The sequence below is a fragment of the Burkholderia sp. MSHR3999 genome (genome assembly GCF_000833595.1).
Taxonomy (GTDB): domain Bacteria; phylum Pseudomonadota; class Gammaproteobacteria; order Burkholderiales; family Burkholderiaceae; genus Burkholderia; species Burkholderia ubonensis.
In genome coordinates this window covers 1,127,627-1,183,800 of record NZ_JRFO01000006.1, presented here as the reverse complement: position 1 = coordinate 1,183,800, position 56,174 = coordinate 1,127,627, and the positions used below count along the sequence as shown (strand labels likewise).

Sequence of the window (56,174 nt, the reverse complement as noted above, 5' to 3'; positions counted from 1 at the left end):
GCTTCGCTCATGTCCGGATCACGCATCGAATGCGCGCACGCGCTCGATCATCTCGGCGCCGAACTGGAGATAGGCCTGCGCACCGCGCGAGCCGCGGTCGAACACGACGCCCGGCAACCCGTAGCTCGGCGCTTCCGCGAGGCGAACGTTGCGCGGAATCACCACGTCGAACACCTTGTCGCCGAAGTGCGCCTTCAATTGGTCGGAAACCTGCTGCTGCAGCGTGATGCGCGGATCGAACATCACCCGCAGCAAGCCGATGATCTTCAGGTCGCGGTTCATGTTCGCATGCACCTGCTTGATCGTATTGACGAGATCCGACAGGCCCTCGAGTGCGAAGTACTCGCACTGCATCGGAATCACGACGCCGTGCGCCGCGCACAGGCCGTTCAGCGTCAGCAGCGACAGCGTCGGCGGACAATCGATCAGCACGAAGTCGTAATCGTCGGCCACGCGCTCGAGCGCCGCCTTCAACCGGCGCTCACGATTGTCGATGCCGATCAGCTCGATTTCGGCGCCGGACAGTTCGCGGTTCGCCGGCAGCACGTCGTACGTCACCGCTTCGGGGCGCACGCGCGCATCGGCAACCGTGACGCCGTCGACCAGCACCTCGTACACGGTCGACTCGACGCCCGCCTTGTCGATCCCGCTACCCATCGTCGCGTTGCCTTGCGGGTCGAGATCGATCAGCAGGACACGTTGCTCCTGCGCTGCAAGGCTCGCGGCGAGATTGACCGTTGTCGTCGTCTTGCCGACGCCCCCCTTCTGGTTCGCAACGCAGAAGATCTTTGCCATCGTTGGTGTGTCCTTCTAACTTCAAACAATCGGCGCGCCGACAGCGCGCCGTCAATTCGCTTCGTCGACGGCGACTTCGATCAGATGCCGTTCGGCATCGAGCATCGGCACCGCCAGCCGAATGGTCTGCTTCACGTGGCTGCCGTCGGGCAGCCGTGCAATCTCGTCATCCGGATGCACGCCCTTCATCGCCCAAATCGATCCACTAGGCGCGACCAGATGTCGAGCAAGTTTAACGAAGTCGGATAGATCCGCGAAAGCGCGCGATACGATTACGTCGAATTTTTCCGGCACTTCGACGCCCGGCTGCAGCGTTTCCACGCGCCCGGTCACGACCGACAGGTTCGCGAGTTTCAGCTCGGCACGGGTTTGCGTCTGGAATGCAGACTTCTTCTGGACGATATCGTTCAGCGTGATCTGCCAGTCCGGCAGCACGATCGCCAGCACGATGCCCGGCAACCCGCCGCCCGACCCAACGTCGAGCACGCGTGCCGACGCGCGGCCACGCAAATGAGGAACGATCGAAAGCGAATCGAGGATGTGCTGAATCAGCATCTGCTGCGGATCGCGAATCGCGGTCAGGTTGTAGACCGCGTTCCACTTCCCGAGCAGCGCGACATAGTCGAGCAGCTGATTCCGCTGCGCATCCGTCAGCGCGACGTCGAGTGCATGCGCACCCTCGACGAGCATCCTCTCCAGGCCATCCCGATTGAGCGCCGGCGCGCGACGCGCCGTCATTGCTGCGTCGGGACGCTGCCGCCCCCCTGCTCCACTGCCTCGGCGGCATTGCCGTTGCGGCGACCCAGGCCGCGGCGCTTCAGGTGCACCATCAGCAGCGAAATCGCCGCCGGCGTGACGCCCGAAATGCGCGACGCCTGGCCGATCGTTTCCGGCCGGAACTGATTCAGCTTCTGACTCACTTCGAACGACAGGCCACGCACTTCGCGGTAGTCGATGCCTTCCGGCAAGCGGGTGTTTTCGTTCGCGTCGTTGCGCTCGATCTCGTTCGCCTGACGCTCGATATAGCCCTGATATTTGATGCCGATCTCGACCTGCTCCTTGATCTGCTCGAGCAGCACCGGATCGTCGGCCAGCGGCTCCGCCGGGCCGCATTCGCCACCCTTCAGGCTGCACACGCCGTCGTAACTGATGCCCGGGCGGCGCAGCAGTTCGGCGAGGCTGTATTCGTGGTCGATTGCCTTGCCGAGCAGCGCCGTGGCTTCGTCGGCCGGCAGCGTCTTCGGCGTGACCCACGTCGACTTCAGGCGCTCGGTTTCACGTGAAACAGCGTCGCGCTTCCGGCAGAACGCATCCCAGCGCACGTCGTCCACCAGGCCCAGTTCGCGGCCGATCTCGGTCAGGCGCATGTCCGCATTGTCTTCACGCAGGCTCAGACGGTATTCGGCCCGGCTCGTGAACATACGGTACGGCTCGGCGACGCCGCGCGTCACCAGATCGTCAACCAGCACGCCCAGATACGCCTGGTCGCGACGCGGGCACCATGCATCCTTCTCCTGCACGTACAAGCCCGCGTTGACGCCGGCCAGCAGCCCTTGAGCCGCCGCTTCCTCGTAGCCCGTCGTCCCGTTGATCTGGCCCGCAAAGAACAGCCCGTTGATCGCCTTGGTTTCAAGCGATGCCTTCAGCGCGCGCGGATCGAAGTAGTCGTACTCGATCGCGTAGCCCGGGCGCAGGATGTGGGCCTGTTCGAGGCCGCGCATCGAGTGCACGAGCTCGAGCTGGACGTCGAACGGCAGGCTCGTCGAGATCCCGTTCGGGTAGAACTCGTTGGTCGTCAGCCCTTCGGGCTCCAGGAAGATCTGATGCGATTCCTTGGACGCGAAACGATGGATCTTGTCCTCGATCGACGGGCAGTAGCGCGGCCCGACGCCTTCGATCACGCCTGTATACATCGGCGAGCGATCGAGACCGCCGCGGATGATGTCGTGCGTGCGCTCGTTCGTGTGCGTGACCCAGCACGGCAGCTGCTGCGGATGCTGCTCCGCGCGGCCCAGGAACGAGAACACCGGAATCGGGTCCAGATCGCCGGGCTGCTCTTCCAGCTTCGAGAAGTCGATCGTGCGGCCGTCGATGCGTGGCGGCGTACCGGTCTTCAGCCGCCCTTGCGGAAGCTTCAGCTCCTTCAGGCGCGACGACAGCGTCACGGCCGCCGGATCGCCGGCGCGGCCGCCCGTGTAGTTGTTCAGGCCGACGTGGATCTTGCCGTCGAGGAAGGTCCCGGCGGTCAGCACCACCGCGCGGGCGCGGAAACGGATGCCGATCTGCGTCACGGCCCCCACCACACGGTCCCCTTCGACCATCAGGTCGTCGACCGCCTGCTGGAACAGCCACAGATTGGGCTGGTTCTCGAGGCGGTGACGAATCGCCGCCTTGTACAGGATGCGGTCGGCCTGGGCGCGCGTCGCACGCACGGCCGGCCCTTTCGACGAATTGAGAATACGGAACTGGATGCCGCTCTCGTCCGTCGCGGCAGCCATGGCGCCGCCCAGCGCGTCGACTTCCTTGACCAGATGCCCCTTGCCAATACCGCCGATCGACGGATTGCAGCTCATCTGCCCAAGCGTTTCGATGTTGTGCGTCAGCAGCAGCGTCTTCACGCCCATACGGGCGGACGCGAGCGCGGCTTCCGTGCCGGCATGACCGCCACCGACGACGATGACGTCAAATTCTGTGGGAAAAAGCATGGTGGATTCCGCACGCAGGACTGCGCACGAACCTATCTGAGAAATGTATGGGCCGAATTATAGCGGGTTCGCTTTTCACCCGAAGACCGTCCGAATGGTAGGGTCCGTTCATTTCGCCGGTTTTCCGCTGGTCGATCGGCGAATCTGTGCCGTCCGGCCGTGTTCCGCATAGCGCACGCACAGAATTTCGGGCCGTTTGCGTGGCACTTATCCCAACGCTGTGGCCGTCGAGTCTTGCGTCCCGACTCAAACAAAAGCGGCGTGTTTCACGTGAAACACGCCGCCCGCTTTCCGCCGAACCCACCGTTCAAGCCGTCTTCTTCGCCAACCCGAGGTACGTTTCGATCACGCGCGGATTCTGTGCAAGCTCGGCCGCCGGCCCTTCCAGCGCGAACTCGCCGGTCTCGAGCACATAGCCGTAGTCGGAAATCTGCAGCGCCGCCCGCGCGTTCTGCTCGATCAGCAGCGTCGCGACACCGGTGCCGCGCAGCGCGCTGATGATATGAAAAATCTCCTTCACGATCAGCGGCGCAAGGCCGAGGCTCGGTTCGTCGAGCATCAGCAGATCGGGCTTGCCCATCAGCGCCCGCCCCACTGCGAGCATCTGCCGTTCGCCGCCGGACAGCGTGCCGGCCGCCTGGTTACGCCGCTCCTTCAGCCGGGGAAACAGCGCGAACACATGATCGAGCTGGTCGAGGAAGCTCGCTTCGCCCGCCTGCTTGCGACGGTATGCGCCGAGCACGAGGTTGTCCTCGACCGACATCGTGCCGAACAGCTCGCGCTTTTCCGGCACGAGGCACATGCCGCGCGCCACCCGCTGCTCGACCGGCAGCGCGCCGATGTCGGTGCCGCGATAGACGACCGCGCCCGACGCGTGGCCGGTGACCGGCAACGCGCCCATGATCGCGTTCAGCAGCGTCGATTTGCCGGCCCCATTGGGCCCGATCACGCTGACGATCTGCCCCGCGCCGACCTTGATCGCCGCGCCGTGCAGCGCCTCCACCTTGCCGTATCGGACCGAGAGCCCATGCACGTCGAGAATCGGCATCGCGTCCGCCATCATTCCACCCCGCCCAGGTACGCTTCGAGCACCGCCGGATCCTGCTGCACGTCCTGCGGCAGCCCTTCCGCGATCCGCGTGCCGAACTCCATCACCACCAGCCGATCGGTGAGATTCATCACGAAATCCATGTCGTGCTCGACGAGCAGCACGCTCATCCCTTCCGATTTCAGCCGCCGCAACAGATCCGCCAGCTGCTGCTTCTCCTTGTAGCGCAGCCCGGCGGCCGGCTCGTCGAGCAGCAGCAGCGTCGGGTCGCAGCACAGCGCGCGGGCAATTTCGAGGATCCGCTGCTGGCCGAGCGCAAGGCTCCCCGCTTCGTCGTACATATGCGTTTCGAGCCCGACGCGGCGGATCTGGCGCGCCGCTTCGGCCAGCAACCGCGCCTCCTCGCGGGCATTGAGCCGCATGACGCTGCGCCAGACGCCCGTCGTGCCGCGCAGATGCGCGCCGAGCGCGACGTTCTCGAGCACCGTCATCCCCGGCAGCAGCTTCACGTGCTGGAACGTGCGGCCGATGCCGCGCCGGACGATCTCGCGCGACGTCAGGCCGTCGATCCGCTCGCCGCGGAACGTGATCGCGCCGCCGGTCGGCCGCAGCACGCCCGTCACGAGATTGAACGTCGTCGACTTGCCGGCGCCGTTCGGGCCGATCAGGCCGATGATCTGTCCCGCGTTGACCTCGAAGCTGACGTCGTTGACGGCCACCAGCCCGCCGAACTGCTTGCGCGCGTTGTCGACGACCAGCAGCGCCTCGCCCGTCGCCGGCCTGCTGCGCTGCGGCAAAGAATCGGCGTCGTGCGGCACGCGCGCGCGCGTTCCACGTGGAAACAGCCTCGCGACGAACGGCCACACGCCCTGCCGCGCGTACTGCAGCAGCAGCACCATCAGCACGCCGAACACGATGATCTCGAAGTTGCCTTCCGAACCGAGCAGCTTCGGCAGCAGCGTCTGCAGGTAGTCCTGCAGCACGGTGAGGATCGCCGCGCCGAGCACCGCGCCCCACACATGCGCGACGCCGCCGACCACCGCCATGAACAGGAATTCGATCCCGTGGTTCAAGCCGAACGGCGTCGGGTTCACCGCGCGCTGCAGGTGCGCGTACAGGAAGCCGGAAACCGCTGCGAGCACCGCCGCGTAGACGAAGATCACGACGCGCATCCATGCGGTGTTCACGCCCATCGCCTCGGCCATCACGCCGCCGCCGCGCAGCGCGCGGATCGCGCGGCCCGGCCGGCTGTTCAGCAGGTTCTGCACCGACACGATCGCCGCGAGCACGACCGCCCAGATCAGGAAATACAGGCTGCGTCCGCTGTCCAGCACGACACCGAACAGGTGCAGCGCCGGAATGCCGTTGATCCCGTCGTACTTGCCGAGCAGCTCGAGGTTGCCGAACAGGTAGAACAGCGCGAGGCCCCACGCGATCGTGCCGAGCGGCAGGAAATGCCCGGACAGCCGCATCGTCACCGCGCCCAGCACGAGCGCGACGAGCGCCGTCAGCACGACGCCGGCGATCAGCCCGAGCCATGGCGACACGCCGCAGCGCGTCGTCAGGTACGCGGTCGCGTACGCGCCGATGCCGACGAAGGCCGCCTGCCCGAAGCTCGTCATCCCGCCGACGCCCGTCAGCAGCACGAGCCCGATCGCGACGATCGCGTACAGGCCGATGTAGTTCAGCAGCGTGATCCAGTATTCGGGCACCCGCAGCACGCCGGGCAGCACCGGCAGCGCAAACAGCACCACGAGAAACAGCCAGAACGTCTTGTTGCGCACGATCTTCTTCATCGCGTCACTCCTCGTCCTCTTCCGCGTGCGGCGTCGCGAAGCTGCGCCACAGCAGCACCGGAATGATCAGCGTGAACACGATCACCTCCTTGTACGCGCTCGCCCAGAACGACGAATACGATTCGAGCACGCCGACGAGCAGCGAGCCGGCCGCCGCGAGCGGATAGCTGACGAGCCCGCCGATGATCGCGCCGACGAAGCCCTTCAGGCCGATCAGGAAGCCGGAGTCGTAGTAGATCGTCGTCAACGGCCCGACGAGGATGCCCGACAGCACGCCGAGCCCCGCCGCGAGCGTGAAGGCGAGCCGCCCCGCTTCCGTCGTGCCGATGCCGACGAGCCGCGCGCCGAGCCGGTTCACCGACGTCGCGCGCAGCGCCTTGCCGGCGATCGTGCGGCCGAAGTACACGTAGAGCGCCGCGATCAGCACCAGCGCCGTGACGACCACCAGCACGCTCTGCAGCGAGATCGTCAGGCTGCCGACCGACAGCGACGCATCGGAGAACGCGCCGGTCCGCGAGCCCTCCGCGCCGAACATCACGAGCCCGAGGCCCACCATCGCGAAATGGAGCGCGACCGACACGATCAGCAGCAGCAGCGTCGTCGCCTCGGCCACCGGCTGGTAGACGAGCCGGTAGACGAACGGCCCCATCGGCACCACGATCGCGAGCGTCAGCGCGATCTGCGCGAGCATCGGCAGCGGCTGCGCGGCATAGCTGCGCGTGAGCGCGAACACCGCGAGCGGCAGCAGCACGTAGCGGCTGCCGAGCGTCGTCAGCGTGCGGCCGAGCTGATGACGACGTGCGCGATGCCGGATCAGGCCGCCGACTTCGAGCACGAAGCACGCGATGCCCATCACGAACAGCAGCCAGCAGGTGGCGGGAAACTTCTGCGCCTGCAACGCGGCAAGCGTCAGCGCGCCGTAGGCGACGAACTCGCCCTGGGGAATGAAGACCACCCGCGTGACGGAAAACACCAGCACGAGCGCCAGCGACAGCAATGCATAGATGGCGCCGGTCGTGATGCCGTCTTGCGCGAGGATCGCCGCAATCGAGAAATCCATACGTTTCGTGTGTCGAGAAGGCTGCGGGGAAACGGCGAGCGCCGGCCGACGGCGCGCGCGGCGTCCTGCCGCCCGCACGCGCCGTCGTCATTCACGTGGAACTCAGTCGGCCTGCAGCTTCCACTTGCCGTCGACGATCTGCACCATCACGCGCGCCCGCGTATCGAAGCCGTTGTGATCGGCCGGCGTCGTGTTGATCACGCCGTGCGACACCGGCAGGTCCTTCACGTTCTCGAGCGCCGCGCGCAGCGCTTCACGGAATGCCTCGGTGCCAGGCTGGCCCTTCTTCAGCGCATCGGGAATCGCGCGCTGCAGCAGTTGCCCCGCGTCCCACGCATGGCCGCCGAACGTCGACACCGATCCCGCGCCGTACGCCTTCTCGTAAGCCGCCTTGTATGCCTGCGACGGCTTCTTCACCGGGTTCGAATCGGGCAACTGGTCGGTGACGAGCACCGGGCCGGCCGGCAGGATCTCGCCTTCGCAGTCCTTGCCGCACACGCGCAGGAAGTCGTTGTTCGCGACGCCGTGGGTCTGGTACACCTTGCCCTTGTAGCCTCGCTCCTTCAGCGTCTTCGCGGGCAATGCCGCCGGCGTGCCGGAGCCGGCGATCAGCACCGCGTCGGGATTCGCGCTGGCCAGCTTCAGCACCTGGCCCATCACCGATGCGTCGGTGCGGTTGTAGCGCTCGTTCGACACGATCTTGAGCCCGTTCGCGGCGGCCGCCGCGCTGAACGTGCTGTACCAGCTGTCGCCGTACGCGTCCGCGAAGCCGATGAAGCCGACCGTCTTCACGCCGTGCTTCGCCATGTAGCCCGCGATCGCGTCGGCCATCAGGCGATCGTTCTGCGGCACCTTGAACATCCACGCGCGCTTCGCGTCCATCGGCGCGATGATCTGTGCGCTCGCGGCGAGCGAGATCGCCGGGGTCTTGCCCTGCGACACCGGATCGAGCATCGCGAGCGAGTTCGGCGTGACCGACGAGCCGATGATCGCGTCGACGTGGTCCTCGTCGATCAGCTTGCGCACGTTCTGCACCGCGCGGCTCGTGTCGGATGCGTCGTCGAGCACGATGTACTGCACGCTCTTGCCCGCGATTTCCTTCGGCAGCAGCGCGATCGTGTTCTTTTCCGGGATGCCGAGCGACGCGGCCGGCCCGGTGGCCGACAGCGTGACGCCGATCTTCACCTGCGCCGACGCCGTCGCCGCCGCGCACACGAGGCCCGCGGCGAGCACGGCCTCCATCCATCGATTCATTTTCATCACGTGTCTATATGAACGCGTCCCGTTTGCAACAGTTTTCGAATGTTCAGACAGACAGGATGGCTGCAGCTCTATATCCGGCCTTGTTGCAGCCGATCCTGCCGCTGCGGGCCTCTATGAAATCCGCTGACTCGCCCCTCATTCTCCTGGCGAGCTCGAAGCTCGTCACGTGATTCAGGTTTAGCAAGTCCCGGTCCTACCTGACTTGTCATCACACTCGATTGCTGCGCAACCTTTCGACGTTCACCCTGTGTTAAACGTTGGTCTTCTACCTCGCCTGAGCCGTTCAGACCGGTTTCACGCTCAAGTAGTCCTTCTGATACGGCCGGTCATGGGCCAGTACCGCCCAGATCGTGCGCGCCATCTTGTTCGCTAGCGCGACGATCACCACATTCATCGGCCGCCGCTTCTTCATCTGCTCGACCCACGGGCCGGGCTCCTTCGCATGCGTCAACACGCTTCGCGCACCATGGATCAGCAGCGTGCGCAAATATGTGTCGCCTCTCCTGCTGATTCCGTGCAGGTTCACCTTGCCGCCCGAGCCGGTCTGCTTGGGCACTAATCCGGCCCATGCCGCGAACTCTCGCCCCGAGCTGAACGCTTTCGGATCGCCCATCATCGCCACCGCCGCCGTGGCCGTGAGCAACCCGACGCCGGGTATCTCGCTGATCGCCTTTACGGCCCGCTCTTCCTTCTTCCAGTCGCGCATCCGGCGCTCGATTTCGGCAATCTGCTCGTCCAGCCTCGCCAACCCGTTCCACTGCTCGCGCAACGTCTCGATCAGCGCCGCCGGCAAGCGCTCGGTGATCCGGCCAAGCACGGCCGGTATTTCCTTGTCCAGCTTCGCCCGGCCCTTGCTCATCACCTCGCCGTATTCCGTCAGCAAACCGCGCAGTCCGTTGCTCTGCATCGTGCGGAACTTCACCAACTGCTCACGCATGCGGTGCAGCGCCAACATCGCCTGCTGCATCTCGCTCTTCACCGCCACCGGCTTGCCCGGCTGCTGCACCGCCAGCCAAATCGCCCGCGCGTCCGCCGCATCGTTCTTGTTGCGAATGTTGAACGCTTTCACGAACTGCGCCGGCATCAGCCTCACCTCGTGACCCAGCTTCGTCAATTGACGGGCCCAGTGGTGCGCGCCACCACACGCCTCCATTCCGATCAGGCACCGCGCACGGTTGGCGAAGTGCTCCAGAAACTTTGCCCGCTTGATCGGCTTGTTCACGATCTCTCCGCTTTCCTGATCGACGTAATGCACCTGGAAAACCTGCTTGGCGATATCTACGCCTACGGCCATACTGTTCATCGTGGATCCTCCGGTTGCCGGGAAATGCTTGCATTTTCCACCTGGGCACTTCGATGCCGTCGGCCCGTGAGGATCCACCCACTTCCTCTGCTTTCACTGCCTCGGGTGGGACGCGTTCATTTCAATTCTCCAAACGCTGCTCGAAAAATCCTCGGGGCGCTCGGGCGGCGCCCGGTCTCGACTCAAACAAGTTAATAATTTAACTATCCCGCATGGCCGCGCCTACGCTCGTTTTCCCGTGACGCCGCCGGGCAGGCTCGTCGCAGGGAATAACCGGGATAACCAGGTGGAAATCGATCGCGAAACGGACTCTGTCCGCTGTGATGCCGGCGCAATGCACGGCGTGTGCACCGGACGCTGATGCGCGCTGCGCTTCTCATCAACCCGCACTCCGCTTTCTGGATTCTGCTTGTAGGAGAACTGCCGACTGAATTCCCGACCGATTGGTCGGCGAAAGGCGAGTGTAGCGGACGCGTCCTGCGTGCGCCAACCGGGTAAGCCCGAAGCGCTTGCAGCAATCCATTGTCGGGAAACGGTGAGAAAGACAGCCGCGCCGAACGCATGAAATGACAGCATGGGCAGCATGCGAAGCCGGCTGCTGCGCGATCGGCGGAAAGAAAGTTGTACGCGCAAATGAAAAAGCGCTGTTGGATTCCGTCCAACAGCGCTTTGGGTCCGGGCACTTTGTGCCTCGATTGTCTCCTCGTTCTCCACCTGCAAAATTCGTTTCGCGGTGCATCAGAACTGAGACGAAGATTAAAGGACCTTTCACACTGCGGCAACTTAGCATTTACCCCTATGGTGCATCGCCGCACGAAAATGGGGCACCAGACTGCCGCCCAGCGCCTGCCGGAGCGCGCCTGGGCGCGGTCCGGAACCGGTGCCCGATGGTGCTTCGCATCAACGCGTCACGAGGCTTTAAGCGGTTTGTACCGCGCGATCATTTCGCCGACGATGCCGCGCCGGAACGCGAGCACGCACGCGATGAAGATCAGCCCGGTCACGATCGTCGCCGATTCGCCGAGCGAGTGGAACCAGCCGATGCCGGTCAGCGACGCGAGCCATTCGCCGATGTCGCCGAGCCGGTCCTCGAGCGAAACGATCAGCGCGGCGCCGAGCAGCGGGCCGAACAGCGTGCCCATCCCGCCGACGAGCGTCATCAGCACGACGAGGCCCGACATCGTCCAGTACGCGTCGGAAAGCGTCTCGAAGCCGAGCACGAGCACCTTCAGCGAGCCGGCCAGCCCCGCGAGCCCGGCCGACAGGACGAACGCAAGCAGCTTGAAGCGGTCGGTGTCGTAGCCGAGCGAGACCGCGCGCGCTTCGTTCTCCTTGATGGCGACGAGCACCTGGCCGAACGGCGAATGCACGATTCGCACGATGAACGCGCAGGCCGCGACGATGATCGCGAGCACGACGTAATAGAGCACCAGGTCCGACGACAGGTCGAGCACGCCGAACAGCCGGCCGCGCGGCACGCCCTGCAGGCCGTCCTCGCCGTGCGTGAACGGCGCCTGCAGGTAGATGAAGTAGATCATCTGCGCGAACGCGAGCGTGATCATCGCGAAGTAGATCCCCTGCCGGCGGATCGCGAACAGGCCGACCACGAGGCCGAGCAGCGTCGCGGCCGCGGTGCCCGCGAGCACGCCGAGCTCGGGCGTGAAGCCGAGCGTCTGCAGCGCGTAGCCGGTCAGGTAGCCGGCGGTCGCGAGGAACATCGCGTGGCCGAACGACAGCAGCCCCGTATAGCCGATCAGCAGGTTGAACGCGGCCGCGAACAGCGCGAACGCGAGCACCTTCATCACGAACACCGGATACGCGCCGGCGAACGGCGCGACGAGCAGTGCGGCGAGCAGCACGCCGTAGAGCACTTTTCTCTGCATCATCTTTCCTTGCCGAAGAGGCCCGCCGGACGGATCAGCAGCACGATCGCCATGATCACGAACACGACGGTGGCCGACGCCTCCGGATAGAACACCCGCGTGAAGCCCTCGATCACGCCGAGCATCAGGCCGGTGAGGATCGAGCCGAGGATCGAGCCCATCCCGCCGATCACGACCACCGCGAACACGGTGATGATCATCGGCTGGCCCATCAGCGGCGACACCTGGATCACCGGCGCGGCCAGCACGCCCGCGAACGCGGCGAGCGCGACGCCGAAGCCGTAGGTGAGCGTGATCATCATCGGCACGTTCACGCCGAACGCCTCGACGAGCTTCGGATTCTCGGTGCCCGCGCGCAGGTACGCGCCCAGGCGCGTCTTCTCGATCACGAACCAGGTCGCGAGACATACCGCGAGCGACGCGACGACGACCCACGCGCGATAGTTCGGCAGGAACATGAAGCCGAGATTGGTCGCGCCGGCGAGCTGCGACGGCACGTCGTACGGCTGCCCGGACGCGCCGTAGATCGAGCGGAACACGCCCTCGACGACGAGCGTCAGGCCGAACGTCAGCAGCAGCCCGTACAGGTGGTCGAGCTTGTACAGCCAGCGCAGCATCGAGCGCTCGACGACGACGCCGAACACGCCGACGAGCACCGGCGCGATCACGAGCATCGCCCAGTAGGGCAGCCCGAAATACGACAGCCCCATCCATGCGAGCATCGCGCCCAGCATGAACAGCGCGCCGTGCGCGAAGTTGATCACGTTGAGCAGCCCGAATATCACCGCGAGCCCGAGGCTCAGGATCGCGTAGAACGAGCCGTTGACGAGCCCGAGCAACAGCTGGCTCAGCATCGCCGGCAACGGAATGCCAAAGATTTCCATCGCTTCCGCCGTCAGAGTGAGGTTCGTTGCGCGCGCAACCGGTTCGCCGCGCGCGCAGGCGGCGGGGCGCCCTGCCCCGCCCGCCGCCGCGCGCTTACTTCCACATCGCGCAGCGCGTCTCCTGCTTGGTCGTGAACGCCTGTTCGCCCGGAATCGTCGCGAGCACCTTGTAGTAGTCCCACGGCTCCTTCGATTCGGACGGCTTCTTCACCTCCATCAGATACATGTCGTGGATCATGCTGCCGTCCGCGCGGATGTAGCCCTTCGCGTAGAAGTCGTTGATCTTCGCCTTCTTCAGCTCGGCCATCACCTTGTCGGAGTCGGTCGTGCCGGCCGCCTGCACCGCCTTCAGGTAGGTCGTCACCGACGAATAGTCGGCCGCCTGCAGGCTCGACGGCATCTTCTTCATCTTGCCGAAGTAGCGCTGCGCCCACTGGCGCGACGCCGCATCGCGGTTCCAGTACCAGCTGTCGGTCAGCACGAGCCCCTGGGTCGTCTCGAGGCCGAGGCTGTGCACGTCGTTGATGAACATCAGCAGCGCGGCGAGCTTCATCGTCTTCGTGATGCCGAACTCCTTCGCCGCCTTGATCGCGTTGATCGTGTCGCCGCCCGCGTTCGCGAGGCCGAGGATCTGCGCCTTCGACGCCTGCGCCTGCAGCAGGAACGACGAGAAGTCCGACGCGGACAGCGGATGCCGCACGTAGCCGAGCACCTGCCCGCCGTGCGCCTTCACGACGTCCGACGTGTTCTTCTCGAGCGCCTTGCCGAACGCGTAGTCGGCGGTCAGGAAGAACCACGTCTTGCCGCCCTGCTTCACCACCGCCGAGCCGGTGCCCTTCGCGAGCGCCATCGTGTCGTACGCGTAGTGCACCGTGTACGGCGTGCACTGCTCGTTCGTCAGCGTGTCCGCGCCCGCGCCGATGTTGATGTAGACCTTCTTCTTCTCCGCCGCGACGGTGTTCATCGACAGCGCCGTTCCCGAATTCGTGCCGCCCACGAGCAGGTCGAGCCCGCCGCGGTCCATCCACTCGCGCGCCTTCGACGCCGCGATGTCCGCCTTGTTCTGGTGATCCGCGTACACGACCTCGATCGGCTTGCCGAGCACCTTGCCGCCGAAGTCCGCGACCGCCATGCGGATCGCCTCGAGGCCGCCCTGCCCGTCGATGTCCGCATAAAGCCCCGACATGTCGGTGATGAAACCGATCTTCACGGTATCCGCGGCCTGCGCGGCGCCGGCGCTGAGCGCGGCGGCCGCGAGCGCGAGACAGGCGCGTGCGAGGGTCTTCATTTTCATTGACGTCTCCTGTTCTTCTGATGCGTTGTGGTTGTTCGAAGGCCGCCCGGCTAGCGGCCTGGGCAACGGATGGCGTCAGACGCCGAGCAGGTCGTGCAGCACCGGCATCTTGCTTGCGAGTTCGCGCGCGCCGAAATGCTCGACGATCCGGCCGTGCTCCATCACGTAGAACCGGTCGGCGAGCGGCGCGGCAAAGCGGAAATTCTGTTCGACCATCACGATCGTGTAGCCGCGCGCCTTCAGCGCGACGATCATCTTCGCGAGCGTCTGCACGATTACCGGCGCGAGGCCCTCGGAAATCTCGTCGAGCAGCAGCAGGTTCGCGCCGGTGCGCAGGATCCGCGCAACCGCGAGCATCTGCTGCTCGCCGCCGGACAGCCGCGTGCCCTGGCTCTGCCGGCGCGATGCGAGGTTCGGGAACATCGCGTAGATGTCGTCGAGCGACATCGCGTGCTCGCGCGGCCCGATCGGCGGCGGCAGCATCAGGTTCTCCTCGCACGACAGGCTCGAGAAGATGCCGCGCTCCTCCGGGCAATAGCCGACGCCGTAATGCGCGATCCGGTGCGTCGCAAGGCCGATCGTCTCGTGGCCGGCGACCTTGATCGAGCCGCTGCGGCGGCCCGTCAGGCCCATGATCGCGCGCAGCGTCGTGGTGCGGCCCGCGCCGTTGCGGCCGAGCAGCGTCACGACCTCGCCGCGGTGCACGGCGAGGTCGACGCCGTGCAAGATGTGCGATTCCCCGTACCAGGCTTCGAGGCCCGAGATCTCCAGCGCAGGCGTGCCGCTTTCGACGCCGCTCAATTCGCGTTCCTCCCGTTCGCTGCGCTTCATGCGTGCGCCCCCGCGAGCGCTGCATCGGCGCTGCCCATGTATGCCTCGATGACGAGCGGATTCTTCGACACCTCCGCATACGAGCCCTCGGCGAGCACCTCGCCGCGCTGCAGGACGGTGATCGTGTCGGAGATGCCCGCGATCACGTTCATGTTGTGCTCGACCATCAGGATCGTGCGCCCGCTCGCAACCTTCTTGATCAGCGCGGTCACGCGGTCGACGTCTTCGTGGCCCATCCCTTGCGTGGGCTCGTCGAGCAGCATCAGCTCCGGCTCCATCGCGAGCGTCGTCGCGATCTCGAGCGCGCGCTTGCGGCCATAGGCGAGCTCGACGGTCGGCACGTGCGCGAAATCGGTGAGGCCGACCTGCGTGAGCAGGTCCATCGCGCGATCGTCGAGCGCCTTCAGCGAGCGCTCGCTGCGCCAGAAATGGAATTCGGTGCCGAGCGAGCGCTGCAGGCCGAGCCGCACGTTGTGCAGCGCGCTCAGGTGCGGAAACACCGCGGAAATCTGGAACGAACGGATGATGCCGCGCCGCGCGACCTGCGCGGGACGCTCGTCGGTGATGTCGATGCCGTTGAAGACGATCTGGCCGGCCGTCGGCGTCAGGAATTTGGTCAGGAGGTTGAAGCAAGTGGTCTTGCCCGCGCCGTTCGGTCCGATCAATGCGTGGATCGACCCGCGGCGCACGCGCAGATTGACGCCGTTCACGGCGGTGAAGCCCTTGAATTCCTTCGTCAGTCCGCGTGTTTCGAGAATCGTGTCGCCGAGAATCATGTTCCCTTCCGTACGAAATCGGGCGAAGCACCGGGAGGGTTCGCGCAAACGGCCGCAAACATGTCAGCGGATGATCAGGCTGCCCCCGAGCTTTGCGTCACGTCTCGTGGGTGGTCTCCCGCGCCGACGCGTATTCACACTGCGCAACATTGTCGCGCCGTTGGTGCAGTGCATTCATCGGGATTTGCACTTATAGGGCTGGCCGCCATATCGGACGGATCGCAACGGCGTTTTACGGAATATTTTTGGCCGGCATGCCGATTGCGCCACGCGTGCGCACGCGGCTGCGCGGCCGCGTGCGCACGGGCTTGCGCCGAAAGTCGCATTCGATTTGCGCGCGATTGCGCAACAACAATCCGTCACGCTCACGCGCGGCATAACAGCGAATATTTTCCTAACCGAAATAATCGGCGGGCGCCGGCTTGATATGCATCGCGAACTAGCTGGCAGTCACGCGGCAGATACGGCCGCATCGCGCCCCACCAGCGCCGCGTCGCGCGATGCGCGCCGGTCCGCGCGGATCATGTCGCTCGCGCGCTCCGCGATCATCAGCGTCGGCGAGTTGGTGTTGCCCGACGTGATGGACGGCATCACCGACGCGTCGACCACCCGCAGCCCGGCAACGCCGCGCACCCGCAGCCGGCTGTCGACCACGGCGCCGTCGTCGTCCGCGCGCCCCATCCGGCAGGTGCCGACCGGATGGAAGATCGTCGTGCCGACTGCGCCGGCCGCTTCGATCAGTTCCTCTTCGGTCCGGTAGCGCGGGCCCGGCAGGATTTCTTCGGGGCGGTATCGCGCGAGCGCCGGCGCGGACGCGATCCGGCGCGTCAGCCGCAGCGCGTTCGCGGCAACGTGGCGATCGTAGTCGGTCGACAGATAGTTCGGCGCGATCGCGGGCGCCGCGCCCGGATCGGCGCTCGCGACGTGGATGCTGCCGCGCGACGTCGGCCGCAGGTGGCAGACCGATGCGGTGAACGCATTGAAGCTGTGCAGCGGCTCGCCGAAGCGCTCGAGCGACAGCGGCTGCACGTGATATTCGAGATCGGGCCGCGTGAGCGTCGGGTCGTCCGGATCGGATTTCGCGAACGCGCCGAGCTGCGACGGCGCCATCGACATCGGCCCGCGCTGCAGCAGCGCATATTCGGCGCCGATCGCGAGCTTGCCCCACCAGTGCGCGGCCAGCGTGTTGAGCGTGCGCACGCCCTCGACGCGAAACGCCATCCGCAGCTGCAGGTGATCCTGCAGGTTTTCGCCGACGCCGCGCAGGTCCTGCACGACGTCGATGCCGAGCGCCTGCAGCCGCCGGCCGTCGCCGATGCCGGACAGTTCGAGCAGTTGCGGCGAATTGACGGCGCCCGACGTCAACAGCACTTCGGCGCGCGCACGGGCGACGAAATTCGTATCCCCGCCGCGATATTCGACGCCGGTCGCGCGCCGCCCGTCGAAGATCACGCGCTGCGCGTGCGCGCCGGTGATCACGGTCAGGTTCGGCCGCGACATCGCCGGGCGCAGGAACGCCTTCGACGCGCTCCAGCGCACGCCGCGCTTCTGGTTCACCTCGAAATAGCCGACGCCGGTGTTGTCGCCGCCGTTGAAATCGTCGGTCGCGGGAATGCCGGTTTCCTGCGCCGCGTGCGCGAACGATTCGAGGATTTCCCAGCGCAGCCGCTGTTTCTCGACGCGCCAGCAGCCGCCCGCGCCGTGCACGTCGCTCGCGCCCGCGTGATGATCCTCGCTACGCTTGAAGATCGGCAGCACGCTGTCCCACGACCAGCCCGCGTCGCCCGTGTCGCGCGCCCAGCCGTCGTAGTCCTCGCGCTGGCCGCGCATGTAGATCATCCCGTTGATCGACGACGAGCCGCCGAGCACGCGGCCGCGCGGATACGACAGCGCGCGGCCGTTCAGCCCCGCTTCCGGCTGCGTCTTGTAGAGCCAGTCGGTGCGCGGATTGCCGATGCAATACAGGTAGCCGACCGGGATATGGATCCACGGATAGTCGTCCTTGCCGCCGGCTTCGAGCAGCAGCACGCTGACGTCCGGATCGTCGGTCAGACGGTTCGCGAGCACGCAGCCCGCGGTGCCCGCGCCGACGATCACGTAATCGAATTCACCCTCGAGCGTCCGTTCAGTGTTCACAGCCTGTCCCCTGTCGACCAGCGTTAGTGCTTTAGCACTTACGCTGGTCCCATGCTTCGCGGTCGACCCGCGTTAGCGCCTTAGCGCTTACGCGGGTCCCATGCAAAGCTCGTTTGTTGTGCGCCGCGCGATTTCGGCATCGCGCGATATTTCCAGCATAGTGCTTCGGGCGGCCGCCGCCCGATCCGCCCCGATTGCCCGCCGCCTACTTCGCGACCGGCATCGTGAATTCCGCGCCCTTCGCGATGCTGTCCGGCCAGCGCTGCATGATGCTCTTGTAGCGCGTATAGAACCGAACGCCTTCCTCGCCGTACGCGTGGTGATCGCCGAACAGCGAGCGCTTCCAGCCGCCGAACGAATGCCACGCCATCGGCACCGGAATCGGCACGTTGATGCCGACCATGCCGACCTGGATCTGCCGCGAGAACGCGCGCGCAATGCCGCCGTCGGACGTGAAGCACGACACGCCGTTCGCGAACTCGTGCGCGTTGATCAGTTGCACCGCGCTCGCGAAATCCGGCACGCGCACGATCGCGAGCACCGGCCCGAAGATCTCCTCGCGGTAGATCGACATGTCGGTCGTCACGCGGTCGAACAGCGTGCCGCCGAGGAAGAAGCCGTTCTCGTGGCCCGGCACGACGTGATCGCGGCCGTCGACGACGAGCTTCGCGCCGGCGGCCACGCCCGCGTCGATGTAGCCGGCGACCTTCGCGCGATGCGCGTCGGTGACGAGCGGCCCCATTTCCGCGGCCGGGTCCATCCCGTTCGTGATCTTCAGCGCCTTCACGCGCGGCACGAGGCGCTCGACCAGCGCGTCGCCGACGTCGCCCACCGCGACCGCCACCGAGATCGCCATGCAGCGTTCGCCGGCCGAGCCGTAGGCAGCGCCGATCAGCGCGTCGACGGCCTGGTCGAGATCGGCGTCCGGCATCACGACGAGATGGTTCTTCGCGCCGCCGAGCGCCTGCACGCGCTTGCCGCGCTTCGTGCCTTCCGTGTAGATGGTTTCGGCGATCGGCGTCGAGCCGACGAACGACAGCGCGGCGACGTCCGGGTGCGCGATCAGCGCGTCGACGGCGGTCTTGTCGCCGTGCACGACGTTGAACACGCCGTCCGGCAGCCCGGCCTCCTTCAGCAGCTCGGCGAGCCGCAGCGACGCCGACGGATCGCGCTCGGACGGCTTCAGCACGAACGTGTTGCCGCATGCGAGCGCGACCGGGAACATCCAGCACGGCACCATCATCGGGAAATTGAACGGCGTCACGCCCGCGACGACGCCGAGCGGCTGCCGCAGGTTCCAGTTGTCGATGCCGCCGCCGATCTGGTCGGTGAAATCGGTCTTCAGCAGGTTCGGGATCCCGCACGCGAACTCGACGACCTCGATGCCGCGCATCACCTCGCCCTTCGCGTCCGAGAACACCTTGCCGTGCTCGCGCGTGATCAGCTCGGCCAGCTCGTCGTGGTGGCGGTCGAGCAGTTCCTTGAAACGGAACATCACCCTTGCGCGCTTGATCGGCGCCGTCTCGCTCCAGGCCGGGAACGCGGCTTGCGCGGCCGCGACCGCCGCGTCGACTTCGGCCGCGCTCGCGAGCGGCACGCGCGCGGCAACCTCGCCGAGCGCCGGGTCGAACACGTCGCCGTAGCGGTCGCTCGCGCCGTCGACCGCTCGGCCGCCGATGAAGTGGGTCAGCAGGCGGGGGCGCAGTTCGGTCTCGCTCATCTCTCTCTCCAGGTCTCGCTCGTTGGGTGGGATACGTCGGATGACGTGGCCGATGAAGCGTACCGCCGCCGCCCGCCGCCGATCCAATGAGTTATGCTCAATTGCGTCATAAGCCGCGCTTATATCAGGATCGATCACGACGATGGACCTCACCCTGCTCCGCGCCTTCGCCGCGGTGGCCCGCGAAGGCAACCTGACGCGCGCCGCCGAGCAGTTGCACCTCACGCAGCCGGCCGTCAGCCTGCAGGTCAAGCATCTGCAGGAGACGCTCGGCGTCGTGCTGTTCACGCGCACGTCGCGCGGGCTCGCGCTCACGCGCGACGGCCAGACGCTGCTGCCGCACGCGGAACGCGCGCTCGCGGCTGCCGCCGACGTGCAGCGCGCGGCCGCCGCGCTGCGCCACGAGGTGCGCGGCCGGCTGCGGATCGGCACGATCCTCGATCCGGAATTCCTGCGCCTGGGCGGCTTCCTGCGCGCGCTCGTCGAGACCCATCCGCAGATCGAGACCGCGCTGCGCCACGGGATGTCGGGCTGGGTGCTCGAGCAGGTGCGCGCGCAGGCGCTCGACGTCGGCTATTACATCGGCCAGCCCGGCGAGGACGATCCGCGCGACGGCGCGCTGTTCCATACCGTCACGCTCACGCATTTCCAGTATCGGGTGCTCGCGCCGGCCGGCTGGAAGGAGCGCGTGCAGCGTGCGCAGGACTGGCGCGCGCTCGCCGCGCTGCCGTGGATCTGGACGCCGCCGCAGTCCGCGCATCACCGGCTGCTGTCGCGCCGGTTCGCGGATGCGCGCGCGCAGCCGGTGAAGGTCGCCGAGGTCGACCAGGAGCAGTCGATGCTGGATCTCGTCAAGTCGGGAATCGGGCTCACGCTCGCGCGCGACTCGACCGCGCTGGCCGAAGCGCATGCGCACGCGCTGACGATCGTCGAGCGCGTGACGGTGCCGACCGAGCTGACGTTCGTGACGCTCGCCGCGCGGCGCGACGAGCCGGCGATCGCGGCGGCGCTGCGGCTGATCGAAGCGCAGTGGGCCGGGTAAGCGCGCGAGACGGGCGCGACGCGTTATCCACCGTCGCCTGCGCATTGCTGCGGTGCGAGATCCAATGTGTCCGGGCTCACCCTTGTGACGAACGCGCGCCGGTGGACAACTACGCGGCCCCGCACCGCCCGCCGGCCGCGCGCGTCGCGCGTCTGATATGAGCGCCGCTGATGATCCCGCGACGCTCCGCGTCACGTCGCCGTCGCCCGCTTTTTGCTAGATTGTGCGTTCGCATTCGCGAACCCTTGTCGATCGAAGGAGACCCGCATGGCCCGCAACATCGAGATCAAAGCCCGCGCCCGTGAATTCGACCAGCTGCGCGAACGCGCGGCGGCGCTCGCCACCGAAGCGCCGCTGTTCTATCGCCAGCAGGATTTCTTCTACGACGTGCCGCGCGGCCGGCTGAAGCTGCGCCGCTTCGAGGACGGCACGCCCGCCGAGCTGATCTTCTACCAGCGCGACGACCGCGACGGCCCGAAGGCGTCGTACTACACGCGCAGCCCGGTGACGAACCCGGACGCGATGCATGCGCTGCTCGCGACCGCGCTGACGACGCGCGGCATCGTCACGAAGGAGCGGCACGTGTACCTGGCGGGCCGCACCCGCATTCACCTCGACCGCGTCGACGGCCTCGGCGACTTCATCGAGCTGGAAGTCGTGCTCGCGCCGGACGACGACGAAGCGGGCGGCGAAGCCGAAGCGCACGACGTATTCGCGAAGCTCGGCGTGTCGCACGACGATCTCGTCGCGGTCGCATATGTGGACCTGCTGAACGCCGGCGCGCCGGAAACGGCCGCCTGAACCCGCTTCACCCTCCCCGGCCGCGCGCTCACGCGGCGCCCGGCTCCAGGTGCGCGAGCGGCAGCGGCCCGTTGCGCTTGAACGTCGTCAGCACGATGTGCGAGCGCACGCTGTCGACGCCCGGTACCCGCATCAGCTTCTTCATCACGAACTGCGACAGCGCGTTCAGGTCCGGCGCGACGATCCGCAGCAGGTAGTCCGCGTCGCCGACCACCGCGTGGCATTCGAGCACCTCGGGCAGCACGTCGATCTGCTGCTGGAACTGCTCGATGATCGAATCGCCGTGATGCTTGAGCTTCAGGCTCGTGAACGCGGTGACGCCGAGCCCGAGCTTCTCCGGGCGCAGCATCACGCGGTAGCCTTCGATCACGCCCGCGGCTTCGAGCCGCTGCAGGCGCCGGCCGATCTGCGACGGCGACAGCGGCACCTCCTCGCCGAGCTGCTGATGCGTGGCCCGCCCGAAGCGCTGCAGCACGTCCAGCAGCGCCAGATCGAAGTGATCGAGTTCCAACATGAAGTTTCTCCGCGTGATTTTGCATTTTGATGCGCGATTATCGCATCATCAGGCAAATTCACACCAACTTTGCGCCCATCCCGCGTGGATGCCGCTCTACACTTGCATGCATCCCAACCGCAACGTGCAGAGCCGAACATGTCCACCGTCGTCACCGCGAAACTGCAGGAGCAGTTCGACGCGGGCCTCGAAACCCGCGCCGATTTCACCATCGACCAGCCGCTCGAACGCTACGGCCAGGTCGACCACGCGGTGTGGAGCCAGCTCTATGCACGCCAGACCGTGCTGCTGCAGGGACGTGCGTGCGACGCGTTCGTGTCCGGTCTCGCGAAAATCGACCTGCCGGCCGACCGCGTGCCGTCGTTCGCCGCGGTCAACCGCCAGCTGAAGCCGGCGACCGGCTGGGAGATCGTCGCGGTGCCGGGGCTCGTGCCCGACCGCGTGTTCTTCGAGCATCTGGCGAACCGCCGCTTTCCGGTGACCTGGTGGATGCGCCGCCCGGACCAGCTCGACTACCTGCAGGAACCGGACTGCTTTCACGACCTGTTCGGCCACGTGCCGCTCTTGATCGACCCGGTGTTCGCCGACTACATGCAGGCGTACGGGCGCATCGCGCTCGCGGTCGCCGACGATCCGCACGCACTCGCGCGGCTCGCGCGCCTTTACTGGTACACCGTCGAGTTCGGGCTGATCCGCGACCCGCGCGGCACGAACGGGCTATCGATCTACGGCGCGGGGATCGTGTCGAGCAAGGGCGAAAGCCTGTACAGCCTGGAAAGCGCGGCGCCGAACCGGCTCGGCTTCGACCTCGAGCGCGTGATGCGCACGCAATACCGGATCGACACGTTCCAGCAGACCTACTTCGTGATCGACGACTTCGCGCAGCTGTTCGCGCTCGCGCACGTCGACGGCCGCGCGCTCGCCGACCGGCTCGCCGGCCTGCCCGAACACCCGGCCGGCGCGGTGCTCGACACCGACCGCGTGCTGCATCGCGGCACCGGCGCGGGCCGGCCGAACGACGCGCACGCATGACGCGAACCGTCATGTGCGCCGCCTACACCTGTCACGCAACTATGGAAGAATGATCGGTGCCGGCAGTGCTGCGCGCGACGGACGTTACGCGCAGCCCGCCGTTACCGAACGAGGTGCACGATGATCCACAAACTCACATCAGAAGAACGCAAGACCCAACTCGAGCGCCTGCCGCACTGGACGGCCGTGCCGGGCCGGGACGCGATCCAGCGCAGCCTGCGCTTCGCCGATTTCAACGAGGCCTTCGGCTTCATGACGCGCGTCGCGATCAAGGCGCAGGAAATGAACCATCATCCGGAATGGTTCAACGTCTACAACCGCGTCGACGTCACGCTGTCGACCCACGACGCGGACGGCCTGACCGAACGCGACATCGCGCTCGCCCACTTCATCGACCAGGCCGGCGCGCACGCGAAGCCCGCCGCCTGACGTCTTCCCGCCGCGCGCCATTCGGGCGCGCGGCGCGTCAACTTTTCATTTCGATGAACGTTTTCTACGATGTAGTGAGCGAAAGCCTTCAGCTTTCCAAGCCATCCTTAAGGCGCACGTAAGCGTCCCATGCTTTCCGCGCCTTGGGGTCCAAACCTTCCAGTTGTATGGCGCTTTGCCGCTGTACAATCAGCAGCGCATACGGCTTGGAGAGCGCGCTAGCCTCTTCGCAGAGTTTGAGTTCGTCGCCGCTCGACGGCGAGCGGGCGCGCCAGAAATTGATCGCGGCTTCGAGGTCGTGGATCGAAATATCGGACATGGTTGTTGGATTGATTCGTTCGCTGGCCGCCTGCTTGACGTCTGGCTCGCGGCGCCCCTGTGGAAACGGCGTCGTGCTGTCCGCGTGCCTGAACCGCCAACCCATTGTACTTGAGCGAACTTCATGCGACTCCTTCTGATCGAAGACGACCGCCCCATCGCACGCGGTATCCAGAGCAGCCTCGAACAGGCTGGCTTCACCGTCGACATGGTGCACGACGGCATCTTTGCCGAGCAGGCGCTCGCGCAGAACCGCCACGAACTCGTGATCCTCGACCTCGGCTTGCCCGGCATCGACGGGATGACGCTCCTGACCCGTTTCCGCCAGACCAACCGTCATACGCCCGTGATCGTGCTGACCGCGCGCGACGAGCTGAACGACCGGATCCAGGGCCTGAACTCGGGCGCCGACGACTACATGCTCAAACCGTTCGAGCCGGCCGAGCTGGAAGCGCGGATCCGCGCGGTGATGCGCCGCAGCGGCCCGCACAGCGACATGCCGCGTCCGGAAGTGTCGCTCGGCGGCGTCCGCCTGTCGGGCGTCGATCGCCGCATCTTCAACGACGACAAGCCGCTCGAGCTGTCGCCGCGCGAATTCGCGGTGCTCGAAATGCTGCTGCTGCGCCACGGCCGCGTCGTCAGCAAGGCCCAGCTGCAGGACCACCTGACGCACTTCGGCGGCGATCTCGGCGACACCGCGATCGAAGTCTACGTGCACCGCGTGCGCAAGAAACTCGAGCAGTGCCGGGTCGAGATCGTCACGGTGCGCGGCTTCGGCTACCTGCTGCAGGAAATCCGCCAGACGGCGAGCGTTTGAGCGAGGCGACGGCCAAGCGCCGGCCGGTTTCCGGTGACGGGCGTCCGGCACCGGACGTTCACACCAGCCGCCCGGCACCCGCTTGCACCGCCGCCCCCTGCCCGTCCCGCCGACCGGCCTGCGCCCGCGCCGCTCCCCGTGAGCGGCGTTCATCCATTTCATTCTCGAAATGTCTTCTGATCCGGCTGTGACCAGCCTGCGCCGCTCATTGCTGCGGCGCCTCGCCGCGCCGCTGTCGATGCTCGCGCTGATGAGCGGCCTGATTGCGTACTGGCTCGCGTGGCAATACACGCAGCACGTGATCGACCGCTCGCTCGCGGATCTCGCGACCGCCATCTCGAAACAGATCCAGATTGCCGGCCCCGACGCGCCGTTCACGGTGCCGCCGCTCGCGCAGGCGATGTTCTCCGATCCGGCCGAAGCGCTGATCTACCGGATCAGCGACGGCGAGCAGGAACTCGCCGGCGATCCGAAGCTGCCGCTGCAGGGCACCAACGTGCGGCGCATGCATTACGCGTACGTGTTCGAGGCCGAATACGACAACCGCGCGGTGCGGGTCGCGCAGGTGCGCGTCGAGGAAGTCGACGGCGGCAAGCCGATGGTCGTGGAGGTCGCGCAGCCGGTGCGGCACCGCTACCGGATCGCGGCCGAATTCCTCGTCGCGATCATGATGCCGCTGCTGCTGCTGTTGCTCGCCGGCTGGGGCATCGTGTGGCGGGTCGTCAACCAGCAGCTCGGCCCGCTCACGCATCTCGCCGATTCGCTGAACCGGCAGACCCATACGTCGCTGGAGCCGGTCGACGAAACCGACGTGCCGCTCGAGATCCGGCCGCTGACGAGCGCGATGAACGCGCTGCTAGGGCGCCTGAAGACCGCGCTCGACGCGCAGCGCAAGTTCATCGCCGACGCCGCGCACCAGTTGCGCACGCCGCTCACCGCGGTGAAGCTGCATGCGGAACAGGCCGCCATCGCGCGCGATCCGCAGCAGACCTTCACCGCGGTGCGCGAGCTGCGCGCGGCCGCCGATCGCGCGGTGCGGCTGTCGAACCAGCTGCTGTCGCTCGCGCGCGCGGAACCGGGCGAACAGGCCGCGCGCTTCGTCGACGTCGACCTTGCCGCGATGGCGTTCGAGACCGGCGCCGAATGGGTGCCGCGCGCGCTCGCCGCGCACGTCGACCTCGGCTTCCAGCGCAGCGACGAGCCGCGTGACGACGACCAGACGCTGCTCGTGCGCGGCAACCCGGTGCTGCTGCGCGAGGTGATCGCGAACCTGCTCGACAACGCGCTGAAGTACGTGCCGCTCGCGCGGCCGCACGGCGCGCGGATCACGGTGAACGTCGGGCGCGCGATGCTCGACGCCGGCACGCCGGCGGCCGAGATCGTCGTCGAGGACAACGGCCCCGGCGTGCCCGCGAACCAGCAGGCGGACCTGTTCAAGCGGTTCTTCCGCGGGGATGCGCAAAGCGGCAGCGGTGTCGAGACGGGTGCGGGCCTCGGCCTCGCGATCGTGCACGACATCATCGCGATGCATGGCGGCAGCGTGTCGTATGCGGACGCGCCGGAAGGCGGCTCGCGGTTCGTGGTGAAGGTGCCGCTCGCCGCGCACGCGGCGCAGCCGGCGAGCGACGCCGCGCCGGCCACGGCGCAGATGCACTGAGCATCGAGGACGGAGCCGGCAATGCATGTTCGCCGGCTCGTCTGGCGCGTGGGCAAGACCACGCGCGCCATCGCTTACTTCTTCTTTTTCTTGTCCTTCGGCTTCGCGTCGTCCTTCTTCTTCTTTTTCTTCTTCGCGTCCGCACCCGTGTCGGACGTCGCGAGCAGCGTGCCGCGGCACGACTGGGCGCCGCAATGGCATGCGTATTCGCGCTTGAGCTTCTTCGTCAGCTTCGCGTCGATCACGAGGCCGTAGTCGTAGAACAGCTCCTCTTCCGGCTCGATGTCGCGCAGCGCATGGATGTAGACGCGGCCGTCGAGCTCCTCGGCTTCGCAGTTCGGCGCGCAGGAATGATTGATCCAGCGCGCGCTGTTGCCGTCGACCTTGCCGTCGATCACCCCGCCCTCTTCGAGCGCGAAGTAGAACGTATGATTCGGCTCGTTCGGATCGTGCGGATGGCGGCGCAGCGCTTCCTTCCACGAAATTCGCTCGCCCTTGTATTCCACAACGCGCTCGCCGGCCTTGATCGGCGCCACGGCGAACACGCCCCTGCCGTGTACTCCCGAGCGGCGCACCGCGATCCTGCGTGAACTCATCGAACGAATCCTTGTGAAGTCGACTTGAAAAGGAAAGGGCCGCCGCAGGCCCGCCAAATGAAAACGCGGCGCCGATCGGCGCCGCGTCAGGGCATGCGGCGAATCACCCGCATCCTACACGGTCGGGATTGCAACATTCAACCGCGAACGCGGCGTTCAACGCTGACCGAACGCAATGTCGCCGAACAGCGCCTTGTGCTCGCGCGGCTGCGAACGCCAGTACTGCGGCGGCGCCGTCACCTGCGCGCCGAGCTCGGCGGCCGCGTGCCACGGCCAGCGCGGGTCGTACAGCATCGCACGCGCCATCGCGACGAAGTCGGCGTCGCCCGCGTCGATCAGCCGGTTCGCGTGCGCCGGCTCGTTGATCAGGCCGACCGCGATCGTCGGCATGCCGACCGCGCGCTTCACCGCCTGCGCGAACGGCACCTGGTAGCCCGGCGACAGCGGAATCTTCTGCAGCGGCGACACGCCGCCCGACGACACGTCGATCCAGTCGCAGCCACGGCGCTTCAGCTCGTGCGCGAACGCGATCGTGTCTTCGAGCTCCCAGCCGCCCTCGACCCAGTCGGTCGCGGACACGCGCACGCCGACCGGCCGGTCCTCCGGAAACGCCGCGCGCACGATCTCGAAGATCTCGAGCGGAAAGCGCATCCGGTTCTCGCGCGAGCCGCCGTATTCGTCGGTGCGCCGGTTCGCGAGCGGCGACAGGAACTGGTGCAGCAGATAGCCGTGCGCCGCATGCGCCTCGATCGCGTCGATGCCGAGCCGCGCCGCGCGCTTCGCGGCCGCCGCGAACGCGTCGCGGATCCGGTTCAGGCCCGCGGTGTCGAGCGCAAGCGGCGGCGTCTCGCCATCCTTGTGCGGCACGGCGGACGGCGCATGCGGCAGCCAGCCGCCGTCGGCGACCGGAATCAGCTGGCCGCCTTCCCACGGCGCCTGGCTCGACGCCTTGCGGCCCGCATGCGACAACTGCATCGCGACGCGGATCGGCGCATGCTTGCGGATCGCCGCCAGCACGGGCTTCAGCGCGGCTTCGGTCGCGTCGTCCCAGAGGCCGAGGTCGTGGTGCGTGATGCGCCCGTCCGGCTCGACCGCGGTCGCCTCGATGCAGAGCAGGCCCGCGCCCGACAGCGCGAGGTGGCCGAGATGAATCATGTGCCAGTCGGTTGCCTCGCCGCGCTCGGCGGAGTACTGGCACATCGGCGAAACGACGATCCGGTTCGGAAGGGTCACGCCGCGCAGCGTGAACGGTGAAAACAGCGCAGTCATGAGTGACGCTCGCTCGGAAAGGGAAACAGCGGCTGAGCGTAGCACGCGTGTCCGTTGCGTGCAGGACGCGGGTTCGACGGTAAGCGATTGGTCAGGTGGGGCCGCCTAGGTGGGGCAGCCCAGGTGGGGCCGCCCAGGTAGGACCCAGGTTCAGCCGATGCGGGCGTCAAATCCCGACGCTGTCGAGCCATTCCGCGAACATGCGGCGCGCGGCCGTTTCGAGCGCGGGGCCGTGTTGCGCGGTGTCGGCGCGCAGCCGGCGCGCGTCGATGCCCGGCGTCGCGGCAATTTCGCCGGCGTTGCCGATCAGCCAGGGTTCGAAGCGATCGGCGCGGATTTCCGGATGGCATTGCAGCGCAAGCACGTGCTGCCCCCATGCGAACGCCTGATGGCGGCACGCGGGCGTCGACGCGAGATGGATCGCGCCGCCCGGCAGGTCGAAGGTATCGCCGTGCCAGTGCAGCATCGACGTCGCCGCGCCGTCGAGATGACGCAACGCGGACGCACGGCCCGCGTCGGAGAGCGTGAGCGGCGTCCAGCCGAGCTCCTTGCGCGCGGCCGGATAGACGCGCGCACCGAGCGCGCGCGCGATGAACTGCGCGCCGAGGCAGATGCCGAGGATCGGCAGGCCCGCGTCGATGCGCTGCTTGACGAGCGCCGCGAGCGGCGCGTTCGTCGGATACTGCGCGTCGTCGTACACGCTGACCGGCCCGCCGAGCACGACGAAGAGCGCTGGCTCGAGCACGTCGAGCACCTCGACCCGGGATGATCCGACGTCGACGTAACGCACCCGCCTCCCCCGTTCGCCGAGCACTTGCTCGAAACTCCCGAGGTCCTCGAAATGCACGTGGCGGATCGCCACGACTTCAGCGTTCATCATCGGCCTCCCGGTCGATCGACGGACGTCAGGCCGCGAAAATCTTCCAGATCTTCTTTTGCGTCGCCGCGTCACCTTCTTCGTGTACCGAACAATCGAGGCGCAGGTCGCTGTCGGCGAGCGTCAGGTCGAGCGCCGCGCAGTAGTGCGCCGCGGCAGCCTTCTTCGACGCCTTCGACGGCTGGAAGTGCGCGCACGTCACGCACATCCGGTGCGGCGGCGTCGCGCCGGCCACCTGCAGCTCGCGCAGCGTCTTCAGCAGCGCACGGTACAGCGCGCCCTGCTCGTCCGCGCCGAGCGTGCCGACCGCCTTGGTCAGGAACTCGGGCCACTGCAGCGCCTTCTTCGCCGCGGTGCGGCCGCGGGCGGAGAGCCGCACCGCGAGCGCGCGGCCGTCGTCCAGCGCGCGGCGCTTTTCGACCAGCCCCTTGGTCTCGAGCGTGCTGACCGCATCGCTGGTCGTCGCCGCGGTGAGCTGCGTCTCGCGCGCGATCTCGCCGAGCCGCATCGGGCCCTTGCGTTGCAGCAGCAGCACGAGGATCTCGCCCTGCGTCGGCGTGAGGCCGGCGCCTTCCGCCCAATCCCATGCCTGGCTCCGCATGGCCGTACTCAATCGCAGCAGACTGTGGGTGACACGACCCGCAGCCTGATTCCCGTAAACGCCTTCGCTCATAGTCTTTTCGCTTTGCCGCCGCCCGTCATCCCGGGCAGCCGTAGTGTGGAGATCGAATCTCTGTCTCAGAAGAGGTGCGCGAAACCGCACGCACCCGACACGGCCGTCGCGAGGCACACACGGCGGCCGCCATCGCGGCAACCGGTGAGACACACGTCGTTCCGGCGTCCGCAAAGCCGACATTCTAAGCGAGAGCGGAAAATCGCACAGCTAAGTTATCCCCTTCAATCTGTGGATAACGGCTGAATAAGACCGGAAAACGGTGTGCGCGGATTTTCTCCAATCGCCGCCGCCGGACCGCCGAGCATTTTCCCGCGTCGCCCGGCAAGCCGCCACCGGCTTGCCATCCACCGGGTTATCCGTTCGGCAGGCCGTTGACTTTGCAGAGGAATATCGGGTTATCCACAGATTTGGAGGAAACCTGCAAACGATTTCGCCATTGACCTGCGTCAACCGCCCCTCAGCGCTCCTTCAACCTTCGCTCAGCGAATTGCTTTGCGGTCGAGCCCGCAATCAGCAAAACATTTTTTCATTCGCGCCAACGTAAGCACTGCTGGCGGACGGTCTCATTCAGCGATTTTTCCTGCTTGTAGACCGTGCGCAGCCACGACGCGTCGTTCACGCGCGCTTGCGCGAGCGCGCCGATCTCGTCCAGCGCCGCGCGCGAGCCGAGTGCCGCGGCATGCGGAGCAATCCGGTCGAGCGTGTCGAGGATGTCCTCGGCGATCGTGCGCCGCTCGCCGGTCTGGGGATTCACGCAGGTGCCTTCGAGGCCGAACCGGCACGCCTCGAAGCGGTTGAACGTGTAGACGAGATAGTCGTCCTCGGACAGCGTCAGCGGCCGGTCGGTCAGCAGGTAGCGCGCGAGCGTCTGGATGTAGCACGCGATCGCCGCCGCGCGGTCGACCGACAGCGGCGTGTCCATCACGCGCACCTCGATCGTGCCGTAGCCGGGCTTCGGCCGGATGTCCCAGTAGAAATCCTTCATCGAATTGACGACGCCGGTGTTCACCATCTTCGTGAAGTACTCCTCGAAGCCGTTCCAGGTCAGCACGAACGGCGCGCGGCCGGACAGCGGGAACGCGAACACCGAGTTCAGGCGCGCGGACTGGAAGCCGGTGTCGACGTTCTGCACGAACGGCGACGACGCCGACAGCGCAATGAAATGCGGAATGAAGCGCGACATCGAGTGCAGCAGGAACAGCGCGCTGTCCGGGTCCGGGCAGCCGATGTGCACGTGCTGGCCGAACACGGTGAACTGTTTCGCCAGGTAGCCGTACAGCTCGGAGATGTACTGGAAGCGCGGCGCGTCGTAGATCTGCCGATCGCTCCACTGCTGGAACGCATGCGTGCCGCCGCCGCACAGCCCGACGTTGAGCTGGTCGGCCGCCTTGACGAGCACGTCGCGAATCGCACGCAGCTCGCCGACCGCCTGCTCGTGCGTGTGGCAGATGCCGGTCGACAGCTCGATCATGCTCTCGGTGATTTCCGGCGTGATGTTGCCCGGGAAGGTTTCGCCCTGGATCAGCCGCATCAGGTCGGACGCCGCTTTCGTCAGATCGTAGTTGTGCGTGTTGACGACCTGGATTTCCAGTTCGATGCCGAACGTGAACGGCTCGGAATTGACGAAGGTTTCGAGTGACATGGCAGTTCCCGTAAATCAGTTGCTGTCGCTGCGTTCGCCGACCGCCGACAGGCAGCGGTAGACGAGGAACGGGCCGACCAGCTGCAGCACGACGATCGAGCACATCACGATCGCGCGCAGGTGCGGATCGAAATTCGGGTACAGCTGGTAGGTATCGTCGACGAGCAGGTAGGCGAGCGCGGACATCGGCGACAGCGCGATGCCGAGCGCGACGCCCTGCTTCATCCCGATGCCGCTCGGCTTCGCGAACGCGACGACGCCGGCCAGTTTCGCGGCCAGCCGCGTCACGATCAGCGCGATGGCGAACAGCCCGCCGAGCGCGATGTCGCCCCACGTGAACGACGTCAGCGTCAGCACGAACAGGACGACCGTCAGCAGCCAGCCGGCGGTGCCGAAGTGTTCGGGCCAGAGCTGCGGACGCGCCTCGAGGTTCTTCACGATGATGCCGGCGAGCAGCAGCGTGAGCAGCGTCGACAGCTTCAGCGCCTGCGCGACCGCGATCGCGATCATCACGAGCCCGAACAGCGCGACGAACGAATGCTCGCTGCGCATCGTCGCGGACATGTGGCGGAACAGGTAATTGCACGCGCGCGCGACGACGTACGCGACGATGAACGAGCCGACCAGCAGGTAGACCGGCTGCAGGATCGTCGCGAACACGTTGCCGTACGCCTCCTGGTGCAGCCAGCTCGTCACGAGCTTGGTCAGCACGACTGCATAGACGCTGTTGAGCGCGGTCAGCGTGATCAGGCGCTGCGACACCTGCCCTTCCGCGCGCAGCTCGGTCTTCAGCTGGATCACCATCGACGGCGACGTCGCGACCGCGATCGCCGACAGCACCAGCGCGACCATGCCCGACACGCCGAGCGCGAGCAGCACGAACAGCACGAGCACGAACGTGAGCGTGGCTTCGGCGAGGCTCGACGCGATCAGCCACGGGTTGCGGCGGATCCAGCGCAAGTCGAGCCGGCTGCCGAGCTCGAACAGCAGCAGGCCGAGCGCGACGTCGATCAGCAAGCGCGACGTTTCGTCGGTGCTGGCGTCGATCACGCCGAAACCGAACGAGCCGGCGACGAGGCCGATCACCGCATAGCCGGTGATGCGCGGCAGCCGCCACGCGCGATAGCAGAGCTCGCCGCACAGGCCGGCGGCGAACAGCGCGAGCCCGGCCCAGAACACGGCATCCGGCGCGAGCGGCCAATTGGGCAGGAATGAGAACGCCGACTTCATCGTGGTGACTTCTCCTTTGGAAGCAACCGCCAGCGACACGGGGTCAAGCGTCAACGTCGAGATGCGCGCCGGCTGGGTATTGCCCCGAAATGTGATTGTTGTGCGCGACGGCAGGACATGGGAACAGCCTGCTCCGCCATTCGGCGGCGATGTCGTTCAGGTATGCCGATCTGGATTGCCGGCCTGATGTGTGAATGGCCTGCGCGATCTCGAAGATTCAGATTCGAAACTGTGCCGACCGTTCCATTGAAGCATGTCCGGCGCCTGGCCGGACGAACGCGAAGGAAACCGATTGTGCCACAGGTTTTTCGCTCTGGAACCGATTGCCTGGCAGACCGGCCGTCCAGCGGGCGGGCTTGCCTTTGGGTTCAAAGGTTTACCTGTATATATACGTAGTAGAAGTTAACAAGAACCGCACAGTTCTGTGGATAACTTCCGTTTACGTAGACGGATCAACGCGTTGGCGAAACCATAACCCGCTGCACAGGCTGTGCGCGCACAGCGGTTTGAGTTGAGCAACTTTTGGTCCGTTTCACAGCTGTGCCGACTTGCCCAGTTTACGTCCACTGTGATTGCACACGGAGTACGCACGGAATTCGCGCGGTTATCCACAGGTGAACGTGGATAACATCGCGCGACGAACTGCGATCACTGTGATGTGGATGCGGATGCGCGGCGCGTCAGTTGGTCGCGCCCACCTGTCGGGCGCGCAGCGCGCGGATCAGGAAGCGGGCCGGATCGATCGCGTCGGCGAGCTCGCGCTCGAGCGGCCACGGCTCGCCTTCGAGCTGCGACGCGATCAGCTCGGCGCCGAGCGCCGCCCAGACGAGGCCGCGCGAACCGTAGCCGAACGCGCCGTAAAGGCCCTCGGTGCGCGGCAGGTCGCGCGCTTTCGCACCGCTGAGCGCCTTCGCGTGGGCGAGCGCGTGCGCTTCGTCCGCGAGCGGGCCGATCAGCGGCAGCCGGTCGCCGGCGACCCAGCGGAACGCGACGCGGCCGGGCAGTTCGCCGACGCCGGGCGCGTCGCCGATCAGGCCCGGGAGCAGGCGCCGGACCCGCTCCAGGTTTTCGGCATGACCGGCCGGACGCAGCGCCGGGTCGACGTCGTCCGGTTCGAACGTCGCGCCGATCAGCAGTGTGCCGTCGTCGAGCGGCACCGCATAGCCGTCGCCGATCACCGGGCAGTCGAGCGCCGCCGCGCTGCCCGGCGGCAGCAGCGTGAGCTGCCCGCGCACCGGCTGCAGCGCGACGTGCCGCAGGCCGGCAAGCCGCACCGCGTCGCCGGCGTTGGCGAGCACGACGGCCGGCGCTTGCGCGAGCGTCCGGCCGGCGGCGTCGAGCGCGCGCCAGCCGGCGCCGTGCCGTTCGAGCCGCGCGACTTCGGTGCGTGTCAGGATTCGCACGCGCTCACCGGCCGCCGCGCACTGCGCGGTGGACAACTCGGCCGGCCGCACCGCGCCGCCGTGCGGAAACAGCAGGCCGCCGTGCGCGACCGGCAGCGACAGGCGCGCGCGCGCGCTTCGTCGACGTTCAGCAGCCGCGCATAGTCCGGCGGCACGCCGAGCGCGTCGAAGGCCGTGCGCATCCGCTCGAAATCGTCGGCCGATTCCGCGAGCTGGATCATCCCGCGCGTGCTGCGCCCGAACCCGTGGCCCGCGCGTTCGAGCGCGCGCCAGCGTGCGAGCGCGTGGAGGAAGCCGCTGCGCGTGAGCCGGCTCGCGACGTTGTCGTCGCGCGTCATCAGCGGATGGAACACGCCGGCGGGATTGCCCGACGCTTCGCTCGCGATGCGTTCGCGCCGCTCGATCAGCGTGACGTCCCAGCCGCGCGCGGCGAGCCGCTCGACCACGGCGCAGCCCGCGAGGCCCGCGCCGATCACGATCGCGCGGCGCGTGTCGACCGGCAGCGCACGCGGCGGCTCGTGGCGGCGCATCTGCCAGCGCGGCGCGAATTCGCCGACGAGCATCGCGCGCTTGCCGGCGAAGCCGTCGACCTTGCGATACGCGAAGCTCGCTTCCGCGAGCGCGTGCTTCACGGCGCCCGAGCTCGAATACGTCGCGAACGTCGCGCCGTCGCCGGCGAGGCGCGCGAGCGCGCGAAACACGTCGACCGACCACAGGTCCGGGTTTTTCGACGGCGCGAAGCCATCCAGATAGAACGCGTCGGCGCGCACCGCGAGCTTCGGCAGCATCGCGAGCGCATCGCCGAACACGAGCGTGAGCACGACGCGTCCGCCGTCGAATTCGAGCCGATGCAGGCCCGGCACGAGCATCGGCCACGCATCGGCGAGCGCGTCGACGTCCGCCGATGTCGTTGTCTGCGCAACCATGTGCGATGCGGCGCGGCGCAGGTCGTCGCGCGTGAACGGATGCTTCTCGACCGACACGAAGTGGAGCCGCTCGCAGCGCGCGGGATCGTCGCGCCACGCGGCCCAGGTCGCGAGGAAGTTGCCGCCGGCGCCGAAGCCGGTCTCGACGATCGTGAAGGTGCGCCTGCCCTGCCAGCGCGCGGGCAGGCCGTTGCCTGCGACGAACACGTAGTTCGCCTGCGCGAGTGCGCCGGCGGCGCTGTGATAGATGTCGCCGTACGCGGGCGAGACGAGGGTGCCGTCGTCGCTGAACGCGAGCGTGGCGGGAACGAGTCGGTCTGGCATGCGAAACAAATATCGTGGCGACCAAGCCTGGCAAGGGATTGCGCGGACCGGCCCGGCGCGCCGTTGGCAAAAACCAACGGCGCTGCACACGGGCCGATCGCGCTGCGTATCCTGTCCGGTTGGCGCAGGTCAAAAAACCCGCAAGCAATGATTCATTCGGCGAAACACCGATGAAAATCTTTGAAACCCTTGTCGTTATTGGGTTTGCGCTGCGCTATCATAGCAAGCGCCGTTCTGCGGGGCGGTCTTCGGCATGCCGGGGGCCGACCTGCGGGGCCAGGATTCGGCGGAGTGCCGTCGGAGTCCGACTCTCGACGGCACGGTTCGCGCACGTATAATCGGCGCGTTCGCGCTGTTCGTGTCAACCTAACCTGAAAAAGGAACCTTAATGAACAAACAGGAACTGATCGACGCCGTCGCCGCCCAAACGGGCGCCAGCAAGGCTCAAACCGGCGAAACGCTGGACACGCTGCTCGAAGTCATCAAGAAAGCCGTGTCGAAGGGCGATGCGGTTCAGCTGATCGGCTTCGGCAGCTTCGGTTCGGGCAAGCGCGCAGCACGTACGGGCCGCAACCCGAAGACGGGTGAAACCATCAAGATCCCGGCAGCCAAGACCGTCAAGTTCACGGCTGGCAAGGCGTTCAAGGACGCCGTCAACAAGCGTTAAGTTCAGCGCCTGTTACGAAAAACCCGCCATTCGGCGGGTTTTTTTTCGTGCGGCGCGCGGCTTTTTCGCCACACTTCACGACGTATTTGCAAGATTTAACGGTTGTTACGAACGATGCAGGATCTGCGCGTCGCCGTGGTCCTCGTCGTCGTGCGAGTCGATGTCCCAGGCCGGGAACGGGTCGTCGAACAGCTCCGCCCACCCTGCGGCGCCGAGCGCGAATTCCTTGTCGGTCAGCAGGCACGCGTCGAGCTTCGCGCGCCATGCGGCCGCGTCGAGGCCGATGCCGATCAGCACGAGTTCCTGGCGCCGGTCGCCGACCGAGCGGTCGTCGAGGTCGCCCTGCCATTCCGCGCGGATCTCGGCGAGCAGCGCGTCGTCGTCCGGCCATTCCGCGCGATCCTGCGCGGCCCACCACAAGCCCGCCGGCCCGTGCCGGCACACGCCGCCCGCCTGCGACAGCGAGCCGGCGATGTCGTTGCGCGTCGCGAGCCAGAAGAACCCCTTGCTGCGCAGCACGCCGGGCCACTCCTCGTGCAGCAGCGCCCACAGGCGCCCCGGATGGAACGGCCGGCGCGCGCGGTACACGAAGTTGCCGATGCCGAATTCGTCCGCCTCGCCATGCACGTGCGGATGCGCATGGCCGTGGTCATGGTCTTCGACGTGCTCATGATCGTGCTCGAGCGACGCGAGCCAGCCCGGCGCGTTCGCCGCCTCGTCGAAATCGAAGCGGCCGGTGTCCAGCAGCTCGCGGGGCGGCACGTTGCCGAACGTCGACACGATCTGGTGCGCGCGCGGGTTCAGCCGCGCGAGGATGTGCTGCAGTCGCGCCAGTTCGTCCGCGCCGACGAGGTCGGCCTTGTTGATCACGAGCACGTCGCAGAATTCGATCTGCTCGATCAGCAGTTCGACGAGCGTGCGGTCGTCGTCCTCGCTGGCCGCGATGCCGCGTGCGGCCAGCGCGTCGTCCGAGCCGTAGTCGCGCAGGAAATTGAAAGCGTCGACGACGGTGACGAGCGTGTCGAGCCGCGCGAACTCGCCGAGCGACCTGCCGTCGTCGTCGACGAACGTGAAGGTTTCGGCGATCGGCATCGGCTCGGCGATCCCGGTCGATTCGATCAGGATCGCGTCGAAGCGGCCTTCCGCGGCGAGCTTGCGGATCTCGACGAGCAGGTCGTCGCGCAGCGTGCAGCAGATGCAGCCGTTCGACATCTCGACGAGCCGCTCCTCGACGTGCGACAGCGCCTGCGCGTCGCGCACGAGCGATGCGTCGATGTTGACCGCCGCGAGATCGTTGACGATCACCGCGACCTTCAGGCCCGCGCGGTTCGCGAGGATATGGTTGAGCAGCGTGGTCTTGCCGGCGCCGAGAAAGCCGGACAGCACGGTGACGGGCAACGGCTGGTTCATTGCCGGATTCATAACGATACGCACCAACGGAAAAAAGGAAAAAGCGGCCGCGGCGGCCCGGTCGGCGCGCCATCGGCCGGAGCCGGGCGCCGGGGCAAATTCGCGGCGTGAGCCCGCATTGTGCATCAAACGCGCATCGGCCGGCCGGCGCGGCGCCGGGTCACGGCTGCGGCGGCAGCAATTTCCATTGCGTGAGGATGCCGGCGATCTGCTTCGCGTACTTGTCGCGCAGCGACGGCGTTTCCGAGTGATAGGCGCCGACCGCCTGCCACGTGTTGCCGTACCGGTTCATCTTCTGGCGCAGGTGCCACGCCGCAATATAGACGTTCTTGCACGGCTCCATCAGCGTGTCGCGGCCGATTCCGTAGCGCGACAGCACCGGCAGATGGATCGAATTGATCTGCATCAGCCCGTAGTCGGTCGAGCCGTTCGCATTCTTGTTCCTCGCGTCCGGCCGGTTGCGCGATTCCTGCCACGCGATCGCGCGCAGGATCAGCGGATTGACCTGCTGGTATTTGGCCGCTTCGTCGAAACAATCGGCGCGAGCGTTGCCGCTGGCGAGCCATGCGCCGGCGGTCAACAATGCAATCGAAACGAGCCGTCTGTTCATTGATCGAAAAGTGCAGAAAACGGGGGCGGGAAAACCCGCGGCCGCAACGGAATTCGCGCGATATGCAATGCGACGCTCGTATCATACCGGCAGCCGGTCGCGTTGCGGCAAGCGCGGCGCCGCATGCCGGGTTATACCGCATTTTCGTTTCAATCCATCCTGAAATGATGACGGAGACGAACAAACGGCAGCAAACGCGAAATATTACATCTCGCATACATACGTCAGGAATACTGTCGTATATGAGACAGTATTCGGATCGATGTGATATTTCGGACATGAAAAACTGCTAATGTCGCTGTTTTCGGAATTGGATCCAGTACCACCGCCGGATGTGGCCTGAGCCGGCATCGACCCATTCATCCATGACAAGAAATCGCTTCGTTATGCGGCGCGTCGCTGCGACCCTGATGGTCGCCGGCATCATCGTCGCGCAGGCCGCCCACGCTCAGGTCACGCTCAACTTCGTGAACGCGGATATCGATCAGGTCGCCAAGGCGATCGGCGCCGCGACCGGCAAGACGATCATCGTCGATCCGCGCGTGAAGGGGCAGCTCAACCTCGTCGCCGAGCGCCCGGTGCCGGAAGACCAGGCGCTGAAGACGCTGCAGTCCGCGCTGCGCATGCAGGGCTTCGCGCTCGTGCAGGATCACGGCGTGCTGAAGGTCGTGCCCGAGGCCGATGCCAAGCTGCAGGGCGTGCCGACCTACGTCGGCAACACGCCGCAGGCGCGCGGCGACCAGGTCGTCACGCAGGTGTTCGAACTGCGTAACGAATCGGCGAACAACCTGCTGCCGGTGCTGCGGCCGCTGATCTCGCCGAACAACACGGTCACCGCCTATCCGGCGAACAACACGATCGTCGTCACCGACTATGCGGACAACGTGCGCCGCATCGCGCAGATTATCGCGGGCGTCGACAGCGCCGCCGGTGCGCAGGTACTGGTCGTGCCGCTCAAGAATGCGAACGCGATCGATCTGGCCGCGCAGTTGCAGAAGATGCTCGACCCCGGCGCGATCGGCAACAGCGACGCGACGCTCAAGGTATCGGTGATCGCCGACCCGCGCACCAATTCGCTGATGCTGCGCGCGTCGAGCGCGTCGCGCCTCGCGGCCGCGAAGCGGCTCGTGCAGCAGCTCGACGCGCCCAGCGGCGTGCCGGGCAACATGCACGTGGTGCCGCTGAAGAACGCCGAGGCAACGAAGCTCGCGAAGACGCTGCGCGGGATGCTCGGCAAGGGCGGCGGCGAAACCGGCGCGTCGGCGACGTCGAACGAAGCGAGCGCGTTCAACCAGGGCGGCTCGTCGGCGGCCGGCAGCTTCTCGACCGGCACAGCGGGCACCCCGCCGCTGCCGTCGGGCGGCCTCGGCGGCTCGTCGTCGTCTTACGGCGGCGGCTCGTCGCAAGGCGGCGGCCTCGGCACCGGCGGCCTGCTCGGCGGCGACAAGGACAAGGGCGACGAGAACCAGCCGGGTGGCATGATCCAGGCCGATTCGGCGACGAACTCGCTGATCATCACGGCGCCCGACCCCGTCTACCGGAACCTGCGCGCGGTGATCGACCAGCTCGACGCGCGGCGCGCGCAGGTCTACATCGAAGCGCTGATCGTCGAGTTGCAGGCGACGACGGCCGGCAACCTCGGCATTCAGTGGCAGATCGCGAACGGCCAGTTTCTCGGTGGCACGAACTTTAATTCGACCGCCCCGGGCACGAATGCCACCGGCAACATCCTAGGGATCGGGACATCGACCAGCAGTACGACGACAGGTCTCGCCGGGTTGGCGACCAACCTCTTGCCGGGCCTCAACGTCGGCTGGCTGCACAACATGTTCGGCGTGCAGGGCCTCGGCGCGCTGCTGAATTATTTCGCGGGCGTGAGTGATGCGAACGTGCTGTCGACGCCGAACCTCGTCACGCTCGACAATGAAGAGGCGAAGATCGTCGTCGGCCAGAACGTGCCGATTCCGACAGGTTCGTATTCGAACCTGACGAGCGGCAATGCAAACAACGCATTCAATACCTATGATCGCCGCGACGTCGGCCTCACGCTGCACGTGAAGCCGCAGATCACCGACGGCGGCATTCTGAAGCTGCAGCTCTACACCGAGGATTCGGCGGTCGTCGCCAACACGTTGACCGCAACGACCGGCCCGACCTTCACCAAGCGCTCGATCCAGTCGACGATCCTGGCGGACAACGGCGAAATCATCGTGCTCGGCGGCTTGATGCAGGACAACTACAGCGTGTCGAACAGCAAAGTGCCGCTGCTGGGTGACATCCCGTGGATCGGCCAGTTGTTCCGCTCGGAATCGAAGAACCGCCAGAAAACCAACCTGATGGTGTTCCTGCGCCCCGTGATAATCAGCGACCGGCAGACCGCGCAGGCGGTCTCGGCGAACCGCTACGACTATATCCAGGGCGTAACGGGCTCGTACAAGTCGGACAACAACGTCATGCGCGACAAGGACGATCCGACCGTTCCGCCGATGCCGATCGGCCCGGGCGAAGGCGGCTCGGCGCTGAACCTGTTCGACCTGACGAAGATGCGCCGCCAGCAGCAGGGCCAGCAGCCCGTGCCGCAACAGCCGTCGCAACAGCAACCGGCCGTCCAGCCGCAAGCCGTGCCGCAGCAGCAGATGCAGCAGCAGCCGCTGACGGCGCCCACGGCCCCGTCGGGAGCCTCGCAGTGAGCGACATGCTCGCCTCCGCCCACGAAGGCGCGCCGGGCGAACGCCCGCCGCCGTCGCCGCTCGCCGCGCGGCTGTTGCCGTACGGCTTCGCGAAGAGCGGCCAGGTGCTGATCGCGCATCAGCACGAGGACACGCTCGAAGTGTGGATCAGCGACCGCACGAGCGACGCGGCGCTCGCGGAGATCGCGCGCAACTTCGGCTCGATCTCGGTGCTGCGCCTGCCGGCCGACGAACTCGCGCACGCGATCAACCAGGCGTACGCGCGCCAGGACGGCAGCGCCGCGCAGGTGGTCGGCGAGGTCGAGGGCGAAGTCGACCTGTCGCGGCTGATGCAGGACATCCCCGAAGTCGAGGACTTGCTCGAATCGGAAGACGACGCGCCGATCATCCGGATGATCAACGCGCTGCTCACGCAAGCGGCGCGCGAGCAGGCGTCGGACATCCACATCGAGCCGTTCGAGAACGCGTCGGTCGTGCGCTTTCGCGTCGACGGCACGCTGCGCGACGTCGTGCGGCCGAAGAAGGCGCTGCACGGCGCGCTGATCTCGCGGATCAAGATCATGGCGCAGCTCGACATCGCCGAGAAGCGCCTGCCGCAGGACGGCCGGATCACGCTGCGGGTCGGCGGCCGGCCGGTTGACGTGCGGGTGTCGACGCTGCCGACCGGGCACGGCGAGCGCGCGGTGCTGCGTCTGCTCGAGAAGGACGCGCAGCGCCTGAACCTCGAAGCGCTCGGGATGGGCCGCGACACGCTCACGCAGTTCGACAAGCTGATCGCGCGCCCGCACGGCATCGTGCTCGTCACGGGCCCGACGGGCTCGGGCAAGACGACGACGCTGTACGCGGCGATGTCGCGGCTCGAAACCGCGACGACCAACATCATGACGGTCGAGGACCCGATCGAATACGACCTGTCCGGCATCGGCCAGACGCAGGTGAACGAGCGGATCGGGATGACCTTCGCCCGGGCGCTGCGCTCGATCCTGCGGCAGGACCCGGACGTGATCATGATCGGCGAAATCCGCGACCTCGAAACCGCGCAGATCGCGGTGCAGGCGTCGCTGACGGGCCACCTCGTGCTCGCGACGCTGCACACGAACGATGCGGCGTCGGCCGTCACGCGCCTGACCGACATGGGCGTCGAGCCGTATCTGCTCGCGTCGTCGCTGCTCGGCGTGCTCGCGCAGCGGCTCGTGCGGCAGCTCTGCCCGGTCTGCAAGGAAGAGCGGCACGAGGAAGGCCGCACGGTGTGGCATCCGGTCGGCTGCGACAAGTGCGGGCATTCGGGCTATGCGGGCCGGCGCGGCGTATACGAACTGCTGATCGTCGACGAGTCGATCCGCACGCTGATCCACCGCAACGCGGCCGACGCGGAGATTCTCGCGACGGGCCGCGCGCAAGGGATGCGCACGCTGCGCGACGACGCCGAGCGCTGGCTCGCGGCGGGCGCGACGTCGCTCGAGGAAGTGTTGCGCGTGACGGGAGGCGCATAGCGCGATGCCGGCATTCCGTTTCGAAGCAATCGATGCGGCGGGTCATGCGCAAAAGGGCGTCGTCGATGCCGACAGCGCGCGCGCCGCGCGCGGCCAGCTGCGCACGCAGGGGCTGACGCCGCTCGTCGTCGAGCCGGCGGCCAGCGCGACGCGCGGCGCGCGCAGCCAGCGCCTCGCGCTCGGCCGCAAGCTGTCGCAGCGCGAACAGGCCATCCTCACGCGCCAGCTCGCGAGCCTGCTGATCGCCGGGCTGCCGCTCGACGAATCGCTCGGCGTGCTGACCGAGCAGGCCGAGCGCGACTACATCCGCGAACTGATGGCGTCGATCCGCGCCGAGGTGCTGGGCGGCCATTCGCTCGCGAACGCGCTCGCGCAGCATCCGCGCGATTTCCCGGAAATCTATCGCGCGCTCGTCGCGGCGGGCGAGCACACGGGCAAGCTCGGCATCGTGCTGTCGCGCCTCGCCGACTACATCGAGCAGAGCAACGCGCTGAAGCAGAAGATCCTGCTCGCGTTCACGTATCCGGGGATCGTCACGCTGATCGCGTTCGGCATCGTCACGTTCCTGCTGAGCTATGTCGTGCCGCAGGTCGTCAACGTGTTCGCGAGCACCAAGCAGCAACTGCCGATCCTGACGGTCGTGATGATGGCGCTGTCGGATTTCGTGCGGCACTGGTGGTGGGCGATCGTGATCGCGGCCGTGCTCGTCGTCTGGTTCGTCAGGGCGACGCTGTCGCGCGACGGGCCGCGCCTCGCGTTCGACCGCTGGCTGCTGACCGCGCCGCTCGCCGGCAAGCTGGTGCGCGGCTACAACACGGTGCGCTTCGCGAGCACGCTCGGCATCCTGACCGCGGCCGGCGTGCCGATCCTGCGCGCGCTGCAGGCGGCGGGCGAGACGCTGTCGAACCGCGCGATGCGCGCGAACATCGACGACGCGATCGTGCGGGTGCGCGAAGGCTCCGCGCTGTCGCGCGCGCTGAACAACGTGAAGACGTTTCCGCCGGTGCTGGTGCACCTGATCCGTTCGGGCGAGGCGACGGGCGACGTGACGACGATGCTCGACCGCGCGGCCGAAGGCGAGGCGCGCGAGCTCGAACGCCGCACGATGTTCCTGACGAGCCTGCTCGAGCCGCTGCTGATTCTCGCGATGGGGGGCATCGTGCTCGTGATCGTGCTGGCCGTGATGCTGCCGATCATCGAGCTGAACAACATGGTGCAGTGACGGCCGTGCCGGCCGTCACCGGACGTTCAGCGCATGTAGATCGCCGGAGACGGCGTGTTGGCGGGCAACGCGACTTCGGCACGGGCGCCGTTGCGCTCGACGATGATCGAGCGGTCGCGGACTTCGGCGAGCTTCGCGCCGGGCGCGACCTCGGCGCCGAGCGACACCGCGCGCGGCGGCTCGCCGCCGACGCCGACGATCGCGGCGGCGCCGCGCTGGAGCGCGAGGATGCCGAACAGGTGGATGTCCTGCACGGGATTCTTGTCGAGCTGGCCGCCGAACAGCGCGGCGGCGTCCTCGGTGCGAATCGGGGGCCGCGCGGCGGCGGCGGGCAGCGGCGCTTCGCGGGCCGACAGCGTGACGACCCAATAGGTGGCCGTCGCGCACAACGCCGCGAAGAGGGCGAGGGAGAGTATCCGGATCGAGATCGCGTTCATGCGCGCTATTGTACGGATGTATGTGAAATTTGCGTTGAGTGAAAGCCCTTGGCGGGCCGCGCCTTACAATGCGTGCTCCGTGCCCGGCGCAATCGGCGCAGCAGTCCCGCAGGGACCTGACCCGGTTGTTTCGGAAACGTCACTCAATCGACGACAATTTTTTGGAAAGAGGAAGTCAGCATGCAAACGTGGATTACTCGACGCAACGGAGCGGTTCGCCGTCAGCGCGGTTTCACGCTGATCGAGATCATGGTGGTGGTCGCGATTCTCGGGATTCTGGCGGCGCTGATCGTGCCGAAGATCATGAGCCGTCCGGACGAGGCGCGCCGCATCGCCGCGAAGCAGGACATCGGCACGATCATGCAGGCGCTCAAGCTGTACCGCCTCGACAACGGCCGCTATCCGTCGCAGGACCAGGGCCTGCAGGCGCTGATCCAGAAGCCGAGCACCGATCCGATCCCGAACAACTGGAAGGACGGCGGCTATCTCGAGCGCCTGCCGAACGATCCGTGGGGCAACGCGTACAAGTACCTGAACCCGGGCGTACACGGCGAGATCGACGTGTTCAGCTACGGCGCCGACGGCAAGGAAGGCGGCGAATCCAACGACTCCGACATCGGATCGTGGCAGTAAACGATCGCTGACCGGCCCGACGTCTCTTTTCTGATCCCCATGCTCGCCATCCGCACGACTTCCCGCTTCGGGCGCGGCTGCCGTGTGCGCCGGGCGCCGGCGCGCGCGGATGGCGTGCGGGCGTCGCAGCGCGGCTTCACGCTGCTCGAGATGCTCGTCGTGCTCGTGATCGCGGGCCTGCTGGTGTCGCTCGCGTCGCTGTCGCTGACGCGCAATCCGCGCACCGACCTGCGCGAGGAAGCGCAGCGGCTCGCGCTGCTGTTCGAGACGGCGGGCGACGAGGCGCAGGTGCGCGCCCGTCCGATCGCATGGCAGCCGACCGCGCGCGGCTTTCGCTTCGACATGAGCACCGCCGACGGCTGGCGCACGCTGCGCGACGACCTGCTGCGCCCGCGCGACTGGGACGGCGGCGTGACGGGCGCCGACATCGACTACCCCGGCTCGGATACGCGCGTGGACCGCGTCGTGTTCGGCACCGAGAGCATCGACATGCCGGTGCGCGTGACGCTGCGCTCGACCGTCGGCAGCGTGACGATCGTCGGCACCGGCAACGGCCGCTACGAGGTGCAGTGACGATGCATCGCCGGCCGTCTCTCTCTCCTTCCGCCGCTCCCGCGATGCGTCCCCGCACCGGACGTTCAGCGGCGCGCGGCTTCACGATGATCGAGGTGCTGGTCGCGCTTGCGATCATCGCGGTTGCGCTCGCCGCGTCGATTCGCGCGGTCGGCACGCTGGCGACCGGCTCGTCGGACCTGCATCGCCGGCTGCTGGCCAGCTGGAGCGCCGACAACGCGCTCGCGCAGTTGCGGCTCGCGCATGCGTGGCCGGAGATCGGCGAGCAGAGCTTCGATTGCTCGCAGGGCAACGTGAAGCTCGTCTGCACGCAGCGCGTCAGCGCGACGCCGAATCCGGTGTTCCGGCGCGTCCAGGTATCGGTGAGCGCGCCGGACGGCAAAGGCGTGCTCGCGCAGATGGTCACGGTGGTCGCGAATGAAACCAGCCGCTCGCTCTGAATCGGCGCGGCGCGTCCGCACGCGCGGCTTCACGCTGATCGAACTGATGATCGCGATCGCGATTCTCGCGGTCGTCGCGGTGCTCGCATGGCGCGGGCTCGACCAGATCATGCGCGGCCGCGACAAGGTGTCGTCGGCGATGGAAGACGAACGCATCTTCGCGCAGATGTTCGACCAGATGCGCATCGACGCGCGCCGCGCGGCGACCGACGACGAGGCCGGCCAGCCCGCGCTCGGCGTCGCCGGCAACACGCTGCAGATCGTCCGCGCGTTCGACGCGCCGGGCGCCGCGCCGCGGCTGCAGGTGATCCGCTACCGGATCGCGGCGGGGCGCGTGGTGCGCTACGCGTCGCCGCCGCTCGCCGACGCGAACCGGCTGCGCGACACGCTGAAGAACCCCGACGTCGAGGGCTGGAGTGCGGTGGCGCTGATGGGCGGGGTCGGCGCGATCGACGCGAAGCTCTACGTGCCGCGCGTCGGCTGGACCACGAACGTGCAGACGGCCGACGAAGCGCTCGCGCAGAACAACGATGCGATCAAGGTGCCGCAGCTCGGCAACGCGCCGCCGCCGCGCGCGGTGACGGGCCTGCAGGTGAGCATCGGCGCGACGTCGCTGCGCGTGCCGGTGACCCGTATCTTCCTCGTCGGGGAATGACGATGCGCGCCCCCGCCCCGCTTCCGTTCCTCCGGCCCCCCCGCCCCGCGCGCCGGCAACGCGGCGCCGCGATCATCACCGCGCTGCTCGTCGTCGCGCTGTCGGCGATCCTCGTATCGGGGATGCTGTGGCGCGAGCAGGTGCAGATCCGCCGCATCGAGAACCAGCGCCTGATCGCGCAGGCGCAGTGGGTCGCGCGCGGCGCGCTCGACTGGACGCGGATGATCCTGCGCTCGGAAGGCGACACGGCGCCGGGCATCACGTATCTCGGCGGCATCTGGGGCGTACCGATCGCGAAGACGAAGCTGTCGGACTTCATGGGCAAGATCGGCGTGGGCGGCGGCGACGGCGGCGAAGACACCTACCTGTCCGGCGCGATCGAGGACGCGCAGGCGAAGTTCAACCTGCGCAACCTCGTGTCGACGCCCGCGCCCGGCGTGCTGCAGCTCAACGCCGCGCAGCTCCAGGCGTTCCAGCGCCTCTTGACGACGCTCGGCTACGACGGCGCGTTCGCGAAGCGCATCGCGCTGCAGGTGCGCGCGGGCCTGAAGCATTCGGCGTCGCGCTTCCAGATGGCGACGCTGCCCGGCGCGGCGGGCGCGCCCCTGCCGGAAGCGGGCACGGGCACGCAGGGCACGGCCTTCACCGACGAGCCTGGCCTTGCCGACAGCGATCGCGGGCCGGCGCCGCTCATCATGACGAGCGTCGACAGCCTGCTCGACGTCGACGGCGTCACGCCGGAAATGGTCGAACGGCTGCGCCCGTTCGTCACCGTGCTGCCGACCACGACGCCCGTGAACATGAACACCGCGCCCGCGGAGGTGATCGCGGCGCTGGTGCCGGGGATGAGCGTGGCGTCGGCGCAGGCGCTCGTGTCGCGCCGCGAGACCGTGTTCTTCCGCAACGTCGGCGACGTGCAGCTTGCGCTGCGCGGCGCCGGCGCGCCGCCGAACGTGACGCCCGATCCGGCGCTGATCGACGTCAATTCGAACTATTTCATCGTGCATGGCCGGATCCAGCACGATCGCGCCGAGGTCGACCGCACCTCGCTCGTGTATCGTGATCCGACCACGCACTCGACGCGGGTCGTGCGCATCCGCGACCAGCTATAACGACGCCATTCGGGAGAGGAGCCCTTGAGCACGCTGATTGTTTTACTGCCGCCGCGCGAGCCCGCCGTGCCGTTGCAGGAATGGCAATGGCCCGAGCTGCCGTTCATGCTCGTCGACAAGGCCGGCCAGACGCAGCGGGCCGGCCGCGCCGCGCTCGCGCTGCTGCCGCGCGCGGCCGCGACGGTGCTGGTCGTCGCCGCGCGCGACGTGCTGCTGCTGGCCGCGACGGTGCCGCCGCTCAAGGGGCCGAAGCTGCGCCAGGCGCTGCCCAACATCGTCGAGGACCAGCTGATCCAGGACCCGCAGGGCTGCCACGTCGCGATCGATCCGGCCGCGCTGCCCGACGGGCGCCGCGTGCTCGCGGTCGTCGATCGCGCGTGGTTCCGCGCGATCTGTGACGCGTTTGCCGCGGCCGGCCACCGGCATCTGCGCGCGGTGCCCGCGACGCGCTGCCTGCCGCCGCCGCTCGCGGCGGCCGCGGCCGTCACCGATCCGGCGCCGGCGGCCGACGAGGCCGTCGCCGAAGCCGAGGCTGACGCCGCCCCGCCGCCGCGCCCGACCGCGGTCGCCGCGGTGCTGGGCGTCGCGGCGTCGGTCGAGCCGGTGCTCGTCGAAGCGGGCGCGCAGCCGGACGCATCCGGCTCGCCGCGGCTCGAGCTGGCGGTCGCGCGCGGCGCGCTGGGCGAAGGCTTCGCTGCGCCCGCGCAGCGCGCGGCCGGCACGCTCGCCGCGCTCGCGGGCGGCGCCCCGGTCGAGCTGTACGAGCTCGGCGAGCCGGGCGCGGAACCGCAGCTCGCGTCGGTCAAGCGCACGGACGTCGAGCCGTCGGGCGCCGCTGCGCTGCTGCCGGGCGCGGCGCCGCTGCCGTTCGACACGTTCGCGCGCCGCGCGCTGGCCGAGCGTTTCGATCTGTGCCAGTTCGAATTCGAGTCGCAGCCGTGGCGCTTCGACCGCGCGACGCTCAAGCGGCTGCGGGTCCCGGTCGCGCTCGTCGCGGCGACGCTCGGCGTCGCGGTGATCGGGATGAACGCGCACTGGTGGAAGCTGTCGCGCGAGCGCGATGCGCTGTCCGCGCAGATCACCGAGACGCTGCTGTCCGCGTTCCCGAAAACCACGACGGTGCTCGATCCGCCTGCGCAGATGCAGCGCCAGCTCGACCAGCTGCGCCTCGCGGCGGGCGAGCTGTCGCCGAACGATTTCCTCGCGCTCGCGAGCGGGCTGTCGCGCTCGATGGGCGCGCTGCCGCTGAACGGCATCGCGTCGCTCGATTATCACGACCGGCGGCTCGACGTCGGCTTCAAGCAGGGCGTGACGGTCGATCCCGACTTCACGCAGCGCCTCGCGCGCAACGGGCTGGCCGGCGAAGTCGACAGCAGCACGGGCAAATGGACGATCCGGAGCCGGTCATGAAGGCTGAACTGAACCAGACCCTCACGCAATTCTGGGGTGAGCGCACCCCGCGGGAAAAGAACCTGCTCGGCTGGGGCGGCGCCGTGCTGGCGGTCGCGATCGCCTATTCGGTGCTGTGGTCGCCCGCGCAAGAAGGCCGCGCACGGATCACGCGCGCGCTGCCGGCGATGCGCGCCGAGCTCGCGAAGATGACCGCGCAGGCGAACGAGGCGCGCTCGCTCACGGCGGCCGCGCAGGGCGTCGCGCCGACCGGCGCCGCGCTGAAGGACGCGCTGACGGCGTCGCTGTCCGACCACGGGATGCCCGGCGGGCAGATCCAGCTGGTCGGCAACGGCGTGCAGATCCAGCTGAAGAACGCGTCGTTCCCGGCGTGGACCCAATGGCTCGACGACGTGCGCAAGCAGTACAAGGTGCAGGTCGGCGAGGCGCACGTCACCGCGCTGAAGGACGACGGCCAGGTCGACCTGACGGCCGTGATGCAGCCGTCGACGCAGAAATGATGCAGAAACGACGCAATGGATGATGCAAGCGGCGGCCGGCCGATGAGGCCGTGGTCGAGACGGCTTTGGGCCGCGTTGCCGTGGCTCGCGGCGGGCGGGCTGGCGACCGCCGTCACGCTGGTCGCGCTCGCGCCGGCCGCGTGGATCGCGCCGCAATTCGCGCGCGCGACGGGCGGCCACGTGAACCTCGTCGATCCGGACGGCTCGCTGTGGCACGGCTCGGGCACGCTGATGCTCGCGCCGGGCGCCGACCGCAGCGCGGCGACGCTGCTGCCGGGGCGGGTCGAATGGACGACGCGCTTCTGGCCGCTCCTGACCGGGCGCGTGCAGATGCGGATGCGGCAGACCGAGGCGATGCCCGACGCGGTCACGCTCGACGCGACGTGGCGCGGCGCGGTGCTGTCCGCGGGCGCGATGGCGGTGCCGGCATCGCTGCTAGCGGGGCTCGGCACGCCGTTCAACACGCTCGACCTGCAGGGCGACGTGCGGGTCGGCTGGAGCGACTGGCGGCTGATCGGCAGCAACACGTTCGGCCAGCTGACGGTGACGATCGACGACATGAGCTCGCGCGTGTCGCGCGTGAAGCCGCTCGGCTCGTACCGCGCGGTGCTGCAGGCGAAGGGTTCGGGCGCGGATCTCGACCTGGCCACGACGAAAGGCCCGCTGTTTCTCGACGGGCACGGCGCATTCGGGCCCGGCAGCGGGTCGTTCCGCGGCACCGCGCATGCGGCGCCCGAGCAGCTGGCGAACCTCGCGGGCCTGCTGAACCTGCTCGGCCATCCGATCGGCGACGGCTCGGTGTCGCTGATTTACGGCGACGCGGCGCGCTGACGCGCGCGCCGCGCGCATTTCACGTCACTTCTGCGCAACCGGCACGGCCGCCGCGCCGCTGGCCGGCGCAGGCGCGGCCACGCCGCCCGTCTCGCGCGCGATCTGCGACACGTCCCAGCCGCCGCCGAGCGCCTTCACGAGCCCGACCGACGACACCATCCGCTGCCCCGCGATCGTCGCGAGCTTCTGGTGCGCGCTGAACGCGGTCGTCTGCGCGGTCAGCACGTTCAGGTAGTCGACCGTGCCGGCCTTGTACTGGTTCGTCACGATCGCGAGCGCATGCTCGGCGCTGTCCACTGCCTGCCGCTGCACGTCGATTTCCCGCGCGAGGATGCGCTGCGACGCCAGGTTGTCCTCGACGTCCTGGAACGCGGTGAGGACCGACAGCCGGTACGCGGCGACGTCCTGATCGTAGGTCGCGCGCGCGGCCTCCGTCTGCGCGGCGCGCAGGCCCGCGTCGAACAGCGTCGCCGCGAGCTGCGGGCCGACCGTCCAGAAGCGCGCCGGCAGCGTGAACAGGTTCGACCACACCGAACTCTGCACGCCCCCCTGCGCCGACAGCGTGAGCGTCGGGAAGAACGCCGAGATCGCGACGCCGATCTGCTCGTTGGCCGCGGCCGCGCGGCGTTCGGCCGCCGCGATGTCGGGCCGCCGCTCGAGCAGCGCCGACGGCACGCCGACCGGCGTGACGGGCGGCTCGGCGGCGAGCGGCAGCGGCGGCAGCGAGAACGTCGACGCCGGTTCGCCGATCAGCGTCGCGATCGCGTGCTCGTACTGCGCGCGCGCGACGCCGTTGTCGATCGCGGCCGCCTGCGCGCTCTGCAGCTGCGTCTGCGCCTGGATCACGTCCGCGCGCGCGGCGACGCCCTGCGCGTACCGGTTCTGCGTGAGCTGCAGCGAGCGCGCGTACGACGCGACGGTGTCGTCGAGCAGCATCTGCAGCGTGTCGGCGGTGCGCAGCTGGAAGTAGGTCTGCGCGAGCGTCGCCTGCTGCGACAGCCGTGCGTTCGCGAGATCGGCGGCGGCCGCCGCTTCGCCCGCGCGCTGCGCGCCGACCGTGCGGCTCACCTTGCCCCACAGGTCGGGCTCCCACGACGCGTCGAGGCCGACGCTGTAGCTGTTGCCGATCGATCCGGAACTGCCGCCGCCGAAGCTCGACGACGAGCCGGACGACAGCGACGCGCGCGGCGAGCGGGAGCGCGAGCCCGACGCGGTGAGCCCGACGGTCGGGAAATACGCGGCGCGCGCCTCGGCGACGAGCGCGCGCGCCTGCCGGTACGCGGCCGCCGATTGCGCGATGGTCTGGTTCGACGCGTTCAGCTTGTCGATCAGCGCGTCGAGCTGCGGATCGCCGTAGACGCGCCACCATGCGCCGCGGTCGGCGCCGTCGGCCGGCTGCGCGACCTTCCAGCCGGCGGGCGCTTCCTTGAACGCGGCGGGCATCGGCGTGTCGGGGCGGTGATAGTCGGGCCCGACGGCGCAGCCGGCGAGCAGCACCGCGGTCGCGAACGCGACGGCAGCGGCGAGCGGGCGGCGGTCGCGCGGGGATGGGACGTACGGCATGCGTGTGATTCCTGTCTGGGCGCGGCCCGGGGCATGGGCACGCGGGCGCGCGATGCGGCCGGCAGGCCGCAGGCGGACAAATGGTAACTGACGGCAGGGAAGCTGCGCAGCCGTTAGGGTAAGGCGCGCGAGGGCGGGAATGTGTTACCGGCGCGGCAGGCCGGGTTACCGGGCATTACGGATCGCTTGCGGCGGATGGCGCACGCGGGGCGCGCCGCTCGCCGGCAGGCGCCGGACGGTGAGTCAGTGGCAGCGTGCGGGTTCGATGGCGGCCGCGCGCCATGACGACGGCTCCGTGGCGGCCGCCGCCTTGCGTTCGCCGTTGCGTGCCCCCTTCGCGTTGCGCTGCCGGCGATGATCGAACCACGCGAACCCGAGCGCCGCGAGCGAGCCGCCCGGCAGCACCAGCATCGCGACGTACAGCGCGAGCTTCCAGCCGCGGTGCGGCCCGGAGAACACATGGTGAGCGGTATCGGTCAGGTTGCGGCGCAGCGCGCCGGCGGCGTTTTTCAGGAACAGCATCGCGAACATCCTCGGGGCGCCCGCGGCGCGGGCAAGGCAGGTCAGAACATCGTCTCCGGCAGTGCAGGTCGCACGTCGTAACTGGTTGCCTGAAATAATATTGACTAAGCAATTAATTTTCAAGATACTGGGCGCGTTTTACCGACAACGCACTATTGCTGCGCGCGCAATCGAGAATGAACGGCGGTCTCTACGATCCCGACGGCATCGAGTTGGAATCGAGCCTCGGCTACTACCTGACGAAGGCGCGTCAGGCGCTCATCGAGCGGATGGACCGCGCGCTGGAGCCGCTCGGCCTGACCGCGCAGCAGGTCGGCGTGATCCTGCTGCTGTCGCGCGGATACGTGCGCACGCCGTTCGAGCTGTCGCGCAAGATGGCGTATGACAGCGGCTCGATGACGCGGATGCTCGACCGGCTCGAGCGCAAGGGCTTCATCGCGCGCTCGCGCAGCGAGCAGGACCGCCGCGTGATCGAGCTGACGCTGACCGAGCGCGGCGCCGACGCCGCCCGCGCGCTGCCGTCGCTGATCGCGACCGCGCTGAATGCGCAGCTCGCCGGCTTCTCGGCCGACGAGCTCGCGACGCTCACGGGCCTGTTGCAGCGCTTCATCGCGAACGGCCCCGGCATCCTCGGGTGCGATTCGTCCGGCGAGCCGGACCGCTGACGCTGCGCGAGGCGTCGATATTTTGGTTAAGCGTTCACTTATTTATCTGTCTGGGCAGAAGATGACACGTCATACGCTCCGCTCCACGTATTTCCCGTCGTTCTCGGCCGTGCACGCCCGACGTGCGCTTTGCGCGCGCCGCGCATAGGAGATTCCGATGTCCGCCACCACGGCTCCCGCGGCCTCGCCCGCGTCCCCCGCCGCCGAACCGGCGCCGCTGTCTGGCGGCGCCCTCGCGCTGCTCACCGTCGGGCTCGCGCTCGGCACCTTCATGGAAGTGCTCGACACGTCGATCGCGAACGTCGCGGTGCCGACGATCTCGGGCAGCCTCGGCGTCGCGACGAGCGAAGGCACGTGGGTGATCTCGTCGTATTCGGTCGCGTCCGCGATCGCGGTGCCGCTGACCGGCTGGCTCGCGCGGCGGGTCGGCGAGGTGCGCCTGTTCACGCTGTCGGTGCTCGCGTTCACGATCGCGTCCGCGCTGTGCGGCCTCGCGAACAACTTCGAGACGCTGATCGCGTTCCGGCTGCTGCAGGGGCTCGTGTCGGGGCCGATGGTGCCGCTGTCGCAGACGATCCTGATGCGCAGCTACCCGCCCGCGAAGCGCGGGCTCGCGCTTGGGCTATGGGCGATGACGGTGATCGTAGCTCCTATCTTCGGCCCGCTGCTGGGCGGCTGGATCAGCGACAACTACACGTGGCCGTGGATCTTCTACATCAACCTGCCGATCGGCGTGTTCTCGGCGACTTGCGCGTACTTCCTGCTGCGCGGCCGCGAGACGAAGACGACCAGGCAGCGGATCGACGCGGTCGGCCTCGCGCTGCTCGTGATCGGCGTGTCGTGCCTGCAGATGATGCTCGACCTCGGCAAGGACCGCGACTGGTTCAACTCGACGTTCATCGTCGCGCTCGCGCTGATCGCGGTCGTGTCGCTCGCGTTCATGCTCGTGTGGGAGGCGACCGAGAAGGAGCCGGTGGTCGACCTCACGCTCTTCAAGGACCGCAACTTCGCGCTCGGCGCGCTGATCATCTCGTTCGGCTTCATGGCGTTCTTCGGCTCGGTCGTGATCTTCCCGCTGTGGCTGCAGACGGTGATGGGCTACACGGCCGGCAAGGCCGGCCTCGCGACCGCGCCGGTCGGGCTGCTCGCGCTGGTGCTGTCGCCGCTGATCGGCCGCAACATGCACCGGCTCGACCTGCGGATGGTCGCGAGCTTCGCGTTCATCGTGTTCGCCGGCGTGTCGATCTGGAATTCGACGTTTACGCTCGACGTGCCGTTCAATCACGTGATCCTGCCGCGGCTCGTGCAGGGGATCGGCGTCGCGTGCTTCTTCGTACCGATGACGACGATCACGCTGTCGAGCGTTCCCGACGAGCGGCTCGCCAGCGCGTCGGGGCTGTCGAACTTCCTGCGCACGCTGTCCGGCGCGATCGGCACCGCGGCCAGCTCGACGTTCTGGGAGAACGACGCGATCTATCACCATGCGCGGCTGTCCGAATCCGTGAGCATCTACGCGCAGAGCACGACCGACTACCAGGGCGCGCTCGCGCAGCTCGGCATCGCGGGCCAGATGTCGAACGCGCAGATCAACCAGATCGTCACGCAGCAAGGCTTCATGATGGCGACCAACGACTTCTTCCACCTGTCGGCGATCGTGTTCGTCGCGCTCGCGGCGCTCGTGTGGATCACCAAGCCGAGGAAGGGCGCGGGGCCGGCGATGGGGCATTGAGCGCGCGCCGGATCACCGCGCCCGCAACCCGCCGAACGCGAGATCGTCGCCCGGCGCGCCCGGCAGCGTCGCGCGCGCGACCTCGAGCCACGCGCGCGCCGCGTGCGACAGATAGCCCTTCTTCAGCCAGCCGAGCGCGATCGCCCAGGTGATCTCCGGCTCGACGATCGGCCGGCACGTGAACTGGTCGGGATCGAGCCGCCGGCAGTACGGCTCCGGCAGGAGCGCGATGCCGACCCCCGCGTGCACGAGCGCGGCCATGAAATCCCAGTGCCCGCTGCGGCTCACGATCGACGGCGAGAAGCCGGCCTGCCGGCACGCGTCGAGCACCGCGTCGTGCAGCGCGAGGCTTTCCGCGTAGAACACGAACGATTCGCGCGCGAGGTCGGCGAGCGGCACCGCCGGGTGCTCCTCCCAGCGCGACTCGCGCGGCGCGACGAGCCACAGCGGCGCGCGCACCATCGGCAGCCGGTCGAACACCTCCGGATCGACCGGCTCCAGCAGCCCGCCCAGCTCCAGCTCGCCCGCCACCAGCGCGGCCTCGATCATCCGCGCACCCTGCTCGAACAGCTTCAGCTCGATGTTCGGGTAGCGCTGCTTGTACGCGGCGATGATCGGCGTGAACAGCGACCCGCCGAGCGGCGGGATGCCGATCGACAGCTCGCCGCGGCCGAGCGTGCCGAGGTCGTTCAGCTCCGACTGTAGCTGCGCCTGCGCGGCGAGCACGTCCTGCCCGCGCTGGAACACGATCCGCCCGGCATCGGTGAGCACCATCTGCCGGCCGTCGCGCAGCAGCAGCGGCGAGCCGATCTCGTCCTCGAGCGCCTTCACCATCTTGCTGATGGTCGGCTGGGTCACGAACAGCCTGTCGGCCGCCGCGGTGAAGCTCTGCTGGCGGACCACTTCGACGAAATACCGCAGTGCGCGCAACTCCATCGGCGCCTCCCCAGATTGGTGCAACGATCGTTGAATTCCGAAATGGAATGACAAGGATAGAGACAAGTCATTTTATTTATGGATGGGGAAACCTATACTTGCGCCATTGACGAAATATCTGTATGGAGCCCGCCATGAACAAGCCGACCGCCGCCGCCCACCCCGCCGCTTCGGGCAGCGTCGCGCGCACGGGCCGGATCGCGCTGCAGGCCGCCGCGCTCGGCGTGCTGTGGATGGCCGTCGACTGGGCCGTGCGCGCGGTCGGGCTGTCGGTGCCGTCGGGCGTGATCGGCCTCGCGGTGCTGCTCGTGCTGCTGTTCTCGGGCGGCGTCGCGCCGGCCTGGGTGAAGGACGGCGCGAACTGGCTGCTGTCCGACATGCTGCTGTTCTTCGTGCCGGCCGCGGTCGCGGCCGTGCAGTACGGCGGCCTGTTCCGCGAGGACGGCTGGCGGCTCGCGCTCGTCGTCGTCGCCGGCACCGCGTTCGTGATGGTCGCGGTGGCCGTCGCGGTCGACCTCGCCGCGAAGCTCGAGCGCAAGCTCGCCGCGCAGCGCGTGCTGGCCGGGCGCCGCCGCGCGCACGCCTGATTCCGCCCGATCTATCGCCGACGGAACCCCGATCATGCTCGCCCCGCTGTCGAATCTGTCCGCCGACCAGGTGAACGCCGCGATCTCCGTCGGCTGCTTCGTGCTGACGGTCGCGCTGTACTTCGCGTCGAAGCGGCTCTATGCATACAAGAAGACGCTGCTGTTCTCGCCGCTCGTGTTCGTGCCCGGCGTGCTGGTCGCGCTCGTCGCGCTGACGGGCATCCCGTATTCGGTCTACTTCCGCGACACGCGCTGGCTGATGTGGCTGCTCGGCCCGGCGACGATCGCGTTCGCGGTGCCGATCTACGACTACCGCGACCTGATCCGCCGCCACTGGCTGTCGCTGTCGGTCGGCGTCGTGGTCGGCATCGCCGCCGGGGTCTGCGGGTCGCTGCTGCTCGCGAAGCTGCTGCACCTGTCGCCGGAGCTGCAGCGCTCGCTG

General features: G+C 67.8%; 51 protein-coding genes and 1 pseudogene (1 of these 52 cut by a window edge). 22 read left to right on the top strand and 30 right to left on the bottom strand.

Annotated elements, in window-relative coordinates:
• Nucleotides 1–18: 18 nt before the first annotated feature.
• From KY49_RS22685 to KY49_RS22615, 15 genes are all read right to left on the bottom strand, one after another.
• Entirely contained in the window at nt 19–795 is a 777-nt protein-coding gene (locus KY49_RS22685; RefSeq protein ID WP_010093111.1) for a ParA family protein, read from the bottom strand.
• A 51-nt stretch (nt 796–846) separates the two neighbouring features.
• Entirely contained in the window at nt 847–1,533 is a 687-nt protein-coding gene (gene rsmG, locus KY49_RS22680; RefSeq protein ID WP_042586699.1) for a 16S rRNA (guanine(527)-N(7))-methyltransferase RsmG, read from the bottom strand.
• The gene (mnmG, locus tag KY49_RS22675) at nt 1,530–3,500 is read right to left on the bottom strand and encodes a tRNA uridine-5-carboxymethylaminomethyl(34) synthesis enzyme MnmG (protein ID WP_042586698.1); all 1,971 of its coding nucleotides are present in this window, start codon (nt 3,498–3,500) and stop codon (nt 1,530–1,532) included. Before mnmG ends, rsmG begins: the two co-directional genes overlap by 4 nt.
• Before the next feature lie 307 nt (nt 3,501–3,807).
• Nucleotides 3,808–4,563, bottom strand: coding sequence for an ABC transporter ATP-binding protein (locus KY49_RS22670; protein ID WP_042586697.1), 756 nt, complete (start codon nt 4,561–4,563; stop codon nt 3,808–3,810).
• A complete protein-coding gene (locus KY49_RS22665; RefSeq protein ID WP_052495762.1) occupies nt 4,560–6,344 on the bottom strand; it encodes a branched-chain amino acid ABC transporter ATP-binding protein/permease in 1,785 nt (594 codons plus the stop codon). Before KY49_RS22665 ends, KY49_RS22670 begins: the two co-directional genes overlap by 4 nt.
• A gap of 4 nt (nt 6,345–6,348) precedes the next feature.
• Nucleotides 6,349–7,404, bottom strand: coding sequence for a branched-chain amino acid ABC transporter permease (locus KY49_RS22660; protein ID WP_042586696.1), 1,056 nt, complete (start codon nt 7,402–7,404; stop codon nt 6,349–6,351).
• Nucleotides 7,405–7,506: 102 nt separating this feature from the next.
• Nucleotides 7,507–8,664, bottom strand: coding sequence for an ABC transporter substrate-binding protein (locus tag KY49_RS22655; protein ID WP_042586695.1), 1,158 nt, complete (start codon nt 8,662–8,664; stop codon nt 7,507–7,509).
• 286 nt (nt 8,665–8,950) lie between these two features.
• The gene (locus KY49_RS22650) at nt 8,951–9,970 is read right to left on the bottom strand and encodes an IS110 family transposase (RefSeq protein ID WP_042585031.1); all 1,020 of its coding nucleotides are present in this window, start codon (nt 9,968–9,970) and stop codon (nt 8,951–8,953) included.
• A 908-nt stretch (nt 9,971–10,878) separates the two neighbouring features.
• On the bottom strand, nt 10,879–11,853 hold the full coding sequence (locus tag KY49_RS22645; RefSeq protein WP_042586926.1) for a branched-chain amino acid ABC transporter permease: 975 nt from the start codon (nt 11,851–11,853) through the stop codon (nt 10,879–10,881).
• Nucleotides 11,853–12,737, bottom strand: coding sequence for a branched-chain amino acid ABC transporter permease (locus KY49_RS22640; RefSeq protein ID WP_010093122.1), 885 nt, complete (start codon nt 12,735–12,737; stop codon nt 11,853–11,855). The genes KY49_RS22645 and KY49_RS22640 overlap by 1 nt, the downstream gene beginning before the upstream one ends.
• A gap of 94 nt (nt 12,738–12,831) precedes the next feature.
• A complete protein-coding gene (locus tag KY49_RS22635) occupies nt 12,832–14,031 on the bottom strand; it encodes an ABC transporter substrate-binding protein (protein WP_042586694.1) in 1,200 nt (399 codons plus the stop codon).
• Between the two features lie 75 nt (nt 14,032–14,106).
• Nucleotides 14,107–14,862: an ABC transporter ATP-binding protein gene (locus KY49_RS22630; RefSeq protein ID WP_042586693.1), complete on the bottom strand. Its 756-nt coding sequence runs from the start codon at nt 14,860–14,862 to the stop codon at nt 14,107–14,109.
• Nucleotides 14,859–15,638, bottom strand: coding sequence for an ABC transporter ATP-binding protein (locus KY49_RS22625; RefSeq protein ID WP_010093126.1), 780 nt, complete (start codon nt 15,636–15,638; stop codon nt 14,859–14,861). The genes KY49_RS22630 and KY49_RS22625 overlap by 4 nt, the downstream gene beginning before the upstream one ends.
• 450 nt (nt 15,639–16,088) lie before the next feature.
• Nucleotides 16,089–17,774, bottom strand: a complete 1,686-nt coding sequence (locus KY49_RS22620; RefSeq protein ID WP_042586692.1) for a GMC family oxidoreductase — start codon at nt 17,772–17,774, stop codon at nt 16,089–16,091.
• A gap of 205 nt (nt 17,775–17,979) precedes the next feature.
• Nucleotides 17,980–19,494 carry a CoA-acylating methylmalonate-semialdehyde dehydrogenase gene (locus KY49_RS22615; RefSeq protein WP_042586691.1) on the bottom strand — a complete coding sequence of 505 codons (1,515 nt, stop codon included), beginning with the start codon at nt 19,492–19,494 and terminating at the stop codon, nt 17,980–17,982.
• A 142-nt stretch (nt 19,495–19,636) separates the two neighbouring features.
• Here KY49_RS22615 and KY49_RS22610 point away from each other — a divergent pair, with 142 nt between their 5' ends.
• Both KY49_RS22610 and KY49_RS22605 read left to right on the top strand, forming a co-directional pair.
• A complete protein-coding gene (locus KY49_RS22610; protein ID WP_042586690.1) occupies nt 19,637–20,536 on the top strand; it encodes a LysR family transcriptional regulator in 900 nt (299 codons plus the stop codon).
• Nucleotides 20,537–20,803: 267 nt separating this feature from the next.
• Complete coding sequence (locus KY49_RS22605) at nt 20,804–21,337, top strand: class IV adenylate cyclase (RefSeq protein WP_010093130.1); 534 nt, start codon at nt 20,804–20,806, stop codon at nt 21,335–21,337.
• A gap of 28 nt (nt 21,338–21,365) precedes the next feature.
• Here the strand turns inward: KY49_RS22605 and KY49_RS22600 are convergent, their stop codons facing one another.
• Complete coding sequence (locus tag KY49_RS22600) at nt 21,366–21,851, bottom strand: Lrp/AsnC family transcriptional regulator (protein ID WP_042586689.1); 486 nt, start codon at nt 21,849–21,851, stop codon at nt 21,366–21,368.
• A gap of 138 nt (nt 21,852–21,989) precedes the next feature.
• Here KY49_RS22600 and phhA point away from each other — a divergent pair, with 138 nt between their 5' ends.
• Together phhA and KY49_RS22590 are read left to right on the top strand one after the other, a co-directional pair.
• Entirely contained in the window at nt 21,990–22,883 is an 894-nt protein-coding gene (gene phhA, locus KY49_RS22595; protein WP_042586688.1) for a phenylalanine 4-monooxygenase, read from the top strand.
• Nucleotides 22,884–23,003: 120 nt separating this feature from the next.
• Entirely contained in the window at nt 23,004–23,312 is a 309-nt protein-coding gene (locus KY49_RS22590) for a 4a-hydroxytetrahydrobiopterin dehydratase (RefSeq protein WP_042586687.1), read from the top strand.
• A gap of 88 nt (nt 23,313–23,400) precedes the next feature.
• On the opposite strand, the gene KY49_RS22585 is transcribed toward KY49_RS22590, so the two are convergent.
• Nucleotides 23,401–23,631 carry a DUF3717 domain-containing protein gene (locus KY49_RS22585; protein WP_042586686.1) on the bottom strand — a complete coding sequence of 77 codons (231 nt, stop codon included), beginning with the start codon at nt 23,629–23,631 and terminating at the stop codon, nt 23,401–23,403.
• A gap of 123 nt (nt 23,632–23,754) precedes the next feature.
• Here KY49_RS22585 and KY49_RS22580 point away from each other — a divergent pair, with 123 nt between their 5' ends.
• The gene (locus KY49_RS22580; RefSeq protein ID WP_006401494.1) at nt 23,755–24,447 is read left to right on the top strand and encodes a response regulator; all 693 of its coding nucleotides are present in this window, start codon (nt 23,755–23,757) and stop codon (nt 24,445–24,447) included.
• 169 nt (nt 24,448–24,616) lie between these two features.
• The gene (locus KY49_RS22575; protein WP_042586685.1) at nt 24,617–26,104 is read left to right on the top strand and encodes a sensor histidine kinase; all 1,488 of its coding nucleotides are present in this window, start codon (nt 24,617–24,619) and stop codon (nt 26,102–26,104) included.
• Nucleotides 26,105–26,178: 74 nt separating this feature from the next.
• On the opposite strand, the gene KY49_RS22570 is transcribed toward KY49_RS22575, so the two are convergent.
• From KY49_RS22570 to mnmC, 7 genes and pseudogenes are all read right to left on the bottom strand, one after another.
• A complete protein-coding gene (locus tag KY49_RS22570) occupies nt 26,179–26,700 on the bottom strand; it encodes an SET domain-containing protein (RefSeq protein ID WP_042586684.1) in 522 nt (173 codons plus the stop codon).
• Nucleotides 26,701–26,856: 156 nt separating this feature from the next.
• Nucleotides 26,857–27,969, bottom strand: coding sequence for an NADH:flavin oxidoreductase/NADH oxidase (locus tag KY49_RS22565; protein WP_042586683.1), 1,113 nt, complete (start codon nt 27,967–27,969; stop codon nt 26,857–26,859).
• A 166-nt stretch (nt 27,970–28,135) separates the two neighbouring features.
• On the bottom strand, nt 28,136–28,846 hold the full coding sequence (locus KY49_RS22560; RefSeq protein WP_042586925.1) for a glutamine amidotransferase: 711 nt from the start codon (nt 28,844–28,846) through the stop codon (nt 28,136–28,138).
• A 28-nt stretch (nt 28,847–28,874) separates the two neighbouring features.
• On the bottom strand, nt 28,875–29,519 hold the full coding sequence (locus tag KY49_RS22555; RefSeq protein ID WP_042586682.1) for a MarR family winged helix-turn-helix transcriptional regulator: 645 nt from the start codon (nt 29,517–29,519) through the stop codon (nt 28,875–28,877).
• Between the two features lie 529 nt (nt 29,520–30,048).
• Nucleotides 30,049–31,164 carry a YbdK family carboxylate-amine ligase gene (locus KY49_RS22550; RefSeq protein WP_042586681.1) on the bottom strand — a complete coding sequence of 372 codons (1,116 nt, stop codon included), beginning with the start codon at nt 31,162–31,164 and terminating at the stop codon, nt 30,049–30,051.
• A gap of 15 nt (nt 31,165–31,179) precedes the next feature.
• Nucleotides 31,180–32,394, bottom strand: coding sequence for a cation:proton antiporter (locus KY49_RS22545; protein ID WP_042586680.1), 1,215 nt, complete (start codon nt 32,392–32,394; stop codon nt 31,180–31,182).
• 680 nt (nt 32,395–33,074) lie between these two features.
• Nucleotides 33,075–35,047: pseudogene (gene mnmC, locus KY49_RS22540) on the bottom strand (bifunctional tRNA (5-methylaminomethyl-2-thiouridine)(34)-methyltransferase MnmD/FAD-dependent 5-carboxymethylaminomethyl-2-thiouridine(34) oxidoreductase MnmC).
• A gap of 388 nt (nt 35,048–35,435) precedes the next feature.
• Here mnmC and KY49_RS22535 point away from each other — a divergent pair.
• Nucleotides 35,436–35,714, top strand: a complete 279-nt coding sequence (locus KY49_RS22535) for an HU family DNA-binding protein (protein ID WP_006401505.1) — start codon at nt 35,436–35,438, stop codon at nt 35,712–35,714.
• 105 nt (nt 35,715–35,819) lie between these two features.
• On the opposite strand, the gene KY49_RS22530 is transcribed toward KY49_RS22535, so the two are convergent.
• Nucleotides 35,820–37,136, bottom strand: coding sequence for a GTP-binding protein (locus tag KY49_RS22530; protein ID WP_042586679.1), 1,317 nt, complete (start codon nt 37,134–37,136; stop codon nt 35,820–35,822).
• Between the two features lie 148 nt (nt 37,137–37,284).
• Complete coding sequence (locus KY49_RS22525; protein WP_010090227.1) at nt 37,285–37,734, bottom strand: lytic transglycosylase domain-containing protein; 450 nt, start codon at nt 37,732–37,734, stop codon at nt 37,285–37,287.
• A gap of 365 nt (nt 37,735–38,099) precedes the next feature.
• Between KY49_RS22525 and gspD the strand changes: the two genes are divergently transcribed.
• From gspD to gspF, 3 genes are read left to right on the top strand one after another with little or no spacing between them, the layout of a single operon-like run.
• Entirely contained in the window at nt 38,100–40,424 is a 2,325-nt protein-coding gene (gene gspD / locus KY49_RS22520) for a type II secretion system secretin GspD (RefSeq protein WP_042586678.1), read from the top strand.
• Between the two features lie 5 nt (nt 40,425–40,429).
• Nucleotides 40,430–41,917: a type II secretion system ATPase GspE gene (gspE, locus tag KY49_RS22515; RefSeq protein ID WP_156162585.1), complete on the top strand. Its 1,488-nt coding sequence runs from the start codon at nt 40,430–40,432 to the stop codon at nt 41,915–41,917.
• Nucleotides 41,918–41,921: 4 nt separating this feature from the next.
• Nucleotides 41,922–43,139, top strand: coding sequence for a type II secretion system inner membrane protein GspF (gene gspF / locus KY49_RS22510; protein WP_042586676.1), 1,218 nt, complete (start codon nt 41,922–41,924; stop codon nt 43,137–43,139).
• 26 nt (nt 43,140–43,165) lie between these two features.
• On the opposite strand, the gene KY49_RS22505 is transcribed toward gspF, so the two are convergent.
• Nucleotides 43,166–43,576 (bottom strand): general secretion pathway protein GspC, encoded by a 411-nt coding sequence (locus KY49_RS22505; RefSeq protein WP_010090231.1) that lies wholly within the window; start codon nt 43,574–43,576, stop codon nt 43,166–43,168.
• Nucleotides 43,577–43,756: 180 nt separating this feature from the next.
• Here KY49_RS22505 and gspG point away from each other — a divergent pair, with 180 nt between their 5' ends.
• From gspG to gspN, 8 genes are read left to right on the top strand one after another with little or no spacing between them, the layout of a single operon-like run.
• The gene (gspG, locus tag KY49_RS22500; RefSeq protein ID WP_042586675.1) at nt 43,757–44,209 is read left to right on the top strand and encodes a type II secretion system major pseudopilin GspG; all 453 of its coding nucleotides are present in this window, start codon (nt 43,757–43,759) and stop codon (nt 44,207–44,209) included.
• 39 nt (nt 44,210–44,248) lie between these two features.
• Nucleotides 44,249–44,782, top strand: a complete 534-nt coding sequence (locus tag KY49_RS22495) for a GspH/FimT family pseudopilin (protein ID WP_042586674.1) — start codon at nt 44,249–44,251, stop codon at nt 44,780–44,782.
• 44 nt (nt 44,783–44,826) lie between these two features.
• Nucleotides 44,827–45,222, top strand: a complete 396-nt coding sequence (gspI, locus tag KY49_RS22490; RefSeq protein WP_042586673.1) for a type II secretion system minor pseudopilin GspI — start codon at nt 44,827–44,829, stop codon at nt 45,220–45,222.
• Nucleotides 45,200–45,877 (top strand): PulJ/GspJ family protein, encoded by a 678-nt coding sequence (locus tag KY49_RS22485; RefSeq protein WP_042586672.1) that lies wholly within the window; start codon nt 45,200–45,202, stop codon nt 45,875–45,877. The genes gspI and KY49_RS22485 overlap by 23 nt, the downstream gene beginning before the upstream one ends.
• On the top strand, nt 45,874–46,989 hold the full coding sequence (gene gspK / locus KY49_RS22480) for a type II secretion system minor pseudopilin GspK (RefSeq protein WP_088500512.1): 1,116 nt from the start codon (nt 45,874–45,876) through the stop codon (nt 46,987–46,989). Before KY49_RS22485 ends, gspK begins: the two co-directional genes overlap by 4 nt.
• 24 nt (nt 46,990–47,013) lie before the next feature.
• Nucleotides 47,014–48,399 carry a type II secretion system protein GspL gene (gene gspL / locus KY49_RS22475; protein ID WP_042586671.1) on the top strand — a complete coding sequence of 462 codons (1,386 nt, stop codon included), beginning with the start codon at nt 47,014–47,016 and terminating at the stop codon, nt 48,397–48,399.
• A complete protein-coding gene (gspM, locus tag KY49_RS22470; RefSeq protein ID WP_042586923.1) occupies nt 48,396–48,899 on the top strand; it encodes a type II secretion system protein GspM in 504 nt (167 codons plus the stop codon). The genes gspL and gspM overlap by 4 nt, the downstream gene beginning before the upstream one ends.
• A 42-nt stretch (nt 48,900–48,941) precedes the next feature.
• Complete coding sequence (gene gspN / locus KY49_RS22465; protein WP_042586922.1) at nt 48,942–49,730, top strand: type II secretion system protein N; 789 nt, start codon at nt 48,942–48,944, stop codon at nt 49,728–49,730.
• A gap of 24 nt (nt 49,731–49,754) precedes the next feature.
• Here gspN and KY49_RS22460 read toward each other — a convergent pair whose 3' ends face one another.
• Complete coding sequence (locus tag KY49_RS22460; RefSeq protein WP_042586670.1) at nt 49,755–51,293, bottom strand: efflux transporter outer membrane subunit; 1,539 nt, start codon at nt 51,291–51,293, stop codon at nt 49,755–49,757.
• A 243-nt stretch (nt 51,294–51,536) separates the two neighbouring features.
• Nucleotides 51,537–51,824: a hypothetical protein gene (locus tag KY49_RS22455; RefSeq protein ID WP_042586669.1), complete on the bottom strand. Its 288-nt coding sequence runs from the start codon at nt 51,822–51,824 to the stop codon at nt 51,537–51,539.
• Between the two features lie 167 nt (nt 51,825–51,991).
• Here KY49_RS22455 and KY49_RS22450 point away from each other — a divergent pair, with 167 nt between their 5' ends.
• Complete coding sequence (locus KY49_RS22450) at nt 51,992–52,480, top strand: MarR family winged helix-turn-helix transcriptional regulator (RefSeq protein WP_042586668.1); 489 nt, start codon at nt 51,992–51,994, stop codon at nt 52,478–52,480.
• 157 nt (nt 52,481–52,637) lie between these two features.
• Nucleotides 52,638–54,209, top strand: coding sequence for a DHA2 family efflux MFS transporter permease subunit (locus KY49_RS22445; protein ID WP_042586667.1), 1,572 nt, complete (start codon nt 52,638–52,640; stop codon nt 54,207–54,209).
• A 12-nt stretch (nt 54,210–54,221) separates the two neighbouring features.
• Here the strand turns inward: KY49_RS22445 and KY49_RS22440 are convergent, their stop codons facing one another.
• Entirely contained in the window at nt 54,222–55,145 is a 924-nt protein-coding gene (locus tag KY49_RS22440; protein ID WP_042586666.1) for a LysR family transcriptional regulator, read from the bottom strand.
• A 134-nt stretch (nt 55,146–55,279) separates the two neighbouring features.
• On the opposite strand from KY49_RS22440, the gene KY49_RS22435 reads away from it, so the two are divergent.
• Nucleotides 55,280–55,732 (top strand): CidA/LrgA family protein, encoded by a 453-nt coding sequence (locus KY49_RS22435; protein WP_042586921.1) that lies wholly within the window; start codon nt 55,280–55,282, stop codon nt 55,730–55,732.
• Nucleotides 55,733–55,766: 34 nt separating this feature from the next.
• A protein-coding gene (locus KY49_RS22430; RefSeq protein ID WP_042586665.1) for an LrgB family protein crosses the window boundary here: on the top strand, nt 55,767–56,174 show its 5' portion. The gene runs 315 nt beyond the window's last position; only the first 408 of its 723 coding nucleotides appear in the window; the start codon lies at nt 55,767–55,769; its stop codon lies beyond the right edge, outside the window.

Bases quoted from the DNA above. Each gene is read 5' to 3' on its own strand.
- KY49_RS22685 (WP_010093111.1), bottom strand. From the start codon at position 795: ATGGCAAAGATCTTCTGCGTTGCGAACCAGAAGGGGGGCGTCGGCAAG.
- rsmG (WP_042586699.1), bottom strand. From the start codon at position 1,533: ATGACGGCGCGTCGCGCGCCGGCGCTCAATCGGGATGGCCTGGAGAGG.
- mnmG (WP_042586698.1), bottom strand. From the start codon at position 3,500: ATGCTTTTTCCCACAGAATTTGACGTCATCGTCGTCGGTGGCGGTCAT.
- KY49_RS22670 (WP_042586697.1), bottom strand. From the start codon at position 4,563: ATGATGGCGGACGCGATGCCGATTCTCGACGTGCATGGGCTCTCGGTC.
- KY49_RS22665 (WP_052495762.1), bottom strand. From the start codon at position 6,344: ATGAAGAAGATCGTGCGCAACAAGACGTTCTGGCTGTTTCTCGTGGTG.
- KY49_RS22660 (WP_042586696.1), bottom strand. From the start codon at position 7,404: ATGGATTTCTCGATTGCGGCGATCCTCGCGCAAGACGGCATCACGACC.
- KY49_RS22655 (WP_042586695.1), bottom strand. From the start codon at position 8,664: ATGAAAATGAATCGATGGATGGAGGCCGTGCTCGCCGCGGGCCTCGTG.
- KY49_RS22650 (WP_042585031.1), bottom strand. From the start codon at position 9,970: ATGAACAGTATGGCCGTAGGCGTAGATATCGCCAAGCAGGTTTTCCAG.
- KY49_RS22645 (WP_042586926.1), bottom strand. From the start codon at position 11,853: ATGCAGAGAAAAGTGCTCTACGGCGTGCTGCTCGCCGCACTGCTCGTC.
- KY49_RS22640 (WP_010093122.1), bottom strand. From the start codon at position 12,737: ATGGAAATCTTTGGCATTCCGTTGCCGGCGATGCTGAGCCAGCTGTTG.
- KY49_RS22635 (WP_042586694.1), bottom strand. From the start codon at position 14,031: ATGAAAATGAAGACCCTCGCACGCGCCTGTCTCGCGCTCGCGGCCGCC.
- KY49_RS22630 (WP_042586693.1), bottom strand. From the start codon at position 14,862: ATGAAGCGCAGCGAACGGGAGGAACGCGAATTGAGCGGCGTCGAAAGC.
- KY49_RS22625 (WP_010093126.1), bottom strand. From the start codon at position 15,638: ATGATTCTCGGCGACACGATTCTCGAAACACGCGGACTGACGAAGGAA.
- KY49_RS22615 (WP_042586691.1), bottom strand. From the start codon at position 19,494: ATGAGCGAGACCGAACTGCGCCCCCGCCTGCTGACCCACTTCATCGGC.
- KY49_RS22610 (WP_042586690.1), top strand. From the start codon at position 19,637: ATGGACCTCACCCTGCTCCGCGCCTTCGCCGCGGTGGCCCGCGAAGGC.
- KY49_RS22605 (WP_010093130.1), top strand. From the start codon at position 20,804: ATGGCCCGCAACATCGAGATCAAAGCCCGCGCCCGTGAATTCGACCAG.
- KY49_RS22600 (WP_042586689.1), bottom strand. From the start codon at position 21,851: ATGTTGGAACTCGATCACTTCGATCTGGCGCTGCTGGACGTGCTGCAG.
- phhA (WP_042586688.1), top strand. From the start codon at position 21,990: ATGTCCACCGTCGTCACCGCGAAACTGCAGGAGCAGTTCGACGCGGGC.
- KY49_RS22590 (WP_042586687.1), top strand. From the start codon at position 23,004: ATGATCCACAAACTCACATCAGAAGAACGCAAGACCCAACTCGAGCGC.
- KY49_RS22585 (WP_042586686.1), bottom strand. From the start codon at position 23,631: ATGTCCGATATTTCGATCCACGACCTCGAAGCCGCGATCAATTTCTGG.
- KY49_RS22580 (WP_006401494.1), top strand. From the start codon at position 23,755: ATGCGACTCCTTCTGATCGAAGACGACCGCCCCATCGCACGCGGTATC.
- KY49_RS22575 (WP_042586685.1), top strand. From the start codon at position 24,617: ATGTCTTCTGATCCGGCTGTGACCAGCCTGCGCCGCTCATTGCTGCGG.
- KY49_RS22570 (WP_042586684.1), bottom strand. From the start codon at position 26,700: ATGAGTTCACGCAGGATCGCGGTGCGCCGCTCGGGAGTACACGGCAGG.
- KY49_RS22565 (WP_042586683.1), bottom strand. From the start codon at position 27,969: ATGACTGCGCTGTTTTCACCGTTCACGCTGCGCGGCGTGACCCTTCCG.
- KY49_RS22560 (WP_042586925.1), bottom strand. From the start codon at position 28,846: ATGAACGCTGAAGTCGTGGCGATCCGCCACGTGCATTTCGAGGACCTC.
- KY49_RS22555 (WP_042586682.1), bottom strand. From the start codon at position 29,519: ATGAGCGAAGGCGTTTACGGGAATCAGGCTGCGGGTCGTGTCACCCAC.
- KY49_RS22550 (WP_042586681.1), bottom strand. From the start codon at position 31,164: ATGTCACTCGAAACCTTCGTCAATTCCGAGCCGTTCACGTTCGGCATC.
- KY49_RS22545 (WP_042586680.1), bottom strand. From the start codon at position 32,394: ATGAAGTCGGCGTTCTCATTCCTGCCCAATTGGCCGCTCGCGCCGGAT.
- KY49_RS22535 (WP_006401505.1), top strand. From the start codon at position 35,436: ATGAACAAACAGGAACTGATCGACGCCGTCGCCGCCCAAACGGGCGCC.
- KY49_RS22530 (WP_042586679.1), bottom strand. From the start codon at position 37,136: ATGAATCCGGCAATGAACCAGCCGTTGCCCGTCACCGTGCTGTCCGGC.
- KY49_RS22525 (WP_010090227.1), bottom strand. From the start codon at position 37,734: ATGAACAGACGGCTCGTTTCGATTGCATTGTTGACCGCCGGCGCATGG.
- gspD (WP_042586678.1), top strand. From the start codon at position 38,100: ATGACAAGAAATCGCTTCGTTATGCGGCGCGTCGCTGCGACCCTGATG.
- gspE (WP_156162585.1), top strand. From the start codon at position 40,430: ATGCTCGCCTCCGCCCACGAAGGCGCGCCGGGCGAACGCCCGCCGCCG.
- gspF (WP_042586676.1), top strand. From the start codon at position 41,922: ATGCCGGCATTCCGTTTCGAAGCAATCGATGCGGCGGGTCATGCGCAA.
- KY49_RS22505 (WP_010090231.1), bottom strand. From the start codon at position 43,576: ATGAACGCGATCTCGATCCGGATACTCTCCCTCGCCCTCTTCGCGGCG.
- gspG (WP_042586675.1), top strand. From the start codon at position 43,757: ATGCAAACGTGGATTACTCGACGCAACGGAGCGGTTCGCCGTCAGCGC.
- KY49_RS22495 (WP_042586674.1), top strand. From the start codon at position 44,249: ATGCTCGCCATCCGCACGACTTCCCGCTTCGGGCGCGGCTGCCGTGTG.
- gspI (WP_042586673.1), top strand. From the start codon at position 44,827: ATGCGTCCCCGCACCGGACGTTCAGCGGCGCGCGGCTTCACGATGATC.
- KY49_RS22485 (WP_042586672.1), top strand. From the start codon at position 45,200: ATGAAACCAGCCGCTCGCTCTGAATCGGCGCGGCGCGTCCGCACGCGC.
- gspK (WP_088500512.1), top strand. From the start codon at position 45,874: ATGACGATGCGCGCCCCCGCCCCGCTTCCGTTCCTCCGGCCCCCCCGC.
- gspM (WP_042586923.1), top strand. From the start codon at position 48,396: ATGAAGGCTGAACTGAACCAGACCCTCACGCAATTCTGGGGTGAGCGC.
- gspN (WP_042586922.1), top strand. From the start codon at position 48,942: ATGAGGCCGTGGTCGAGACGGCTTTGGGCCGCGTTGCCGTGGCTCGCG.
- KY49_RS22460 (WP_042586670.1), bottom strand. From the start codon at position 51,293: ATGCCGTACGTCCCATCCCCGCGCGACCGCCGCCCGCTCGCCGCTGCC.
- KY49_RS22455 (WP_042586669.1), bottom strand. From the start codon at position 51,824: ATGTTCGCGATGCTGTTCCTGAAAAACGCCGCCGGCGCGCTGCGCCGC.
- KY49_RS22450 (WP_042586668.1), top strand. From the start codon at position 51,992: ATGAACGGCGGTCTCTACGATCCCGACGGCATCGAGTTGGAATCGAGC.
- KY49_RS22445 (WP_042586667.1), top strand. From the start codon at position 52,638: ATGTCCGCCACCACGGCTCCCGCGGCCTCGCCCGCGTCCCCCGCCGCC.
- KY49_RS22440 (WP_042586666.1), bottom strand. From the start codon at position 55,145: ATGGAGTTGCGCGCACTGCGGTATTTCGTCGAAGTGGTCCGCCAGCAG.
- KY49_RS22435 (WP_042586921.1), top strand. From the start codon at position 55,280: ATGAACAAGCCGACCGCCGCCGCCCACCCCGCCGCTTCGGGCAGCGTC.